Raw genomic sequence first — 56,694 nt, 5'->3', positions numbered from 1 at the left:
AGCAGAGCCAAAACGTCCTCGATTACGACGATTTGCTGCTCTACTGGGCGCAGGCCGTGACCGATCCTGATATCGCGGCGGATATCGGCGGCCGCTTCGATCACGTCATGGTCGACGAGTACCAGGATACCAATCGGCTCCAGTCGTCGATCCTGCTGGCGTTGAAGCCCGACGGCCGCGGCCTGACTGTGGTCGGCGACGATGCCCAATCGATCTATTCGTTCCGAGCAGCGACGGTCCGCAACATTCTCGACTTCCCGGCAGCCTTCGTGCCGCCGGCCGAGGTCATCACACTGGATCAGAACTACCGCTCGACCAGTGCCATCCTCTCTGCTGCCAATGCCGTCATCGATCTGGCAGCCGAGCGTTTCACCAAGAATCTCTGGACCGATCGCGCCGCCGGCTCGCCGCCGCAGCTCGTCCATGTTCGGGACGAGGCCGACCAGGCTCGCTTCATCGCCGAGAAGGTGCTGGAGAACCGGGAGGGCGGCTCGACGCTGAAGCAGCAAGCCGTGCTATTCCGTGCGTCGCATCACAGTGGCCCGCTCGAAATCGAGCTCACGCGTCGGAACATTCCGTTCGTCAAATTCGGCGGGCTGAAATTCCTCGACAGCGCCCATATCAAGGATTTGCTGGCGTTACTGCGGTTCGTCGAGAACCCGCGCGATAAGGTCTCTGGCTTTCGGGTGCTGCAGCTCCTGCCTGGCGTCGGCCCGACATCGGCGCAGCGTGTCCTGGAACATGTTGCCCAGGCTTCAATGCCCCTCGAGGCTCTTGAGAACGCTCCGGCTCCGCCGCGGTCTGGTGACGATTGGGCGTCGTTTGTCACCGCCGTCGGCGAGCTGCGCGCCGGCACAGCCGGCTGGCCGGCCGAGATCGAACGCGCGCGCCGCTGGTACGAGCCCCACCTGGAGCGCATCCACGAGGACGCCAGCACCAGGCAGGCCGATCTCGTCCAGCTTGAACAGATCGCCAGCGGTTATCCGTCGCGTGAGCGCTTCCTGACTGAATTGACGCTCGACCCGCCAGACGCGACCAGCGACCAGGCCGGCGTGCCGCATCTGGACGAGGACTATCTGATCCTGTCGACGATCCATTCGGCAAAAGGGCAGGAATGGAAGTCGGTCTTCGTGATGAACACGGTCGACGGCTGCATCCCAATCGACCTCGGCGCCGGCGCTAGGGACGAGATCGAGGAAGAACGCCGCCTGCTTTATGTCGCGATGACGCGAGCCAAGGACGATCTGCACCTAGTCGTGCCGCAGCGGTTCTTCACGCACGGGCAGTCGGCGACCGGCGATCGGCATGTCTACGCCAACCGGACGCGCTTCATCCCGAACGCGCTGCTCGGCCAGTTCGAGCGGACGGCCTGGCCTATCGCGGTAGCAGACGCGCAGCGGATGCCGTCAGGCGGGCCCAAGGTGGATGTCAGGGCCAAGATGCGGGGCATGTGGCGATGATCGGGCAATGGCTGCACCAGGTCGAAATCAAGCTTGATAGGGCGTCCGCCGCCGAACGCCTTCGCCGGATCGAAGCATGGTGCACCGATTGGCAAATTGGCTTCCGCGTTCTCGGCACGATGACCGAGGACCTGATCCGGGTGGCGTTCGAAGAGGCCCGTTTCTCACGGGCCTTCCACGCTCATTTCGGCGGCGTCATAGCGCCGGCCGGGGAGCTCGACATGGCTCTGGCGGCAGATGCCGCGGAAGTCGACTTGTATGATCGGCTTGCCCGCGACTACCCTGATTGAGGAGGGCCGGCATCATGGCGGATGTGGTCAGGATTGGATCGGGAGTGCCGCGCGTTCCGCTTCGCCGGGCTGACGATCTGGTGGACAGGATCGGGGCGCTGAAGAGTGAAGCGACCGCCCGCGGCTTCGGCACGCTCGCCTACTTTCTTGATACCGCCCTGATCGAAGCCAGGCTGCAGGAACAACACATCATCGACGACACGGCCATTGCGCGAGCTAGGCCCGACGAACTTTGGCGCCCTGTCGAGGGTCGAGATTGATGGCCGAGCCGACGGAGCTGCCGGAAATCGATCTCGACGTGGCTGACGTGAAGCGGATCGCGCTGACGACCGATTTGCAAGGCGAAACGATGATCAGTTTCGAGATGGCCAGTGGCCAGATGATGAACCTCGTATTCTCGCCGGAGATATTTGCGAAGCTCGAGGCCATGATGGCTAAGGCGAATGAGGCGCAAGCTCAGGTTTCACCGATCCAATAGGAGCGGAGCGCATGTGCGGACGGTTCAGCCAAGCTTACACCTGGGGCGAGATCTACGCCTTCAGTCAGCCTCTCACTGAGCCCCTATTGCCCGCCCGCAATCTGCAGGCCAGGTACAATATCGCCGCTACGACGACGATCGATATCCTGGTCAAGACCGACGCCGGTCGGGAACTATGGAAGGCACGTTGGGGCCTGATCCCCCCTTGGCACAAGGGGACGGCAAAGCAGATCAAGCCGCATATCAATTCCCGCGTTGAGGGCATCGACACCAACGGCCTGTTCAAACGCGCCTATGTGAAGAACCGCTGCATTATCCCGGCGAGCGGCTTCTATGAGTGGACGGGCGAGGAGAAAAACAAGACGCCCCATTTCATCAGCGCGAAGGATGGTGCGATCCTCGCCTTTGCCGGAATTTGGGAACGCTGGCGCGACGAAAACGGAGAAGAGGTCATCAGCGCCAGCATCATCACGCGGGATGCGAACGACTGGATGTCGAAGATCCACACCCGCATGCCGGCGATGCTGCATCCTGACGACTTTGAAGCATGGCTGGATGGTGCGGCCGGCAAGGAGGTTCTGATGCGCCCGCCGCCGGAGCTTCAGGAATGGGTCGTCGATCGCCGGATGAACAAATCGGGGGCCGGTGATGACGATCCTGCGACGGCCGCTCCAGCCGAAGAATGGGAATCCCAGCCGCAGGAAGCGCCCGCCCAAGGCGACCTGTTCTGAGGCTCGGCGCCAAGGGAGCGAACACGCCGGGTGTACTCGCTTGCTCGTTCGGACTCGTCGATGTCGATCCACGAAAACCAGATCCTGTCTCCAGCGGACCTCTTGTTTGACGCCGAGCTACGACGCAGCGTCAGGGATTGGCCCCTAGCCGACGTTGGGAATGTCCGGTTCTGGGCTGTTCAATTTGCCGACGAGTTTCACAGCCGGGGATGGCGCGTATCGGGTTTGCGCAAAGGAAGCTTCGAGTGCAAAATTGGCTGACGCGCGATAACGACGTTATCCATCACGTTGATATTCCGTAAGGATCGGTGTGATAGCCAGCGAATATGCGAGCGATACAACGACGACACCGACGAGAGCCTATAGTTGAAATGGCCAAGCTCGTTACCGAGGATGGCCTTCAACATAACTGCATCATTCGCGATCTGTCGCTCGGTGGAGCAAAAATCCGGATTCCAGCCGGATCACGCATTCAAGGCCGTGTTCAGGTCTCCGCTCAGATTCTGGGGCGGGAGCGAACGGGCCAAGTTAGATGGCGAGATAAGACCTTCGTCGGCATCGCTTTCGACGAGTTATAGTCGTGGCGTACGCGCAAACTCCGGTTCGTTTCTACAACCTCAATATGTTCGAGAGCGAGAAGAGCAGGCGGGCGTCCTTCTTCGGTGCGAAGGGCGAGTTCACCATGATTGGCTGAGCTATGCCGACCGAGAGATGGAGATCATCCGTCAGGAACAGGCGCACGCCTGCCCCCACGGACGCGAAGCTCTGGTCGAGATCATGGCCTGGTAGCTTGATCCGCGCGGCTCCGCCCTCGACGAACGTGAACAGCTGATAGCCCTTGAGGAACTTGAGCGACAGCGACTGGTCGTAACGCAGCTCGGCCGAGCCTGCGATGGCGTCGTCGCCGGAGATCCAGCCGGCGTCGAAGCCGCGGCCGAACGAAAGCCCGCCGAGGGCATATTGCTGCGATGAGAGAAGAGGACCTGATGCCAGCTGCCCCCCTGCCGCCAGCTTGACCGACCAGTTCTCGCCGAAGTTCTCGTAATGCGCCAGCGCGCCGTTGATCAGTGCAAAATGCGGTGAGGCATCGTCACGAGACAACCAATCGGCACTGTCCGGCTGGCCGTCGATGAGGCCGAGGCCCTTGCGAGCCGTCGCGGTAACATAGGTCCAGCTGCTGGGGCGAAGATGCAGCTTGTAGTCGGCCGTTAAGCTGGCGATGCCGATCCGGTCGGCGAAGAGCGGCCCGATGAAATCCCGCTCGGAGGCGCGCGTCACGCCGAGCGACGCGGTGAGCCAGAGCGACTGCATCTGGCTGAGAATCGGCGCGTAGGAGATCCTGGCTTCGACCGTGTCGGCCTGCGAGCGGTTCCTCAGATAGCGGCGGAGGTCGCCCGGCCAGTTCTCGCTATGCGATGCCGCTATGCCGATGCGCCAGCTATCGGAGCCGAGCGGCAGGTCATAGGCGATCCTGCCATAACGCATTTCGCGCGGCGAGCCGGGGACGAAAGATCCGCTGACCGTCAGGCTGTCGCCCGGCATCAGCATGGAATTGAGCGCGACACTGCCCGATGCTTGCCAGGGCCCCGACGACGAGGAGCCCATATTGTCGATGGCTGTAGCGCCGTAGAAGCGCCAGCTGTCGGTCTTGACGCCAAGGCGGAAGCGGCCCGAACCGGGCGACGTCTCGTCGAGCGTCGTGTCGACGACCTTGATGCCCGGCCGCTCGTTTATGAGCAGCAGCTGGCGTTCCAGGGTTGCGAGGCGCGACGGTCGCTCCTCGGTGAGCGGCGCGAGCAGGCGCTCCAACCCGAAGGCCGCGGCCGCTCCGGAGACGCTGACCTGCTCGATCGCGCCCTCTACGACGGTTATCCTCAGCACGCCCGAGCGCATGTCCTGAGGCGGAATCAGGGCCCGGCTCAGATGAAAACCTCCGGCACGGTATCGTGCGGTGATGGCGGCGGCGATCGCAACCAGATCCTGCGCGGAAAGCTCGCGATCGAGATAGGGCTGATAGGAAGCCGACAGCTCGGCGGCGGGCAGCGCGCTGGCGCCTTGCAGCTCGACCCGCTTGAGCCGGAACAGCGGCGTGCGATCTCCGTGCTCCGTCCCGGAGCCGATAGTCGGAAGCGCGACCGGATTGCGGCGCTCATCCGCCTCGCGTCGCTCTGATTGCGTCTCCGCACCCAACAACGCCGGTCGCTGCGGATTCGCCGGGGGCATCGATTGCGCGCAAACCGGCACGGCAAAGAGCTGCGACAAGGCAATCGCAACAGCCGCCTTGCCCTTGAAGCACGAGCTTTTAGTCATTGGTGAACGCCCGCCTGCCCCGTTTATTATTTAAGGAGAAGTGAATGGAAAGGGTTAACGAAGTGTAAGTATTAAGGATCGCGATGTGTTCGGAGACTAAGTTTCTCTTCACGGCTTCATGCTTAGGTGCACTCCTACGCTTCCAGCACGGAAGCCTTCCGCCTCAAGGAATGAGTGCATGACGGGCCGTTTCGCGTTCTGGCTCGCGGCTGCAACCGCGGTGTTTTGCCTCTCGATTTTCCCTGCGGCTGCGCAGGACAATACCTGGACAGTCGCGAAGAGTTCGGGGGAAGCCTGGATCGGCTCCGGTGCTCACTCCGCTTCGCTAACGCAGAAGACAGAACTGCGGCCTGGTGATTCCGTTCGCACGGGGCGCAACGGGCGCGTTCTGCTCGTCCGCGGGCAAGAAACGATCCTCGTCTCGCCGAACTCCGCGATCAGCCTGCCCGAGGCTGGGCGATCCGGCCTGTCGACCGTCATACAGCAGGCGGGCACCATCATGCTGGATGTCGAAAAGCGGAACGTGCAGCATTTCGAGGTCGAGACGCCTTATCTCGCGGCAGTGGTGAAAGGGACGCGTTTCCGCGTTTCGATCGTCGGCGGCCAGACGAAAGTCGATGTCGTGCGCGGCCAGGTTCAAGTCACCGATTTCCGCTCCGGCGACTATACGGTGGTGAACCAGCAGCAATTCGCGCGATCCTCCAGCGGCGCGGCGCCCGGCCTTAGAGTGGGTGGCAGCGGCGAGCTGGGCACCGTCCTGCGCGGACCTGCGCAGGCCTCGCGCGTGCAGCCATTGTCCGTGCCGCCCGGAGGGCTGAGGCCCGACGCCGGCGCAGTTCCCTTAAGAAATGCCCAACCCACGACCTCGGCAGCCGCCAGCGGTTCCGGCCAGCCGGTCATCACTCGCACACCGGGCGGGGGAGCGCGTATCGTTGCTCCGATCGGCGAGCTGCATCTCAACATCCGCGAGGTCACTAAGGGGATGGCGCGCAACGACAGCGCCGGCAACGAGAAGAGGAAGGGCTGGTCGGCTCGCCTCCAACCAGGCAACGGCGGTAATGACATCCGATCGGACAATAGCGGGTCGGCCGGACCAAACGGCAACGAGTCGGGGTCGAGTTCGACAGCGGCCTTGACCGCAAGCACAGCCCCGGTCGGTAGCGGAATTGTTTTGAATGCCGCAACGAATGACTTCGACGGTCCCGGTGGTGGCAACGGAGGCAAGGGCAAGGGAAAGGGCGGTGGCAAGAATGGTGGCCCTGGGGGGGCTTCAGATCTGATTGGGCAGGTCTCAGCTGGTCTAGACGCTCTCATCGAAAATCGCGGCCGCGGCAAGGCACACGGCCACAATGGTGGGAACGGCAATGGCAAGGCGCACGGCCTAGGCAAGAAGAATTGAAGGCAGCCATGCAAGCTAGCCGGGAGGCGATGCGGGGGTGGAGTGTGGAAGCCTCTGGGCTCCTGCTGTCATCCCGGTCTTATCTCTTCGCCCTTCTAGCCGTGGCGCTCGTCATTCTGGCCGGCGCGCATGACCGCCTCCGTGAGACGGTGCTGGATGCCCGCTTTCAGCTGGTTAAGCGGGCACCGTCCGGCACAATAGCCATGGTCGAGATCGACCCTCGTTCAATTGCCGCGATCGGACGCTGGCCTTGGCCCAGGTCACTTCACGCCGAACTTATTGGCAAACTCACCGAACTCGGCGTGACCGACATCGCCTTCGACGTCGATTTCAGCGCACGGTCAATCGACGCGGAGGACCACCGTTTCTCGGAGGCCCTCAAGGGCGCGGGCGGCAGCGTCATACTGCCTATCTTCCGGCAGGTCGCCTCCGATGCCGGCGGGGCGCGGCAAGGCTATGTGAACCGGCCGCTCGCCCTGTTCGAGGCGAATGCCTGGCCCGGGATGGTCAATGTCGCGCCGGACAGGGACGGCGTCGCGCGCGATTTCGGTTTCGGCGCAACGATCGACGGTCAGTTCATCCCCTCGATCGCTTCGCTGCTGGCCGGATTGCACGAACCTGCCACGCCGGAGTTCCGGATCGATTTCGGCATAGATGGCCGTGCCGTGCGCGGCGTTTCCTATATCGACATCCTGCGCGGGAACGGGGATCTGGGAGCCGTCCTGCGCGGCAAGAAGGTCATCGTCGCCGGAACGGCTGCGGAGCTCGGCGACCGTTTCGTGATCCCTGGCGGGCGGATCATTCCCGGCGCCTTGCTGCAGGTTCTCGCAGCGGAATCGATGCTGCAGGGTCGAACCCTGCGAACAACAACGTTCGCGCTGTCGATCGCGCTGCTGCTCGTGCCGCTCCTGATCGCTTTCGTGCTGAGGCGACGCCGCACGCGGCACCGGATCCTCGCCGTGATCGCGGCGGCGCTCGCAGCCGAAGCAGGCGCGATCGCGATCCAGTTCGTCTCTCCGATCGCGATCGACACATCCCTGCTCCATGTCGCGGCTGTTGCCTATGCTCTGATCGCGCTCATCGAAGAGGTCGACCTTCGCGGCCTGCTTCGTCTTGCTGCGGAAAAGCGCTTCAACAACGTCGCCATGTCGCTGTCGGACGGGCTTGTTTGCATCGGCCGGGACGGCCGCATCTCGATGTCCAACCCGGCAGCGAGCCGGATTTTCGGCTTCGATCCCGCTCAGATGAAAAGCATGCAGTTCGGCCAGTTGCTGGCAGGCGATCCAGCCGGTCGCGACGCCGGCGCGCCTCCGACCGCCGATGGCCAGGTCCGCGAGGAGATGGGGAAGCGCGCGACCGGCGAGTTGTTCCCGCTCGAATGCAGCTGGTCGGTCTGGGAAACGCCCTCCGGCCGGCAATACGGCGTCGTGCTGCGCGACATCTCCGAACGCCGCCGGCAGCAGGAGCGCATTCGATATCTCGCGGAAACGGATCCAGTCTCCGATCTCCCGAACGGCAACAGCCTGATCGCCGCCTTGAGCGACGCCCTGCGCCGAGACGAGCCGCAACGCCTAATGCTCGCAAGCCTCTGGCATTTCCGGCGGATGCGAGATCTCGAAGGCCAGACCTTCGCCGACGCGCTCATCCGCGCCGCGGCGGCAAGGCTGAAATCCAGGATCGGCCAGGGCGTGATCCTGTCGCGGAGCGACAGCGACGAATTCGCGATTCTGCTGCCGGCAAGCCAGGTTGATGTCCATCGTCTCGCGGCATCGCTTATCGAGACGTTCCGCAACGAGCCGCTCGAAGCCGAGGGCCGCGCGGTACGCGTCCCGATCGTCCTCGGCCATGCCGGTTCCGAGGAGGCCGCCGATCCGGAGGTCTGGCTAGGCAATGCCCGCTTCGCGCTCGCCGCGGCTCAGCGGCAGGAGGCGGAGATCGCCGTCAGCTTCGCGCCGGGGATGCGCGACGAGGTCGAGAAGCGAATGGCCCTTGAAAACCGGCTCCGTCAGGCACTGACGGCCGAAGAATTCGAACTGTTCTATCAGCCGCAGGTGGATCTCCAGACCCGCTCGATCGTGGGCGCCGAAGCCCTGATCCGCTGGCACCACCCCGAGCGTGGCTACGTCTCGCCCGGCGAGTTCATGCCGGTGATCAACGGAAGCTCGCTCGCGGACGGGGTCTCGGCCTGGGTTCTTGAAACCGCGATCCGCCAAGCCGCCATCTGGCAGCAACGGGGAACGCCCTTGCGTGTCGGCATCAATCTCTCGCAGTCCCAGTTCACGGCGGGAACGCTTGCGGTGGACGTCGCCCGCCTTCTGGAGACCACCCGGCTCGATCCGGCCTGGCTCGAACTCGAAGTGACGGAAGACATCATTCTCGACGATATCAGCCGCGTCAGGGCGATCCTCGGGTCGTTGCGCGAGCTCGGTGTCCACATCGCGTTCGACGATTTCGGAACGGGCTACGGCAGCTTGACCTCACTGCGGGACTTCCCGCTCGATACCATCAAGGTCGATCAGACCTTCGTTCGGAACCTCGAGCCGGCCAGCGAGAATGCCGCGATCGTCGCGGCCACAATCGATATGGGGAAGGCGCTGGGGAAATCGATCATCGCCGAGGGTATCGAAACCGAGGCGGTTGCCGTGCTCCTGACAGCGCTAGGCTGCCAGGAAGGTCAGGGCTATCTCTTTGGCCGGCCGATGCCGGCGCACGAGGTCGAGAAGACCTGGCTACGTTGGGCAGCGTAGGAAGCCTACTCGGGCAAAGCTGCGCATCTTGAAGAGAGTCTTTGATCGAGCCCGATCCAAGATTTGCAAGCGAGCTGATTGCCCGACGTGCCGATTCGGCAGAACGAAATTCACCCGTCCAACCGATGAACACACATATCTCGCGTCGTTAGCGCTGTCTGAGCACCCCAATCCAATTTCGCAAAGGACTATTGGGCCGACATTCGCGGAGAAAAACCCGCGTCCGCATTCTAGGATAGATTCTACGTCAATTTATGATGCTCATCCCGAATTCTCTGTTTGTAACGGATGGGTGAGATGCGCTCAAATCTGTGATCTGGCGAGGCTGGATATCCAGTCAGACACCTTCTGGCCAGCTGTGCGGCCTTGCCAATCCGAGAAGGTGTAAGGTTTCGAGGCCGCCGCATCCTTGTCGAACAGGGCGGTCTGGGCGCGGGCGAACTCCCGATCGAACAGATTGATATTGGCCTCGTCATTGAGTCTGAGAGCGCGATCGTCGATGTTCGTCGACCCGACCGAAGTCCAGATATCGTCGACGATGACTAGCTTACAGTGGAAGAAGGTCGGCTGATATTCGCTGATCTTCACGCCGGCCTGAAGCAGATCCCCCCAGAGGTGCCGTGACGCCTTCCTGACGATGCGCGCATCGGTCTGTGATCCAGGGACGATGATCTGGATGTCGACGCCGCGCTGGCGGGCTTCAAGAAGCTGCCTGCGCGTGAGCTCGTCGGGAACGAAATAAGGCGTCGCGATCCGGATATTCTTTTGCGCAGCGGCAAGCGCCGTCATGAGCATGAGATGCATGACGTTGCGCTGATGTGTTGAGCTTATAACGACCTGCGTACTGCGCTCGCCGATTGAGCTTATTTTGGGGAAGAAGCGGTCACCCAATAGCAATTCGCCGGTCGCCTCGATCCAGTGCTCCGCGAAAGCCGCCTGAAACTCCGCCACTGCGGGCCCCTCCACACGGTAGTGATTGTCGCGCCACTCACTCGGCGAACGAGCATCGCCATTCCACTCGTCGGCTATACCGACACCGCCCGTGAAGCCGATGCGGCCATCGATGATCAGCAGCTTTCGGTGAGTTCGATTGTTAACCCGGTCCAGCGTGTACCAGGTGACCGGGCGGAACCGGACGACCTCGACGCCGGCATCCCGCATCCGCTGGATGAGGCGCTCGTCCATCGGCAGGCTGCCGACCCAATCGAGCAGCACCTTTACGCTAAGCCCCTCCCGGGCCTTGATCGACAGGGCATCGGCAAACTCTTCGGCAATGGCGCCGCGCCAATAGATATAAGTCTCGAAGCTGATCGTCTGCCGTGCCTCGCGGATGGCGTGCAGCATCGCTGGGAAAATCTGAATGCCGTTGGCCAGCGTGTCGACCCGATTGCCGGGGATATAACTCGACCCGAAGAGCGCCCCCATAGAAGTTCTGAGCTGTTCATCCGAGGAAGCCAGGTGATGGGGGAGCGGTTGTCTCAGCTCCTGCGGCTCCGGGAGAAGGGTTGAGGCCACCAGGCATCCCAACGCTCCGAGCGCGGCCGATATCATCGCAACCCACAGAGGCTGTCCCCGCCACTTCACGACCACCTCATAGAAATACCGTCCAGCGCGTCGATTGAGGCGAGCATCCTAGCCCTCAGATTATGCCGCATTATGTTTCGTGGCCAAGGTCAGGCAGGCTCGGCAGACTCCTCGCAAGGATGTTTCCACCGTGTCGCCCGGAGTTTGAAGATCCGAAGCGAGAGGCGAGTCTACCGAGAACTGCCCTAACACGAGCGCCGCGGTCGGGACCCGGCGCCGCAGGCGCCTGACGGCATACTTGATGTGGGCCGCCCCCTGCGGGCCGATGTAGCAAACGCAGATCAAGGCGGGGCTTTGCTTGGCGAGACGCTCCAGACCGGTGGTCAACAGAGTGGTTGGAGGCAGCGCATCAGCAGCTAACCCATGCTTGCCTAGTATTTGGCTCAACATCAGCGCGGCAGCCTCATCAAGCTGCGACCTCGCGCCTATGCAGACGACACGATCGCTACCCTGGAATGCCTCGTTAAGGTCAGTCGCGCCGAGCACCGGCAAGTCCGAGGTTCCTTCGCTTTCGTCGGTCTGTTCGACGGCTGCCTCGGTCTCGGGATCGGACGTCGCATTTGTCAATTCTGGGCGGCGATCCTCATGATCAGAGAGATCCTCCACGACCTCCCGAATGCTCGCGAGAATCTGGTTTCTCCTAGGCGCGTCGAGGACACCTCGGGCCTCGTCCGCAGCGGCCAGACGCAGTCCTTCGAGCGCGACCTCGTCGTAATAGGCAGATAGCGAGCGCTCTTTGAGCACCTCCTCAGCCTTGTCGGCTGCTTCCGCGGGGTCTCCAGCCAGAATGCGCTGATAAAAAATCTCTGCTGCCGAGAGGGCAGGTCGATCTCCCAGCATCACGTCCAGAAATTCCAGTCTTTCGACATGCCGGCCAATGACTACGAGACACACGGTCAAGGGTGTCGCCAAAACCAGCCCGATGGGCCCCCATAACCAAGTCCAGAATGTCGCGGCGACCACGATCGCTACGGGCGAGAGCCCGGTAGAGCGGCCATAGGCCAACGGCTCGATCACATGCCCGGCGAGGGGCTCGGCGATCACAAACAAGGCCGCCGTCCACGCGAGCATCGTCCAACCGGGATCGACCGATGCGGCGATCACCATCGGAAAAACGGCCGAGAGGACGGCGCCGAGATAGGGAATGAACCGTAGGATTGCCGCCAGAATTCCCCAGAGCAGAGCGCTGGGAACGCCTATGGCGGCAAGGCCGCAGCCAATCACCACACCGAAGCCGGCGTTGACGATAAGCTGAGTGAGAAACAGGCGGCTGAGGCGCTTGCCGGCGTCATCGAATGCGGCCGTCGTCTTCTGCAGGTCGTAGGTGCCGGTCAGTCGGATGAACCGGTTTCGCAGGTCTTCACGCTTCAACAGGATGAAGATCACGAAGATGAGCACGATTCCGGTCGTCGTCAGAGGGTGGATCAGCGGAGCCAGAATGGCCTGCAGCGTTTGGATAGCGCCGGGCTCCGGCTGATGCACTTCGACCGGGATCGGGCGTCCATCCCGCGCTGGGCCTGGGGTTCCACTTGAGGCTGGAGCTTCTGCCTTCGGACGGTCGAGCTCCTTACCCAAGTCTTGCAGGACATCCGCGGCCCGGCTCAAAACCCCGCTTCCAGCGCCCGATCCTTTCAAGGCGGCGATCTTGGCGCGGATAGTGCTCTGATAGGTCGGCAGCTCACTCGCCAACTGCGTCGCCTGGCCAACCATGGCCATCGTCAAAGCCGCCAACGTTGCAAACGCAATCAGGACGACGACAAAAACGGCCAGCGCTCGTGGCACGCGCAGCTTCTGCAGACCTTTGACCAGCGGAGCCAGGACGAAGCTGAACAGGATCGCGAGCGCCACCGGGACGAAAACCTCGCGGCCAAAATAAAGCGCCGCGACGATAAATGCCCCGATAGCTACGTTCGAGATGACGTCAGCAGGGGATCTTGCGGATGGAGCCGCAACGGTAGGAGTAACCTCAATCGCGGGCATCGATAGTTTCCTTCATTCTCGACGCCAGCATGAAATGGTCGACGGCGGGCGGCCTTCCGGAAAACCTATTTCTTCGACGATTGCAGCCCGGCGGCGTCGCCGGGAGGCACCGACCAGGTCGCGGTCCAGGTTTCGCTCAAGGTGCGATTGCGCGCCCTCAGGAACATGCGTAGCTCGGCCGACTGACCGTCCGGCAGCGTTGCGTCGACGATGGCGCGCACGCCTTTCAGCGGCGCGTTGAACGCCAGGATCTTCGTGGTGATCGCGCCGGCCGTCGTCGTCGCGACCAGCTCCAGGCGATCGGGCTCGCTCTGATAATAGGCGAGGTCACCACCCGCGAAATCGACGATGAAGCGTTTGGTGCCGTTTCCGTCGACGACGCCGTCCTCGATGTCGGAGCCGTTGAAGGTCTGTTGCACCTGCGCGTAGGGATGCAGGTGCGAGGTCGTCGAGATCGCCGAGATGCGGTAGCGGAACTCGGCCGCCTGCCCGCTCGGCAGCGGCTTGCCGGGTGTCCAGCACGCGACGATGTTGTCGAACGCTTCGTTGTCCGTCGGGATTTCGATGAGATCGATCCGGCCTTCGCCCCAATCGCCCTGTGGCTGGACCCAGTAGCCCGGTCGCGCATCGTAGCGTGCTTCCAGATCCTGATAGCTGCCGAAGTCGCGGTCGCGCTGCATCAGGCCGAAGCCGCGTGGGTTCTTGTCGCCGAAGCTCGATATGCGCAGCGCCTTGGGATTGCGAATGGGCCGCCAGATCCATTCTCCGCCGCCGGACTGCAGCATCAGCCCGTCCGAATCGTGGATTTCGGGGCGGAAATCGGTTCTCTGGCCGAGATCGCCCTCGCCAGCCTGGAACATCGAGGTCAGCGGCGCGATGCCGATCCGCTCGATCTCCCGGCGCGGGATGATGGTCGCGGTGACGTCCATATGGGTTTCGCGGCCCGGACGGACGACATAGCGAAAGGCTCCGGCGACCGACGGGGAATCGAGCAGGGCGTAGATGACGAGCTCTGTGGTGTCGCGTGACGGCTCCTCCACCCAGAGCGCCCGCATGAACGGGAATTCCTCGGGGCCTTCGCCGCCGACATTCAGCGCCAGCGAGCGCGCCGACAAGCCGTAGCGGTGCCCCCGGCCGATCAACCGGAAATAGCTCGCGCCCAGGAAGGAGATGACCTCGTCCTGCACCTTCGGGTCGTTCAGGTTGGTGGTGACGGCGAAACCGGCGAAGCCCAGCGCCGGCGAGAGCGCCTTGGGGACGGGCACCTTGCCGTATTCGAACAGGCCGGTCGTGAACGGGATCGGGATCGCGTTGCCGTGGTTGATGATGTGAACCTGGACCGGCTTGTTGTGCAGGAAGCCGAGATGGAAGGGCAGCAGGCGGAAATCCGATCCGTTCTCGCGCCAGAAGGCCTTGTCGCGGCGAAACCGGATCTCGCGATAGCTGTCATAGGTCAGCTTCGACAACTCGTCGGGGATCTTCGGACTCTCGACATCGAAGGGCTGCTTGGCCAACGCCGTTGCTTGCTGCAAGACGTCTGCATAGCTGAAGGTTCCTTTGGGTGCCTGGGCCTGCACGGAACGGCTTGCGAGCGCATAAGCACTCGAAGCGAGAGCGAGAAACGCGCGGCGGGATAGTACGTACACGGATAATCCCCCCGGATTGAAATTGACCTCGATGGGCCGACTTTAGAACGCTGATAATCTAAGCGGGTTCCGCGGACCCACTTCCCTCTGCTGCCTCCGATCGTCGACCGCTTAGCGTTTTTGTAATCGAGCAGTTGGCGACTGATCCCAGAGGGCAAAGCGGCAACTGCAGGTGCCGAGACTGCGCCATCGGCTGGGAACGACGCCGGTCTGATCATCCAACAGCAGCCGGCCAAGCAGAACGAATTAACGCGAAAGGGGGTACACAATGCGAACGTTTCGCGCCTTGGGCTCCGAGGCCGACGTACTGGCATCGTTGCCAGGAGACATCGCATTGGCAGGTTGTTCAGTGTTTGCGAGCCTGGACTTAAGCCGCTCGCTGAGCTCCACCTGCGCGATCCCCAAGTCCGTTCTCTTGTGCACATCATTCGCTTGCGCAAGTGAGCTGCCTGCGAGCAGTACCAAAACAACTAGTGCCGAACGCCGCATATCAACCTCGTGGTGAACGTGGGTTTCATTATTTTCGGAGCGCATTATCGCGCCAAAAGAAACGAAGGATGGCCCATTGGCCATCCTTCCAAATTCTTCAGTTGACCTCACGGGTCACCTTGCGGGTGATGCGGTCGCCGTAGGCATTTGTGTGAGTGACCTTCTTGGTGACGCGGGTGGTGCCGTGGTGCCCAACATCGCGGCGGATCACGACTTTGCGGACACCCTGCCGATGACCGTGACGCCAGCCGCGATGAAGGCCATTGTCGACATGGCGGCGTTCCTTGACGATCACGGTCTCAGCCGAGGCCGGGGCAGCAGCAATCGGGAAAGCCAGAATGGCCAGGGGAGCCAGCAGCAGATACTTCTTCATCGGTGCACTCCAGGTTTGCATCGTGGAGTTCACAGAACCGCTGCCGTTTGGAATGGTTCCAAATAGAACCATACCGAGTCTTCGGGCCCGTCGGCCCGCTGCAATTCAAACGATGAAAGGGGCTTGAAGTAGCACCGCAAGCCAGGGCGGCGCCGGAATGATCTGCATCCGCTGAAGAGTGACCTAATTTCACCCCAGCAATTTTGCTGGATATTTCTCGCACTCGTGAATGCGGTACGATGGATCTCAGTCCTCGCAAGGGAAGAGCAGCTTTCCAGTGGGGACGATCCTGAAGATAGAGTCGCTCTTGAACTCAACCGGCGTTCCATCATCGAGCGTGTAGAACGTCCGCTTCAGCTTTGAGGAGGCACGCCACACAACGACAGTGAAGACGTTCCCATCTTCAGCGCACCAGCGTTCTCTGAGAAGTTCGCGCGTCGAAGGGGTCGAACCGACCTCCCGCCAGTTGGCAGCATCCCTTCGAACGATGCGTGAGATTGTCATTTGAACGGCCCCCAAGCGTGCTCAGGGATGGCCCTCACCTTCAGTAGAAGGTGAGGGCCATAGATCCGCTACTCGATCACCTGGATGATCTTGCGGGTCTTCGGCTCGACGATCACGGTCCGATCATTGACCACGGTGTAGCGATAGCCCTTAGTGCCGAACTCGGCCGGCACCTCGCGATAGGTCACACCGCTCTCCGGCAAGACGACGCCGACGCGGACATCCTCGCGATATCGGTAGGATGGCACTTCATGCGCCTGGACATAGGTCTTGAAGCGGGGTGTGGAGTCACCTGCGATGCCGCCGACGACGGCGCCACCAACTCCGCCGACCACTGCCCCTACCGGGCCGCCAACGATCGCGCCGCCGACGGCTCCAGTCGCAGCGCCAGCGGCCGCGCCACCGCGCGCACCTTCGGGATTCTGGGCGAGAGCAGCCAGCGGAAGCATCGCGATGGACGCAGCAAGAATGATCTTCTTCATCGGTCGATCTCCTGAATTGCCCCCAGACGCAGGCCGCAACTTTGAACCACTCCAAACTGTTCCTCACTCCGCCCAGATTTTCGTGATTTTCCCTCTTAAATGCCGATTCTGAACAAAAATTCAGGAAAACCTGAATATCCATTCAGAAAACTAGCGTTGAAGAGGCCGTTATATTGTAGTGGATATAGCGATCCCCAATCGGGGTTTGTTCGTACCCGTGCGCCAAATCCGGGAAAGTAAGGAAACGAGTCAAGCCACACGATGTTTGTGCTTCACGCTTGGCCTGTCCGGGTCGGTCTGTCCTGCTGCCGGTTTCGTGGACGGTTAGTTAAGCTAACCCGACCTTCTTTTTGAACTCTACCGGGCTGATGTAGCCGATGGTCGAGTGCCTGCGAACGGCATTGTAGAAGCGCTCTATGTAATCGAACACGTCGGCACGAGCATCGTCCCGTGTCCGGTAGACCCTGCCTCTGATCCGCTCGGTCTTCAGCGACGAGAAGAAGCTCTCCATCGCGGCGTTGTCCCAGACATTGCCAGAGCGGCTCATCGAGCAGGCGACGCTGTTATCGGCCATGAAGTTCTGGAACTGCTCGCTGGCATACTGGCTGCCCTGGTCCGAATGGTGCAGCAGGGCATCCGGCTTTCCCCGACGCCAGATCGCCATCATCAGCGCATCGGTCACGAGCCCGGCGTTCATCTCGGCCTTCATCGACCAGCCCACCACACGGCGGGAGAAGAGGTCGATGACGGCGGCAACGTACAGCCAACCTTCTGCGGTCCAGATATAGTTGAGCCGAAGGCCCGCGAAGCAAATTCGGCGATCCAGCGCTGGTTCGGACGCTCGGCATGGAACTCCCGGCCGAGCGTATTCGGCGCGATGGTCGACCGCCGGCCCTCATCCCTGGGCAGGCTGCGCCGACGCGGCCTGGCACGCAAAGCCTGGGCACGCATCAGCCTCTCGATGCGATGCAGGCCGCAATCGATGCCGTCCGCCAGCACGTCCCGCCAGACACGTCTGGCACCATAGGTCCGATCCGAACCAAGGAAGCTTGCCCGGACCCTGTTGCCGATTTCCTCGTCGTCGCGTGCTCGACGGCTCGGTGATCGGTTGAGCCAGGCATGGAAGCCCGAGCGCGACACATCCAGCGCTTCGCAAAGCATGCCACCGGCCAGATCCCCCGGTGCTTCGCAATGAACGTGAACCTCATGTCACGTCCTTCGCGAAGTAGGCCGCGGCCTTTTTTAGAATATCGCGCTCCGCCTTGAGCTTGGCCACCTCGCGCCGCAGCTTCTCGATCTCAAGCTGCTCCGGCTTCATCTGGCCATGGCCGGGAAAGGCTTGCGCAGGGTCGGCCGAAAAGAGCTTCACCCATTTGCGAAGCTGGTTCTCATGGACATCCAGATCCCGAGACGCCTGCGCCACACTCACTCCGCGGTCCTTGATCAGGCGGACCGCCTCGATCTTGAACTCACGCCCAAATTGCCTTCGTCGCATACCCCACCTCCGGTTTCTTGAAACACCCAATCTCGGTGTCCACGAAACCGGCAGCAGGCCACACACAGCTGTGAGCCTGGTGTAGGTTTTACGAGCTTCAGGCCGCATCTAGGTTTGGACCATCTGTGCCTGTATCGGTCGCAAATGCCCGGACTTCGTTTGCTGCTTCCCTATTTAAAGACCGTCGCGCTCATGGCCTTGGCCACGGCAGTTGCGGGCTTCGTGGTCTGGTTCGCTCCGCTCGATAGCGTCTCGGCGATCTACATGCTGCCTATCCTGATTTCGGCCATCCGATGGGGTACCGGCCCTGCGATCTCCGCGGCGCTCCTCGGCGCTTTCATGACTTCGCTGTTCTACCTGAGGATGTGCCTCCCTCCCAACTGCCATCATGCATTCAAGATCCAATCCCGGAACGCTGCGATCTTGGGCTGCTGCTGTCGGTTGTCCGGACTGACGAGGTAGTAGGCAAACTCCTCCATTCGAGCGGGCGGAAACAACTGGATCAAACGCCCGTCGCGCAGTTCGTCCTCAACCAGGGCAGCCGGGAGCAGTCCCGCGCCTTGACCGGCGAGGACCGCTTTGAGCAAGAGGCCGCTGTCATCGAAGGAGGGGCCACGGGCCGTGGTTCTCTCAGCAACGCCCTGCGTGTCAAACCACAGGCTCCAGCCCTTTCGTTCGGCATCGTGAACCTGCGGCCAACGCACGAGATCTGATGGCCGGTTTGGACGGCCAGCTCGGTCGCTGAGGTCGGGGGTTGCCACGGCGATCATCTCGACCGTGACGACGCGGTCGCTGCGAAGTCCGGGATATCTGCCCATCCCATGGCGGATCGCAACATCCACGTCCGAGCGAGAAAAATCCACCAGTGCATTGCTGGTGATGATCTGCAGATCGATTCCGGGTTGCGCCGATCGAAAGGATGACAACCGCGGCACCAGCCATGCCGACGCAAAAAAGGGCGTGGCGCTGAGGGTGAGCAGCCCAGAATCCATCTGAGCCGCGATCCGCTCGGATGCACCGGCGATCTGGCGGAATGCATTGCGTATCGATGGCAGATAATCGCGGCCCGCGTCGGTCAGTAAAATCCCTCGCGTCACCCGCTCAAAGAGCTTTACGCCGAGATTTTCCTCCAGGACCCTGATCATCTGGCTGACGGCCCCCGGCGTCACGCACAATTCCTCCGCGGCCAATTTGATCGAGAGGTGGCGGGCAGCGGCCTCGAACGCCTTCAGCGCGTTAAGGGGAGGTAATCGGCCTGGCATGAGTTAGAAAATCTGATTCATCAGAGTTAATTCTTCTGGTTTGTCCAAGCCGCGAGCAGAAGATAATTCCTGCTGCTATCAAGCGTCAATGCTGCAAGCAAGCCGCCGTAGCTCGTATGAATTCTAAATCATAAGTCCGTCGTTTTTGAACGTGCGTGGCCGGAGAAGGGGTTAGGTCGGATGTATGTCGACGTGGAGTTCTGCGGTCTCACAGAGGTGGGAGAGCTTATCGCTCGCCGCGCCATCACCTCAAAGGATGTCACTGAGGCGCTCCTTTCGCGCATTCGGCGTCTGGACGGTGAATTGCGGGCCTATGCACACCTCCTGGGCGACGGCGCCCTCCGCCAGGCTGAGATTGCCGACCGCGAGATTCAGGGGGGACTTCGCCGGAGCCCACTCCATGGCGTTCCCATAGCCGTAAAGGACCTTTGCTGGATCAAGGGCATCGCGACGGCGGCCGGCACCGCAGTCCACAAAGACTATGTGCCGGCGCGCGATGCGACCGTCGTGCAAAAGCTCATCGACGCAGGGGCAGTGCTGATCGGCAAAACCCAGCTCACCGAGGGAGCGTATTCCGACTACCACCCATCGATTCCGCCGGTGCAAAACCCATGGAACGGCGACTATTGGGCCGGCATCTCCTCCAGCGGGTCGGCGGTCGCGACTGCCGCCAGCCTATGCTTCGGTGCGATCGCGTCCGACACAGGCGGGTCGATCCGCTGGCCCTCGGCTGCCAACGGCGTCAGCGGCCTGAAGCCGACCTGGGGGCGCGTCAGCCGTTATGGGACATTCGACCTCGCCCCCTCGCTCGATCACATCGGCCCGATCGCCCGGAATGTCGCCGACGTCGCGGCGATTCTCAAGGTCATAGCCGGACACGACCTCAATGACCCCACGACGAGCGTTCGTCCGGTTCCCGATTACTTGGCCGACGCCAGCACGAATGTGCGCGGCAAGCGTATCGGAATCGACCCGCGCTGGAATTCCGAAGACGTAGACGATGGGACACAAGCCGCGCTGACGGAAGCTTGCGCGATATTCTCGAACTTAGGCGCCGAGATCGTCGAAGTGTCATTTCCCGATGTCCGCCAGACCGTGGCGGACTGGACGCCGAACTGCGCGGTTGAAGCGGCAGTTGCTCATCAAGCGACCTATGCCCTCCACAAGGAACAATATGGCGCCATCCTATCGTCCGTCGTCCAGACCGGGATGGCCGTTTCCGCGATGACCTATCAGGAAGTCCTCCTTCGCCGCGCGGCATTCCGTGGCCAAGTCGAGGCCCTGCTATCATCGGTCGACGCCATCCTGACGCCCGTCCATCCTTTCGCGCCGCTCACGCTGAAGACGATCGCAACCCTTGGCGAGCAGCCAGAGCTGATCGCCAAGCTGCAACGCTACACCTGTCCCTTCAACATGAGCGGCCATCCAACGCTGGTCTTCCCCGGGGGCGCCTCGGTGGAAGGCATGCCCATCGGCCTGCAATTGATCGCCGCTGAATTCGGCGAAAGCGCGCTTCTTGCTCTCGGCGCAGCGTTTCAGGGCGCAACGTCTTGGCACCGTCGTCAACCGGACCTCAGTGGCACGCGGCAGTCCTAAGGCCTTGGGAGCAGCCCGCATATCGCACGCCGAGACGGCTCCGCTCGCCAGCAGAGGATAATCATGAACATGCAAAGGCCATCGACGATTTTTTACGGCTGGCTCGTGGTCGCCGCAGCCTTCGTCATAACCTTCGTCGGCTTCGGGAGCGCCTACACATTCAGCGCGTTCCTGGACTCGCTGCAGCACGAGTTCGCCGCATCGCGCGGCTCGGTCTCGGCGGTTTTTTCGCTGGCCGGATTTCTTTACTTCGCGCTCGGCATCGTTTCCGCGCCGCTCGCGGATCGACTCGGCGTGAAGGCGCTTTCCGCAATCGGAATGACGCTTGTCGGCCTCGGCCTCATTCTGGCCGGACAGGCGCGAACCCTTCTCCAAGTCTATGCGGCCTATAGCATCGGCGTCGGCGTCGGCGTCGGCTGTGCCTATGTGCCCACGCTTGGTGCTGTGCAACGCTGGTTCGTTGAGCGCCGTGGTCTCGCATCCGGATTGGCGGTCAGCGGCATTGGCGTGGGGACGCTCGTGATGCCGCCATTTGCGATTTGGCTGATCGCGGGCTTCGGCTGGCGCAGCGCCTACACGACGCTCGGCGTCCTCGCGATCGTGGTCGGCCTGGCGGCGGCGCTCGTCATGGAGGATGACCCTAGCCGCCGCGGCCTGCAGCCCGACGGCATCGCACGTACCATGGTCGTTGGCTCCCTGGAGGCGGGCAATGTTACGCCCGTGGGCCAAGCAATCCGGACGCGACGCTTTGCCGGACTTTATCTAGCGTCGTTCCTGAGCGCGCTTGGTGTCTTCGTACCGTTCGTGCATCTCGCGCCCTACGCGCTCGACCATGGTGTTCCCGCTTCGGGGGCAGTCTGGCTGCTTGGTGCCATCGGCATCGGCAGCACGATCGGCCGCTTCTTCCTCGGCGGCATCGCGGACAGGATGGGCCGCGAGCGCTTCCTGATCGCCATGTATATCGGCATGGCCGCCTCACTTCCGACCTGGATCCTTGGTGGCTCCTTGGGCCAGCTCTTACTTTTCGCGTTGATCTTCGGTCTCTTCTACGGAGGGTGGGTCGCGATTTTGCCGGCAGTGGTCGCCGATCTGTTCGGCGTGCGCCATGCCGGCCGCATCATCGGGGTTCTCTATTCGAGCGTTGCCCTAGGCACGCTCGTTGGCCCAGGCGCGGCAGGCTTCATCTACGATCTCAGCCATAGCTACGTCATACCCATTGCCGTCAGCGCTGTCGCAAACGCCGGCGCTGCCGCGGTCATGATTCTGGCGGCACGCCGAACCTCCGCTGGCAGGGTGAGCAGATGAACCAATCCATTCCACCCAAATGAGCTGCGGTGGAGTTCGGTCGCCTTGGCCACACCGCCGAAGACCCCTTCGCAGCTTAATGCAGCGTATTTGGTGACCCGGAGCGCGCGCGCCTTTGAAGCGCATCGCTATTCGCGAACAAAGTTCGGTTCTAGTGACGTTCCAATGTCACCTAATGGCGCGACCCGGCCAACCACGCCGACTCTGGTCGACGGTATAAGATCTTGTCGATCGCCTTCCCTCGGGCGAGTTCATCGATGAGCTTGTCCAAGTAGCGGATTTCCCGCATCACCGGCTCGGCGATTTCCTCGACGCGGACACCGCAGACAATTCCCCTTATCCCGAGGCGCGCGAGATTGAGTGCCGGCGCCTGGGGGAAAAAGGTCTCATAGTCTGAGTTTTTCGCCAGCTGGGAGGCAAGTGCCTCTTGGCCGTAGCCGGTTAGCCAGTGGATGATCTGGTCGACCTCCACCTTCGTGCGCCCCTTCCTCTCCACCTTGGCGACCAGAAGCGGGTAAATCTTGGCAAAGCTCATTCTGTAGATTCGGTGATGCGTCATCACTTGCGCTTTCCCGGCGCTTCTCGTGGGGTCTGCCGGTATCCATCTTCATATCGCGATTCCGCCGGGTGTTTGCTCGCGACGCGCCGGCCCATCGACCTGCCACCGATAACAAGCTCTCCCTGCCTGCCGAGTGCGTTGACGGCAGCGATATATTGCGGGTTTAGCTTTTCAGCGCGGGGCGGTGGCATGCGCCCAACCCCGGTCCGCCGCGCCGCCATTTAGTCGATCTCAAAGCGGGCAACGCGAAAGCCCTTTCCGGCTATGGCCTTTGCAGACACCGTCATTGACGGCGAGTCCATCGGAGCTCCGGCCCCATGCGCCAGGAGGATCGGCACGTCGGCCTGGTCGGGGCCGTCGAAAAAGAAACATTGCGCTGTCCCGCTGGGCCGCTGTCAGCCGCAAACGTACCGCAGCAGATCTCCCGCGTCGAAGCCATCCAATGAGCAGTGGCGGCGACTCCTTCGGCACTGTTCGGCTTACGGCCGGGCCCGTGCTCTCTGGGCCGGTGCTGGCTCTCCGGTTGCGTTGTCGAGGTCTCTTGCTGTCAGCTTTCGTGCTGACCATGAGTGTCCGCTGCTGGCGCACGCCTTTGAACGCGATCGTCTCCATTCTCAGGCCAAAGCTCAGCGGCAATCCACCTCTTAAAGGCCACCATGGCGCTCGTTTCGGTCCGTGACCTCAGCCGCGTCATCCAGTAGGCGCCGGTGACGATACCGACGTCGAGCGGCTGTACAATTCGTCCGGCACAGATATCACGCGAGAACATCGCGGCGGGGACCAGCGCAACGCCGAGACCTTGCGCTGCCGCTTCGACCAGGGCCAGCGAGTTATCGAAAATCCAGCCTCGGGCAACCGGAGGGGTCAGCCCCGCGGTAAGGAACCAGAGCGGCCATTCGTCCTGACGATATGAACGCAGCAGGTGCTGCGTCAGCAGGTCAGCCGGAGCGCGGACTGACAAGGCCAGTCCAGGGCTGCAGACTGGTGCGAGCGGGGCTTGCATCAACTCGACCGCCTCGGTGCCGTGCCAAGCACCGTCACCGAAGCGAATGAACAGATCGAGGCCGTCGAGGAGCGTGTCGGCGCGGTTGTTGTTCGTCTTGATCCGCACCTCGATCTGCGGGTGCCGCGCGTTGAAGTCATTCAGCCGCGGCAGGAGCCACCCGAGGGCGAAGCTGCTGACCACACCGATCGTGAGAATCTCGGCGGTGCCGCCTGTACGCAGCTGGTGCACTTTGTCGCTGACGCGTCGGAGCGCATCCGTCAGCACCGGCAGCAACGCCAGCGCCTCCTCGGTTAGGGCTATGCCACGCGGCAGGCGCTCGAACAGCGAAAAGCCAAGATCCTTCTCAAGCAACTTGATCTGATGACTTATGGCAGTTTGGCCGACGCGCAGCTCCATCCCTGCCTTGGTCAGGCTCCCGAGCCGTGCCGCCGCCTCAAAGGCGCGCAGCGCGTTGAGCGGCAGTCTCGAAACATCCATCCGGGAGCCCCAATTTTTCTCATATCAAATCTGAGTAACGATCATTTGGCTAGGGTCATGCGGGCTCGCTACCTCTGCGCCTCCCTATGGAGACAAAACGCACATGACAACTCGCACTATCAAATCCCTTGTGGCGGACCGGCGCTCGTTCTTGGTCGGCGCTGGCGCCGCTCTTGTCGGCGTCAGACATGCGGCGGCTGCCCCATCGACTAGCCTCGATCTAAGGTCTCTGGAAGAGAGGCATGGCGGCCGCCTCGGGCTATTCGCAACGCGAGAGAGCCAGCGGGTCGGCTGGCGCTCGACCGAGCGCTTCGCTTTCTGTTCGACATTCAAATTGTTTCTCGCTGCCTATGTGATGCAGACTGTGCAGCAGGGGCGCGATCGGCTCGATCGAGCCGTCCCGATCACAGCCGCCGACATGGTGCCGCATGGGCCGGTCACGCAGCCGGCGATTGGCAGAACGCTCACGCTGGAAGAGCTGTGCAAGGCGGCAGTCGAGGTCAGTGACAACCCGGCGGCAAATATACTGATCCGCGAAATGGGTGGGCTCGCTGCTTTCCAGCTGTGGTATCGCAGCATTGGCGACCAGGTCACTAGCGTTGATCGAATGGAAATCGAGCTGAACAGCGCTTTGCCCGGCGACACGCGCGACACCACGACAGCCGAGCAATATGTCGCCAATCTCGACCGCGTCGTGCGCGGCAACTTGCTTTCAGCGGCGCACCTGCAGTTGCTTGTGCGTTGGATCACCGAGACGCCCACCGGGGCAGGGCGGATCAAAGCAGCCGTCCCCGCCGGCTACACTGTCGGCCACAAGACCGGCACCGGCGCGCGGGGGACTCACAACAATATCGGCATTATTTGGCCGCCAAGCGGACCATCGATTCTGATCTGCGTGTTCTTCACCGGCGCACAAAACGCAACACCAGGCGCCATCGATGCCGTCGTTGCGGACGCGACGCGTCAAGCCATGAAGGCATTCGGGCTTCCATCTCGCTAGGGGAGCCGGTCGTCAGCACTCGCCGATATATTCCGTGGCAAGCTGCAACCGCTGTGGTCATTGTAACAGTTGTCGGTGGAAGGCCAATGCCCATTGATAGCGGATGATCGATGCTAGTCGAACGTGATCTACGATGATGCCCGCGCATGGATCACGCATTGGGGGCACCACCGACGCCTAATGGCTTTCACGCCTCAAATCGCGACCGGAAGCCCGTGCCATACGCACTTTTAGAGAATGGTTCCTCGCGGAGATTGAGCCCGCTGCAGAATAGCTAGGTTGATTATAAACAAACGAGGCGAGGGCCCACACTCGCGCAGAGTATCGCACGGGAACGCTGACCGGCATAGCGGGCCAGCAGCTTCTCCATCTGAGGCGTAACGCGCCAGACCCACCAGAAAGCCAGACGCCGATGCATTTCTCCGATGCCAACACATTCGCTCGTCAAATCCACTTGCGTGCGGCCCAGGCGAATGGGCTCTATGTGATTGCGCTCGACGGACGCAGCGGCGTGGGCAAGTCGACTCTGGCAGCCCTGCTAGCAGATAAGGTGGGAGCGGCGCTCATTGAGGGTGACGACTTCTTTGCCGGCGGCACTGGGTTGCGATCAGATTCCCCTGCCATCCGCGCTGCCGACTGTATCGACTGGCCCCGCCAGCGCTCAGTGCTGGACGCCTTGCGGCAGGGTCGCGCCGCCAGTTGGCGCGCGTTCGATTGGGAAGCTTTTGACGGCAGGTTGCAGTCAAGCGTGTCTGAGCTTTCACCGCGATCCGTCGTTATCCTCGAGGGCGTCTATTCGGCTCGGCCGGAACTCGCCGACCTCATCAACATGAAAGTTCTCATGACCGCTTCAGACGCTTTTCGCAAAGCAAGACTGCTTGAGAGAGAGGCCATTATCGGTCCATGGGAGCGCCAATGGCATGAAGCCGAAGAGCACTATTTTCGTGAGGTTATGCCCTTGGCCCGGTTCGAGGCGGTCTTCGACGCGGCCAATTCGGATGATTGAACGTGATTGGACGTGATGAAGCTGCTGAAACTCGTGGCAGAGATGCCTGCGCTGACACGGGAGCCTGCGGCGAGCTTCTCGACCGCCACCCCGGAATGTCGGCATTCTGGCAGAGTGCCAAGTTCCCCAAGTGGCGCAACCTTCTATCCGCCGGAAAAGCTTGGAAGCAGCGAATTGAATTCGCCGCCGAGATGGTTCCACGCCATGGAGCTACGTCAGATCAGCCCGTCAGCGAGTTTCTCCGACAGCATGATGGTTGGGAGGTTGGTGTTGGCTCGCGGTACGCAGGGCATGATCGAAGCATCAATCACATGCAGTCCCTCGACGCCGTGGACGGCGCCGTCTTGTGGCGAGACGACGGCAGTCTCGTCGTCGGCGCGCCCCATTCGGCAAGTGCCGGAGGGATGATAGCCGCCGATGGTGTGTTTGCGGATCATCTCCTCCATTGCATCGTCATCCTCCAAGGCGGTCGGGATGTCGTCGCCGCTGGCGAAGAGGCGGTCGACAAGCAGTTTGCGCAGAGGCGCCGGCCCCTCGGTCAGAAGCGCTGGACCGAGCGTGACCAGCCAGTTGCGCAGGCTGACGCCTCCGACGAGCTTGGCCATGGCACCATGGGTCGCGGCAAAAGGATCGCTGCAGGCTTGCCGCAACTCGTTCGAGGCGTAGAGCGACCACATCCGCCGCACCGCCAGCTTCATCCGTGCCATGTCGCGCGGGTCGGACAGCATCTGGAAGGCGATCTCGGGGCGCCCGGCCGGGTTTTCCGGATTCAGCCGCAACCAGCCGGTGGAATAAGGCTTGTTGATCCAGCTGAAGAGCGAACCGATGCGCCTGCCGATTGGATGCCACGCCGATTTCGATACGACGACCATGAACATGTCGCCATGCCCGCAGCCCTCGACCTCGGAAGAATAGCGCCAGGCCGCCTGGACATGGCGCCGGGGCGTTTTGCCCAGACGATACCCGCGCCGAATCCAGGAGGACATCGCCAACGAGGGATGCTCGTTGAGGTTCTGGCCGACGCCCGGCAGATGATGGAGGACCGCGACGCCTGCGTCTGCCAGGCGGGTGGCCTCGCCGATACCGGCCCGCAGAAGCATCGCAGGACTTTCCAGTGCGCCGGCGGACAAGATCACCCGGCGCGCCGCAATGCGTTCTTCCCCGATCTGGACGCCGATGCAGCGCCGACCTTCCATCATGACGCGATCGACCTTGATGCCAGAGCGGACCGTGAGGTTCGGGCGACGGCGGGTCGAGGCGTCGAGATAGCCCATCGCGGCCGAGCGGCGCGAGCGACGATCCGTCGTCAGCGACATCGGGAACCAGCCATCCTCGAAGACGGCATTCTGGTCGCCGATGTTGCGATAGCCCTCGGCCGTCAGCGCCTGCATCGTGGCGCGGGTGAAGCCGGGCCATTCCTCGGGCATCACGCGGCTGATCGCGATCGGGCCGGACGAGCCGTGCTGCGGCCCATCATAGTCCATGTCGGTCTCAAGCTTGCGGAAATAGGGTAGAACCCCTTCCCAGCCCCAGCCCTCGGCGCCGAGGGCGGCCCATTCGTCGTAGTCGGCCGGGAGGCCGCGATTGCCGATCTCGCCATTCATGCTGGAGCCGCCGCCGATCACACGCGGCTGGATGTAGGGTTTTGCCGGTGATCGCTCCGGATCATTGTGCGAGACCGGCATCAGCCGGGCGCGCAGATCGCGCCACTGATAATCGGGGTTGAACGCAGCGCGATAAGGATAGACGTCGCGGATCTCCTCCGGCTCCTGGCCCGGCTCGAAATCGGGGCCAGCTTCGACCAGGAGAACACGGTTTTTCCCCGAAGCCGAGAGCCGGTTGGCCAGCACGCAGCCCGCCGGCCCGGCGCCGACGATGATGTCATCATAGGCTGCGGTCATTTTGCGGTTCCGCCGCCCTTCTTCAGGGTGAATTCCTGATAGTCAGTGCGGTTGGCAAGGATGTAGTCCCAATCGTACTCGACGCCGAGGCCGGCACCATCGGGAACCGGCATGCAGCCGTCCGCGCCGATATCCTCCAGTGCATCGCTGTAGCCGGAGCCGAAGACCGGCGGCACGGGGTTGGCCACACCGGGAGCGACAAGAGAGAGCTCGTACCAGCTCGAATTGCGCATCGCGGACATGCAATGACGCTGCGCCGGGCCGGCGGCGTGGATCTCGCAGTCGAGACCGAAGGCCTCGGCCAGATGCGCGACCTTCATCGTGCCGGTGATGCCCATGTCGTAGTCGGGGTCGACGCGCATGTAGTCCGTGGCCCGATCGCGGAGCCAGGCCGCCTTGCTTTCGAGGCCGCGCACATGCTCGGTCAGCATCAGCGGGGTTCGCACGTTCTCCTTAAGCTGCCGGGCTGCATGGGGGGACCAGCCGGCATCCATGAACGGGTCCTCGTACCAGAGATAGCCGCCCTCATCGCAGGCCTTGCCGACATAGATCGCGTCGGCCAGCGTACGCAGCTCGCTCGCGGCGTCGTACATCAGCTCCATCCGATCGCCGACGCGCCTGGCGCAGAGCAGCAGATTCGCGGCCTCCTCCTTCGGGTCGCCCTCGCCCCAACCGTGGATCTTGTAGCCGCGATAGCCGAGCGCGAGACATTCCTCGGCGAAATCGGCATAAGCCTCGATGCTGTCGAGAATCCCGTCGCGGCCGCCGTTCAACGTACTGGCGTAAGTCGGAAGCCGCTGGCGATAACCGCCCAAGAGCCGCCAGACCGGACGATCGACCGCCTTTCCGGCCAAGTCCCACAGCGCGATGTCCAGGGCCGAATGCCCGATCGCCATGTAGTGGCGGTGGGCACGCTTCAGCTTGTTGTAGATCGCTTCGCGCTCCTCAGCATCCTCGCCCAGGATCAGGCCGGCAGCGGCCTTCACCTGCCCGACCATGACGCCGTTCTTGCCGCTATGGACGCTGCAGTATTCGCCGCGATGCCCACCTTCGGTCTCGATCCGAACCGCAAAGGCGGTCAATCGCGACTGCGCGCCCTTCATCACGCTGCGGTTGCCGCTGGCATCCACGCCGAGGCCGTCGACCGTATAGCCGAACTCATGGACCTCAACCCGTGCGATCCGCGCTTCCGGCCGCGAGCCGATCAATCTGTTCATGGCGGTTCCTGACAATTTCAGCTTGCAACTGGAAAATCTGTATGACAACTTGATTTTAAGCAGACTGATTTAGCGCCGTCAACGGGACAAGCCGCCAGGATGGACACGGAAGAAAGCCGCTCCGCGGTCGCGTACAGGCAGATCGCCGGCTATATCGACAATGTCGCGGATGGCGCGCGGTTGCCGCCCGAGGCAGATTTTGCCGAGATGTTCGGCCTGTCGCGGGCCAGCATTCGGGAGGCGCTGGCGCGGCTGCGCGCCGAGGGTGTTGTGCGTTCGCGCAAGGGCTCTGGCACCTATGCGATGCGCAGTGGCGGCGCGCCCGAAATGGTCCGGCTTTCGGCAATTTCCTCGGTGCGCGAACTCGCCCAATGGCATGAGGTTCGGCTCGCCCTGGAAAGCGAGGTCGCGGCGCTGGCCGCCGATCGGCGGACCGAGGAGGACCTCGCGCGGCTCGTGGCGGCGCAGGAGGCGCTGCTCGCCAGTCTGCTGACCGGGCGGGGCGAGCGGGAGGATGTCGCCTTCCATGCTGCCTTGGCGGTCTGCGCCCATAATCCCAAGCTGTCCGACGCACTGGGGCGCCTGACCTCGCACATCTTCAGCTGGGGCAATCTTTCGGCGCAGCGCTCCGTGCTCACCATGGCGGAGCGCCGCGAGCTGATCGCTCTCGAGCACGGCGCCATCGTCGCCGCCGTCGCCGCGCGAGACGGGGATCGGGCCCGCGCCGAGATGCGCCGCCACCTTCTGGCCGGCCGCACGCGCGTGCTCAGCGACCTGCAGATGTAAGCCAAAGAAGCAATCGGGGAAGAACGCTCATGAAATCAATGATCTTCGACAGAAGGTCCCTGCTGCGCACGGGGGCCGCGGGGTTGGCGCTGGCGGGCCTGCCGAAGCAGGTGGCGGCACAGGCTCTTTCGGGTACGGTCCGAGTCTGGACCTTTTTGGGGGCCGACGGGCAATCGCCGCGTGAAGTCGTGCTGCGCGAGATCATCAAGCGCTTCAAGGCGAAACATCCCGGCGTCGAGGTCAGGATCGAAGCCCAGCCCTTCCAGGAGCTCGAGGTGAAATTCGTCGCCGCCTCGGCCCAGAACCGCGCGCCCGACGTGATCTGGATGCGCGACACTTTCCTCGATCTCGTGCAACAGCGCGGGGCGCTCGCCAATCTCGACGACCTGCTCTCGGCCGATTTCAAGGCGAAGGCGCTTCCTGATCTCTTCCCGGTCTTCGTCGAGAAATCGGTCTTCAACAAGAAGCGTACCTCCCTGCCGATCTGGCCGAGCCCGGCCCAAGCGATCTTCTACCGCAAGGATGCGCTGGCCGAGCTCGGCCTCGATGCCCCGCCCCTCACCTGGGATGCCTTCATTGCCGCCGCTGGCAAGCTGACCAAGGGCGAACGACTGGGCTTCGGCCTGCCGACCAACGACAACAGCGTCTCGGCCTTCATCAACATCATGACCGGCTTTGGCCCCTCGATCTTCGATGCGGCCACCGGGCAATTCAACGTCACCGGCTCCGAGGCCAAGGAAGCCGCCAATGTTGTCAGACAGCTTGTGGCGAATGGCGCGCTCTCGCCAACGCTGCTGAATGCGATGGGCGACGATATCCAGGACCAGTTCGCCTCCGGCCGCTTCGCCATGGTGCAGGCCTTCGCGCCGCGCTTCCAGCAGTACAAGCAGATCGCCGCCGGCTATAGTGGCAAGGACCTGGCTGTCTCGGCCTGGCCTGCCTTCGGCACGCGCCCGCCCGCGGTTCTGCTCGGCCCGTACTGGACGGTGGGCGTATCCGCCAAATCGGCCAATCCGGCCGCGGCGACTGCTTTCGTCGAGAGCCTGTTCGGCGAAGAGGCATCGCTGGAATGGGCGAAGACCGCAGGCCTCGTGCCCGATCGGCGCTCAGTGCTGAAGGACCCCTATTTCGCGACACCGGCCGCGTCCGACATCCACGCCTTCAACGCGCTGCTCTCGGCGCCGGGCGTGATGACCTTCCCGCAGCGCATGCCCAATATCACCAAAGTCTTCCCGGTGATGAACACGGCCTTGCAGGAGCTGATCGGCACCAAGGAAAGCGTGGACGCCATTCTCGAACGGGCCAAATCCACGTTGGGCTGGTAGCGCGCCATGCATACCATGCCTCTCGCGAAGCCGCGGAGCCTCGACGCCGTCGCGCGCCAGGCCCGGCTGGTGGGTTCGTCGCTGGTGGCGCCGGCCCTGCTGCTGGTCATCGCCATCAACATCCTGCCAGCGCTCTATGGATTCTACCTGAGCCTCCACAAGGTCTTCTTTTTCGGGAACGAAGGCTTCATCGGCCTCGGCAACTATGTCGAGCTGTTCCGCGATCCCTTCACCTGGCAGGCGATCGGCCGGTCGCTGCTCTTCACCTTTGCCGCGCTGACGGTCGCCGTGCCGCTGGCTCTGCTGGCGGCGATGGGAATACGGCGGCTGGGCCGCTGGGGCAGCGTTCTGCTGACGGTCCTGCTGGTGCCCTGGGCGATGAGCCCGATCGTCGTCGCGCTCTTGTGGAAGTGGATTCTCGTGCCGTCGCCCGGCGGGCTGGTCGGCGCGGCCTTCAATGCCTTCGGCCGGCCGCCGCAGGACCTCCTCACCGATCCGCTGCTGGCCATGCCGACGCTGGTCATCGTCGCGGTCTGGCGCAATTTCGCTTTCGCCACGATCATCCTGATCGGTGGCCTGGGTCAGATCCCGCGCGACCTCTACAAGGCAGCGGCGGTCGATGGGCTCGACGCCTGGGAAAGCTTCCGCAAGATCACATTGCCGCTGCTCGCGCCCTCGCTGCTGATCGTGATCTCGATGCTGACCATCAGCTATTTCAACGAGGTGCAGCTCATTATCGGCCTGACCGGTGGCGGCCCGATCCGGCAGACCAGCACATTGGCTTACGCCCTTTACCACACCGGTTTCGTCGAGCTCGACCAAGGGCGAGGCAATGCCATCGCGGCGGTGATGTTCCTGATCAATATGGGGCTGATCGCCATCTATATCCGCATCCTGGGCAAGCAGCCGGGAGCTGCCGCATGAAGATCCTGTCGCGCGTCTCGCTGCTGATCGCCTGCCTGCTGGCCGGCATCGTCGCCCTCGGTCCGATCCTCTGGGCGGCCTCGACCTCGTTCAAGGCGACCAATCGCATCTTCGCGGTTCCTCCAGAGCTCCTGCCGCACAGCCCGACCGTGGAGCATTACGTCAAACTGGTGGCGGAGGGCGTCCACTGGGCCTTCCTGAACAGCTCCGTCTATACGGTCGTTGCCGTGCTGATCGCCCTAATTCTCGGCGCGACCGCGGGTTACGCGTTGATGCGCTACCCCGTAGCGGCGAAGCCCGCGGTGCTGCTCGTCTTCCTCGGCACGATGGCGGTGCCCGGCTTCGCCGTACTCCTGCCGACGCAGATGCTGGCGACCAGCATCGGCCTGCACAACACCTGGGCGATCCTGCCGATCCTCTATGCCGGGCACATCCTGCCCTTCGCGGTCTGGGTCACCCGCTCGCATTTCGCCACCGTCCCGCGCGAGCTGGAGCAGGCCGCCGAGATGGACGGCTATTCGCGGGCCCAGGCCGTCTGGAAGATCGTGCTTCCCGGCGCGAAGCCGGCGCTGCTGGCCGCGGCGACCTTCGGGTTCCTGCATTGCTGGAACGACTACGTCACCGGATCGACCATGGTGGATGCGCCGGAGCTGCGCACGCTCCAGGTCGCGCTGATCTTCTTCCAGGGCTTCCACGGCCGCGACTGGGGCTCGCTGATGGCGGGCGTGATCATCGCGACGATCCCGCCGGTGGTGGTCTTCCTCCTGTTCAGAAAATTCCTGATCGGTGGTTTCGCCGACGGGTCCGTCAAAGGCTGAATCACATGACCGAGGTACGGCCGAACACGGCCCAATCCGTTCGCTTCCGCAATGTCGGGAAGAGCTACGGCTCCGGCTGGGCGGTGTCGGGCGTCAATATCGCCATCGAGCCCGGGCAGTTCGTCACGCTGCTCGGCCCCTCCGGCTGCGGCAAGAGCACGACCCTCAACATGATCGCCGGGCTGGAGACGCCGACCGAGGGCCAGATCATGATCGGCGACCGCGACGTCACCACGATGAAACCGGCCGATCGCGACATCGCCATGGTGTTCCAGTCCTATGCGCTCTACCCGCATATGACGCTCTACGAGAACATCGCCTTCCCCTTGAGGGCGCGCCGGCGCCGCACGCCCGAGGCGGAAGTCGACCGCAAGGTCCGCGCCGCCGTGAAGATGCTCGGCCTCGAGACGATGCTCGACCGTTTTCCGCGCCAGATCTCGGGCGGCCAGCGCCAGCGTGTCGCCCTCGGCCGCGCCATGGTGCGGACGCCGACCGTCTATCTGCTGGACGAGCCGCTCTCGAATCTCGACCAGCAATTGCGGGTTCAGATGCGTTCCGAGCTGAAGGACATCCACCAGCGCCTCGGCGCCACCATGCTCTATGTCACCCATGACCAGAGCGAGGCGATGACCCTGTCGGATCTTGTCGTGGTCATGTCTAACGGCCGGATCGAGCAGGCCGGAAGCCCGCGCGAACTCTACAACAATCCCGCAAATCTCTTCGTCGCCCGCTTCCTCGGTGAACCCGGCATGAACACTCTCGACGGCGAGGCCGAGGCCGGCAGGCTGCGGGGGCCCGGCTTCGATGTCGAGCTACCGGCGCTGGCGCAGAAAGCTGGGCGCAGGATTTCGATGGGAGTCCGGCCCGAGGACCTCCGGCATGATATGAGCGCGGCAGCAGCCATCCGCGGCACGGTCCGCACCGTCGAGTATCTGGGCTCGCGCAGCCTTGTCCGCGTCGAGGTGGGCGATCGCCTGATCGCAGCCTTCCTTCCGCCTTCCATCGACCTTCCGAGCGGAGCGGCCATCGGCCTGTCGCCGGCCGATCCGGACAAGGCGCGCTTCTTCGAAACCGAGAGCGGCGCCTCGCTGCACCATACCCAGAACCTTGCGGGCTGACCCCATGAACAGGATTTCCCTTGACGATCAGGTCGCGGTCGTCACCGGCGGCGCCCAGGGACTGGGTCTCGCCATCGCCAAGCGGCTGATTGCGTCGGGCGCGCGCGTCAGCCTCTGGGATCGCGACGCGGACGAATTGAAGAAGGCGCTGGCGCTGCTGGGCGCGGCAGCTTCCGCCAAGCAGGTCGACATCACTGATCTCGACGGCCTGACGCACGCCCATCGCGAAGTCGAAGCCGAAACCGGCCCGGTCTCGATCCTCGTCAACTCGGCCGGTATCGCCGGCGGCAACGCCCCGCTCGACGCCTATGACCCCGACGAGTGGCGCCGCGTCGTCGAGGTCAACCTGAACGGCACCTTCTATGTGAACAAAGTCGTCGTACCCGGCATGAAGGCGCGAAACTACGGCCGGATCGTCAATATCTCCTCGGTGGCGGGCAAGGAGGGCAATCCAAATCTCGCCGCCTATTCCGCCGCGAAGGCGGGCGTGATCGGCCTGACGAAATCGCTGGGCAAGGAGCTCGCCGGCTACGACATCGCGGTGAATGCGATCTCGCCCGCCACGGCCAAGACTCGCATCCTCGACACGCTGAAGCCGGAGTTCATCCAGTACATGCTGTCGCGAATTCCGCGCGCCCGCTTCCTTGAAGTCGACGAGGCCGCCGCCATGGTCGCATGGCTGGTCAGCCGCGAAAACAGCTTCACCACCGCCTCCGTCTTCGATCTCTCGGGCGGGCGCTGCACATACTGAGCACGGGAGGCACCATGACTCTGGAACGGGCGCAGGGCCTGATCGCCGCGGCTTTGGCCGCTGGCCGCGCACAGGGCGCACAGCCGCTGGCGGCCGTGGTCGTCGATGCCGGGGGCCATATCGTCGCATCAGCCCGAGAGGACGGGGCCACGATCGCCCGGCACGACTTCGCCCTGGCGAAGGCCTGGAGCTGCATCGCGCTCGGATTGGATACACGCGACCTCGTCAAAAGAGCGGAGGCGAATACAACCTTCTTCTCCGCAGCCGCGACACTCTTGTCCGGCAGGTTGCTCCCTGCTGCCGGCGGGGTATTGGTTCGCGAGGATGAACAGATCCTAGGCGCGCTCGGCGTCTCCGGCGACGCTGCTGGAGTGGACGACGCCTGCGCAGTCGCTGCGATTGGGCGGTGAACCAGCAAGCGCACGGGTTTCGCGAACGTCACTGTTTGGCGCGAATCAGAGTTGACCGCCCTTGGGGGCTATCGGGCATGCGCCCGATGTCCGCTTCAGGGCAGATATTCAAGGTCTGCTTCTGGCGCATACCCTAGGCGGCATCACATTCATCATCGTCGAGGCGGTCCGGGCGTCCTTCCAACGATCGCTGGAAGGCCAAGTCGGTATCGGGGTCGATACTGACGGCGTCCTTGCGAGCGATAATGATCGGGGGCGGTGACGATGCTCCACCATCAAGCCGGCGCACGGGTTTGAAAAACGCTTCGACACTGGAGCCCCCGAAAGCCAGTTTATCGATGCTCCTTCGAATGGCCTGAGCCATCTTCATGCGAATGTCGGCGACCTCATCGTCACCCGCGGCTTCCAGCCGGCTTTGAAGGGTGGCCAGCATTCGCCGATTCTCCGCTGCGGTCGGAAGAGCGGCCTGCTTAGCCTCTGACTCCGCAAATTCGCGGAGCTTCTTTTGCAGGGCAAGGATGGCGCGGGTGTACTCCTTGGAACGTTCTTCCAGCGTATCGTCGCCGTTCAACGCGAGACGGTTCGCCAAGTCTCGCTTTCTGCGGTACTCGGCGAGCTCATGCCGCCACCCTTCGGCGGTTTCACCAGTCACTGCTGGTGGAATAGCGGACGACCAATTGACCCAGCGGCCGCCGTCCAGGACCGAGGATTCGATGGCGTCTACACGCCACCGCACTTGGTTGCTGCAGCCAGCTCGGCGGTCGAAATTCGAACATAGAAAGTAGCGGGAGCCCTTGGGGTGCTTGCCCTTGTTGATTGTCTGCATTCGGCTCCCGCATTCACGGCAGACTCCGAGCCCAGTGAGCATGTTCACATAAGTCGACGGCACGCGTCCGCCGGCTTTGCGGCGGGAGCTAACTGCCTGCGCCGCCCTGTAGAACACCTCGCGGGGAATGATCGCTGGGAAATAGGTTGGAACCGGATCGCCGCTGGGTTCCCGGGCATGATGTCGCGGCTTGGTATGTGGCTGGACTTCGCCCAACACCGCGCGGTTCGTGAGGATCTTGTTGACCGCAGAGGCGTGCCATTTCACGGCTCTTCCAAAAGGCGGGATTGCGGGCCTCGCATCATTAAAGGCCCGCACGATCTGTCGCCGCCCGTAACCCTCAATTGTCATGTCAAATATGCGCTGGACGATCTCGACCCTACTGTCGATCACGACAATTTTTCGATCTTTCTTTCGTCCGACCACCTCTAGCCAGCCGGGAACGAGCTCGGTCATGACGCTCTGGTCTTTGCGAGCCATGGCCCGTTTGTCCTCCCAAGCCTCCTTGACCCGGATTGACTTGAGCACCGATTCCTCATGCGACCGGCATAATGACGACATCCATAGGAAGAGTTTGCCGTTGTCCTGAAGAGATTCGTAGGAATATTGCTGGCCGTCGATCAGCGAGACGATGATGACGCCCTTCTTAATCAGGCTCATCGTTAGCGGCATCGCATCCAAAACGTTGGATCGGGTGATGCGATCGAGAGACTCAACGAGCAGGTAGGTTCCTGAAGGAATCTGCCCAGCTTCCACCATCTTGAGGATCGAACTGAATCCCGCCGCGATGTTATTGAAGGCCGACTTGCCGGCATCCGTAATCGTTTCGTTAATGGGGATCCCCATTCGAGCGGACCAGTCGAGGGCCTGCTGCCGTTGCCGGCGGACGGTGTCGCCTTTTTTCTGCTCAAGGGTCGAGAACCGCATGTAGGAAATGGCGTAGGGACCGGCACTCTCAGGGGCCGATTTCGCTTTCGATCTCGCTGTTCTAGCCATCGTCCGGTCCTTCCAGTCCTGAAGGGCTGCGGCGCAATTCCTGCCGCAGAATCCTGAATTAATGCCGAAGATCGCCAAGGTCGGGAATGTGTCCAAACCTCCTGATGAACGGGCCGCCGGGGGCCGGCAAGTCGATGCTGGCGAGCCGCCTGCCCTCGATCCTGCCGCCGCTCGCGCCGCGCGAGCTGCTCGAAGTCTCGATGGTCCTCTCCGTCGCCGGGAAGCTGGCCGATGGCGCCTTGACCGACCGGCGGCCTTTCCGGGCGCCGCACCATTCCGCTTCGATGGCAGCGCTCGTCGGGGGGGGCTTGCAGGCTCGTCCGGGCGAGGTCTCGCTGGCTCATCACGGCGTGCTTTTCCTCGACGAATTGCCGGAATTTCAGCCGCAGGCGCTCGATGCCCTGCGCCAGCCGATGGAGACCGGAGACGTCCTGATCTCCCGCGCCAATCACCGCGTCGTCTATCCCGCGCGTTTCCAGCTCGTCGCCGCAATGAACCCCTGCCGCTGCGGTCGGGCGACCGAACCTGGCTACGCCTGTCGCCGCCAGCCGAACGACCGCTGCATGGCGCAGTACCAGGCGCGCGTCTCCGGCCCACTGCTCGACCGGATCGACATTGCGATCGACGTGCCTGCTGTCACGGCGGCGGATCTGATCCGGCCGGCCACGGGCGAGAGCTCGGCGACGGTCGCGGCGCGTGTCGCCGCCGCTCGCCGCATTCAGGCGGCGCGTTTCGAGGAACTCGGTCTCGGCCACGTCCTGACCAATGCCGCCTGTCCGGTCCCGGTGATCGAAGAGGTCGCGCGGCCGGACAATGCCGGGCTCGCGCTCCTGCGCGACGCCGCCGAGGCTTTGCGATTGACCGCGCGCGCCTATCACCGCGTATTGAAGGTCGCCCGCACCCTTGCCGATCTCGACAACGAGGCGAAGGTCGGCCGGCGTCATCTCGCGGAAGCCTTGTCTTACCGGGCGCGTGGCGAGGATCTCGTGCAGGCCGCCTGAGGCCGAGGGTTAACGGACCCTCCTCTCCAACCGGTCGAATTCGCGGCTTTCCCCGGCCGCTTTTTCAAGGCGATCTGCGTAGATCGAAGGGCATGGCTTCTTCGATCTGGTCATGGCTTTCTCTTGCGCTCGTAGCGCTGCTCCTTTCGGCTGCGTGGGGCGTTCTGTCGCTGCTGCGCCAGCGTGACGGCCTGCGCCGGCAAGTGACGGGCCTCGCCCATGATGCCGAGGCCCTCAACGACCGGCTCTGGAATCTCGCCGACAGCGAAGAGCGCTATCGCAGCCTGATCGAGGCCCAGGGCGACCTGATCGTCCGGCGGGACGGAGCGCTGATCGTCTATGCCAATCGGGCCTATGCGGCTTTGTTCGGTGCGGGAGAGCAGGATCTCGTCGGCAGCGAGATGCTGCTGCCGCAGCTCGCCAGCCGGCCGCTCGTGCTGCTGGAAGGCGGCGCCCGCAGCTTCGACGAATGCCTCGCGACCTATGAAGGCGAGCGCTGGATCTCCTGGGTCGAGACTGCCGTGCCCGGCCCGGACGGCCGCACGCTGATCCAGCGCGTCGGCCGCGACATCACGGCGCGCATCGCCAGCGAAGATGCGCTGGTCGAGGCGCGGGCGCGGGCGGAAGCCGCGAACGAGGCGAAATCGCGCTTCCTCGCGACCGTCAGCCATGAATTCCGCACGCCGCTCAACGGTATTCTCGGCATGGCCGACCTCCTGACCGATACCGGCCCGGATGCCGAGCAGGCGACCTATGTCGCGGCCCTGCGCACCTCCGGCGAGGCGCTGCTGGCGCTGGTCGACGACATCCTCGATTTCGCCAAGGTCGAGGCCGGCAAGCTGGAGCTGGTCGCGGAGCCCTTCGACCTCGTCCAGCTCGTCGAGACCGTCGCGGAGCTGATGGCGCCGCGCGCACAGGCCAAGGGGCTGGAGCTCGCCGCCCATATCGCGCCCGACCTGCCGGCGAGGCTGGTCGGCGATCGCGACCGTTTGCGCCAGATCCTGCTGAACCTCGTCGGCAATGCCGTGAAGTTCACGGAAGCGGGCGGTGTGGGGCTCAGCCTCGTCCAGGTTGGGGATCGCATCGAGATCACCATCGCGGATACCGGGCCGGGCATTCCGGCCGACCGGCTCGACACGATCTTCGGCGAGTTCGAGCAGCTCGACCACGGCGCGGCCGCGCGGCAGCCCGGCACCGGGCTCGGCCTTGCGATCGTGCGCCGTCTCGCGCGCCTGATGGGTGGCGAGGTCAGGGTCGAAAGCCGGCTTGGCGAGGGCGCCACCTTTCGTGTCATCCTGCCTCTTCAGGCCGCGTCCGACACGCCGGAAGCGCGGATCCCGCATTGGCCGGACCAGCATGTCCTGCTCGTCTCGCCGGCGCCTTTCGCGGTCCGCTTTCTGGCCGAAACCATCCGGACGACCGGCGCATCCGTCTCGGTCGCCGGCACGGTCGAGGCCGCGCGCGCGAAGCTTGCCGGGGCAATCCCGGTCACGGCTGTGCTGATCGATCATGCGCTCGGTGATGTGCCGGCAAAGGAATTCGCGGGAGCCGTGGCGGAGGCTGGCATCCGGGACTGCCTGATCCTGTTGTCGCCCCATGCGCGCCGCCAGTTCGGATCGCCTCAGGCGGCAGGTTTCACCGGCTTTCTGATCAAGCCGGTGCGGACGCGCTCGCTCTACGAGCAGCTTGGAAATCGCTTCCAGCCGGGGCGGCCGGTGATGGTTGGTGCTGCGTTATCCGGCGCTATGCCGATGCGGCAGCCGGGCACTGGCCTGACGGTACTGGTCGCGGAAGACAACGAGATCAACGCACTGCTCGCGACACGCACGCTGGAGCGCTTCGGCTGCACGGCGATCTGGGCGCGCGACGGGCGCGAGGCCCTGAAGCGCGTGGATGCGAGCTTTGCCGGCGTGGCGCCGCCACTGGCGCTGGCCCTGCTCGATGTGCGGATGCCGGTGATGACAGGGCTCGATTGCGCCCGCGCCATCCGCGCGCTGGAAAAGCGCCTCGGCCGCGGTGCGATGCTGCCGCTGGTGGCCGTCACCGCCAATGTGTCGGCCACCGACCGGGCCGCAGCCTTTGCGGCCGGGATGGATGATTGCCTGGCGAAACCACTGGAGCGCGAGGCCTTGCTGCGCTGGCTGGAGCGCGTGTCGCAAGGGTCGGCCGGCAGCCTGTCGGCTTGACGGCCGTCATCGCTCCGACGCAGTTTCGTCGCGAAGTTGTAAGATCATCGGAGCAAGCCTACCTCATGCCGGTAGCGGCAGGAGATGAGAGAAGCGATGGCATTGCACGTTTCTGGAAGCAAGAACGCGCTGCCCAGCCGGTTTTCAGCCGGCAATCCGTTCTCGCGCTTCGCCCCGTTGATATTGATGAAGGGCGGAGCCATGCGCCGGTCGGGCGCCGGGATCGATGAAGCGCCGCTGTCCGGAACCCTGGGCCGGATCGGCTCGCTCGAGGTGCGGCTGGCCCGCGGCCCGCGCGAGGTCTGGCGGGCGCAGCGCCTGCGCTATCGCGTGTTCTATCAGGAGATGTCCGCCAAGCCCGACGTGATCTCGCGCATGTTCCGCCGCGATGCCGATCGCTTCGACAAGGCCTGCGACCATCTCCTCGTCATCGATCACGCTGCGCGCGGGCGCTTCGGCGGCATCAAGCCCAAGGTCGTCGGCACCTATCGCCTGATGCGCCAGAGCGCCGCCGAGCGCCTTGGCGGCTTCTATACCCAGGGCGAATACGATCTTGGCCCGATGCTGGCGCGCCATCCCGGCGGCCGCTTCCTCGAACTCGGCCGCTCCTGCGTGCTGCAGCCCTACCGCACGAAGCGGACGGTCGAATTGCTCTGGTCCGGCATCTGGGCCTATCTCCAGCATCACCGCATCGATGCGATGTTCGGTTGCGCCTCCTTCGACGGCACCGATCCCGACGCCCTGGCGCTGCCGCTGAGCTTCCTGCACCATCAGGCCCGCTCGGAGGGCGACTGGGCCGCGACCGCCCATGCCGATCAGTTCGTCGGCATGGATCGACTGCCGCCGGAGATGGTCGATGCCAAGCTCGCCCTCAAGCAGTTGCCGCCCCTGATCAAGGGTTACCTGCGCATCGGCGCCCGCTTCGGCACCGGCGCGGTCGTCGACCGCCAGTTCGGCACCACCGACGTACTGGTCGTGCTGCCGGTCTCGGCGATCGACAAGCGCTATACCGACTACTATGGCGGCGAAGGCCCCCGGCACGCCGCCTGACTATTCGCCGGCTGCGGCCAGGGCTCGCAGCGCCTCGCGATAGGTCGGGTAGCGGAAGGCATAGCCGAGTTCCCGCTTCACCAGCGCATTCGAGACGCGTTTGCTCTCGCCGTAGAAACTTGCCGCCATCGGCGAGAGCTTCGCCTGCTCGAACGGGATTTCCGGCGGCGGCTCTAACCCCGTCAGCTCGGCCGCGAAAGTGATGACGTCCTGCGGCGGGCCGGGCTCGTCATCCGTGACGTTGTAAATCGCTCCCTGCCGCGGCTTGGCCAGCGAAGCCATGAGCACGCCGGCGATGTCATCGACATGGATGCGGTTGAAGACCTGCCCCGGCTTGATCAGGCGGTTCGCCGTGCCGCTGCGCAGCTTGGTGATGGCGTTGCGGCCGGGGCCGTAGATGCCCGACAGGCGGAAGATCTGCACGGGCTTGCCGCTGTCACGGCCGAGCTGCAGCCAGGCCTCCTCGATATCGACGCGCTGGCGGGTGCGGGCATTGGTCGGCGCCGGTGGCGTGTCCTCATCGATCCAGGCGCCGCCCTGATCGCCATAGACGCCGATGGTCGAGAGATAGCCGATCCAGCGCAGGTTCGGCGCCGCCATCAGCGCTGCGCGCAAGGGGCCGAGCGCCGGGTCGCCGTCCTCGGCCGGCTGCACCGAGACCAGCACGGCGTCCGCCTCCGCCACCGCCTTGGCGAGCGGGGACGACACCGCGAAGCCGCCGAAGACCAGCGTCCGGATGCCCTGGCGGCTGAGCTCTGCCGCCTTCTCGGCGGAGCGGACGGTGCCCGTCACCTCCCAGCCCCGCGCCAGTGCGGCGCGCGCGAAGAACCCGGCGGAATAGCCGAGGCCGAGGATCAGGATATTCATGCGGCGTCTTCCGTCTGGGGCATCAGCGCGTGCCACTCGGCGCGCACCTGCGGGTCGGCTTCATCGCCAAGGCGGGCGATGGCAAGTTGCCGGGCACGTTCGGCATCGAGCCGTCCCAGCGCCCAGACCGCCATGGCGCGGACGAGCGGCGAGGGATCGGCAAGATGGGGCAGGGCGCTGTCGATAAGCGCAGCCCGGCCGCTGTTGCCGATTGCGATCAGTACATTGCGCAGAAAGCGGTCGCGGCCGGTGCGCTTCACCGGCGTGCCTGCGAAGAGCGCGCGGAAGGCGGGATCGTCGAGGCGGGCGAGCGCGGCGAGGTCGAGCCCATCCAGTTCGTCCTTGAGCGCGAGACGGGTTTCCTGTGCAGCCTCGGCGAACTTGTTCCAGGGGCAGACCGCGAGGCAGTCGTCGCAGCCGAACACCCTGTTGCCGATGCCGGGGCGCAGTGCAGCATCGATATGGCCGGCGTGCTCGATGGTGAGATAGGCGATGCAGCGGCGGGCATCGAGCTGGTAGGGCGCCGGGAAGGCATCGGTCGGGCAGATGTCGAGGCAGCGCCGGCAGGAGCCGCAATGGTCGCGCTCGGCCGCGTCTGCCGGCAGTTCGGCGGTGGTGTAGATCGCCCCTAACAGCAGCCAGGAGCCGTGCTCGCGCGAGACCAGCACGGTATGCTTGCCCTGCCAGCCGAGCCCGGCCGCCTGCGCCAGCGGCTTCTCCATGACGGGAGCGGTATCGACGAAGACCTTGACGTCGGCGCCGCCGCGCGCGGCGAGCAGACCGGCGACGCTCTTCAGCTTGCCCTTGATGACGTCGTGATAGTCGCGTCGCCTCGCATAGAGCGAGATCGCCGCCTTGTCTGGCTGGGCGAGCATGGCGAGCGGATCGCCTTCGCCGGCATAGTTCATGCCGAGCATGACGACGGAGCGGACCTCGCTCCAGAGCTGGCGCGGATCGGCGCGCTGCGCCTGCCGCTCCGCCATCCAGTCCATCTCGCCCTGATAGCCATGGGCGAGCCAGGCTTCGAGGCGCTCCGGCGCCCGCGGGATCGCATCGGCCGCGGCGACGCGCATCACCGCGAAGCCCTCAGTGAGCGCCCGTGCTTCAACGGCGCGCTTGAGTTTCTCGCCGTTCAAAAATCCAGATTGTCGTAATGGGCGCTCGGAGCCATGCCGGCTATGCGGTCGCTCAGGAGCGGCCGGAAGCTCGGTCTCGACTTGATCCTCGCATACCATGCGCGAGCCGCCTCATCCTCTTCCCAGGGCACGTCGCCGAGATAGTCGACGCAGGAGAGATGCGCCGCCGCCGCGAGATCGGCATAGCTCATCTGCGCCCCCGCGAGCCAGTTCCGCTTGGCCAGCAGCCAGGAAATATAGCGCAGATGATAGCGCACATTGGCGCGCGCCGCGCGGATCGTGCTCATATCGGGCGAGCCGCCGCCATCGTCGCGGCTCATGAAGCGCTTCATCACCTTTTCCAGCACGAGCGGGCCGGTGATCTCCTCATGAAACTTGATGTTGAACCAGTCGAGCAGGCGGCGCACCTCGACGCGCTCGCCGGGTCCTTCCGGCAGCAGGCGGCGATCGCCGAGCGCGAGGCCCCGCGTCTCGTCGAGATACTCCGAGATCGGCCCGGCGCCGGGGACGGCGAGGCCGTTCTGCTCCTGGAATACGGGCGTCGTGCCCGCGGTGTTGAGCTCGATGAACTCCCGCCGGCGCTCCCAGACGCGTTCCTCGACCAGTTCGGCCTCCATGCCGAACTCGCTGAGCGCGAGGCGGATGAAACGCGAATGCGGGCATAGCGGGTAATGATAAAGGGTCGCCATGGCACTCATGAGGACTGTGAAGCAGGCAAAATGCGACGGAAGCAGGGCCGCCGGGCTTGCAGCGACCCGATAGGCGACGGGGGCTTGCTATAATCATGCCGGAAAAACGCCACAACCCGCGACGACGGCGATACCCGCAATTTGCCGCTGCTGCTTCGCAAAGTGGTAACCAATTTGCAAAGAGCTGGGCGTAAGCCGGCGACAGGCCGGTGCGGATCGAAATCCGCGAGGCCTGATTCGCGCGAGGAAAGTCTTCCATGCACAACCTGATCGAAGCCTTCATTCTCGGCATCGTCGAGGGTCTCACCGAGTTCCTGCCGGTCTCCTCGACCGGGCATTTGCTCCTGCTCGGCCATTTCCTCGGCTTCGAATCCAACGGCAAGACCTTCGAGGTCCTGGTCCAGCTTGGCGCGATCCTGGCGATCACGCTGGTCTATTTCCGGCGCCTGCTCGATATCGCCTTGCGCATCCCCAGCGACCCGTCGGCGCGGCGTTTCGTCATCGGCGTGCTCATCGCCTTCCTCCCGGCGGCCGTGATCGGCGCCTTGCTGCACAGCTTCATCAAGGGTGTGCTGTTCAACCCCTTCATCGTCTGCTGCACGCTGATCGCTGGCGGCCTGATCCTGCTCGTCGTCGACGAACTGGAATTGCAGGAGAAGCACACCGATGCGACGACCTTCCCGCTGCCGATGTATTTCAAGATCGGGCTGATCCAGTGCCTGGCGATGGTGCCGGGTGTCTCGCGCTCGGGCTCGACCATCGTCGGCGCCATGCTGCTCGGCGCGAGCAAGCGCGCTGCGGCGGAATTCTCCTTCTTCCTGGCGATGCCGACCATGGCCGGCGCCTTCGCCTATGACCTGCTCAAGAGCTACAAGTTCCTGACTTTCGACGATGGCGTCATGATCGGCGTCGGCTTCGTCGCCGCCTTCATCTCGGCCCTGATCGTGGTGAGGAGTTTCCTCGACTTCGTCTCGAAGCGCGGCTTCGCGCCCTTCGCCTGGTGGCGCATCATCGTCGGCATGGTCGGCCTCGCCGGCCTCTGGATCGTCGGCTGATCAGGCGGGCCGCGCCGGGTCGTTGAGCGAGTCGGCGAGCGTCGGCGTCCGGCTCGGCGCCAGTTGCGGCAGCGAGGCCGTCTGCCGCTCGATCATGCGGTGGACCACGGGTGGGTTCGGGCCGCTATGCAACGCGCGGACCTGCTCGCCGATCTCGGCATCGGCCTGGGTGACGCGCTGGTTCTGGCGGACATACTCGACCCAGGTCGGGCTGTCATAGCGCTCGATCCAGAGCGTCGGGTCGGTCAGGTCGCGCAGCAGCGTCCAATGCCGGGCGCCGTCGCGGCGCCGGATGCGTCGCCGCTCCGCCATCACGGTCAGGAAGGCGACGACGTCCTCGGGCTTGATGATGTACTCGATGGTGACGATGACCGGGCCGGAGCGCGGCTCGATATCGACCGCGACCTTAGGCTCGCGCCAGCGGCTGAGCGGGTCGAGATTGAGTGCCTCGAGCGGCGGCAGCCGGTAGCGCAGACCCAGTATCGCTCCGGCGATCAAGACAACAGCCGACATCAACAGCGCCTTCTCGACGCCGAAATGCTGGGCCGAGCGGCCCCAGGCCCAGCTGCCCATCGCCATGCCGCCAAAGGTCGCCATCTGGTACATCGCCAGCGCCCGGCCGACGACCCAGCGTGGCGCCGAGAGCTGCACCGTCGCGTTGAAGGTCGAGAGCGCCAGCACCCAGCAGGCGCCGCAGACGCACAGGCCCGCCATGGCCAGCCAGATCGTCTTGCTGAAGGCGATCAGGGTGACGCCGCAGGCATAGGCGATGAAGGTCGAGCGCACGAGCGCCTCCGTGCTCATCGCCCGGCGCAGGCGCGCGCTCATGAAGGCGCCGGCGACGGCGCCCGCCCCGAAGGCGCCGAGCAGCACGCCATAGGTCAGGGGGCCGCCGCGCACGAGGTCGCGCGCGATCAGCGGCAAGAGCGCCAGCCCCACGATGGCGCCGAAGCCGTAGACGAAGGCGCGCAGCGTGACCGTGCGGATGTTCGGGGACATCGCGACATAGCGGATGCCGGCGCCCATCGCGATGAACAGCGTCTCGCGCGGCAGGAGCCGTTCCACCTTGGGCGGCGACCAGCGTGCCAGCACGATCAGCAGGGGGATATAGCTGAAGGCGTTGATGATGAAGGCGGCGACCGCGCCGGCCGCCGCGACGATCGCGCCGCCGATCGCGGGGCCGACGCTGCGGGCGATGTTGAAGGCGACGCTGTTCAGCGTCACCGCCGCTGGCACGTCACGACGCGGGACCATGTCGCCGACCGAGGATTGCCAGGCCGGGTTGTTCAGCGCCGTGCCGCAGCCGATCAGGAAGGTGAAGGTCAGCAGCAGCCAGGGCGTGATCAGGCCGAACCAGGCACTGACCGCAAGCCCGATCGAAACCAGCAGCATGAAGACCTGGGCAGTGAGCAGGATCTTGCGCCGGTCGTAATTGTCGGCGATGGCGCCGGCCGCCAGCGAGAACAGCATCACCGGCAGTGTCGTCGAGGCCTGGACCAGCGCCACCAGCTCGGCCGAAGGCGAGATCGAGGCCATCATCCAAGAGGCGCCGACCGCCTGGACGAGGCCGCCGAAATTCGAGACCAGGCTGGCGAACCAGACGGCGCGGAAGATCGGCTGCTGCAGCGGAACGAAGGGCGAAACCCGGGCCTGGGTAGGCTTGATGCCCTCCGAGGCGAGCTCGGCTTCTACGACATCGGCCGTGGGCTGGGCGTGCTGGTCGTCAGGCATGTCATAGGGTTAGAGCATGAGTGCTGGAGGGGGAAACCCTTTCCATCCGGAAGATGTCGAAACTTGGAAAGTTTTTCTCTCACGTGGCCCGCGCGGCAGCGGTCTCGCGCGCCTGCCGTGGCGGACGGGCCTTGCGGGCGCGCAGGCCGTGACTGAGCGCCACTGCCAGACCGGCGAGCAAGACCCAATGCGCCGGCCGGATCGAGGCGTAATCCTGATAGGTCAGGATGTCAGCATTGGCCTGGAAGACCAGCCAGGCCGAGACGCCCGAGGTCGCCGCATACCAGCCGGCTTCGAGGCCGGCGGTGAGCAGTCCAGCAAGAAGCGCTAGGCCCGCGAGCAGGGGCACGGATACCGGCAGCTTCCAGCGATAGAGGCCGCGATAGAGCATCAGCAGCAGGAACAGCCCGCTCATCAGCACCGGCTCGGTGACGTCGATCTTCGATTGCAGCGCGAAATGCAGCAGCGCCAGCATCGCGATCGGATAGACGAGATTGTGCAGGCGCTGCCAGTTCTTGCCGAGGCGGCGGATCATGCCGTCGGTCGAGGTTACGCCCTGCGCGACGAGGCCGATCAGCGCGACGAAGCCGATGGTCAGGTAGAAGCGCTTGACGATCTCCGAGACGATCAGCCCCCAGTCGAAGGCCATGTCGATGCAGTAGAGCCCGAGATGCCCGAGCGCATAGGCCATGACGCCGAGGCCGAGCATGCGGCGGATGCCGATCAGCTTGCCCCAGTCGAACAGGCGCCGGAACGGCGAGACCGCGAGCGTGGCGATGAGGATTCTGACCGTCCACGTCCCGGTCTGGTGGATCGCCTGCGTCCAGGGCTTGGAGCCGAGCTGGTGCATCCAGGCCGCATAGAGCAGCATGAGCGCGGGCACGAGCAGCAGCGCGAAGGCGGCAGCCCGCAGGCCGGAGAACCGGCCCTGCCGGTCGGTCCAGGGCAGCCAGGTTCGTAAGCCGGTATTTGCGGGGCGGGCGCTCATGACCCCGGCATAAACGATGGGGTCGGCCCCTGTCCTGCACGTCTGGACACAAGCGCGTGAATGGGTTGTCCTGCCCGCCCTTTCAATCGGGTTTGGTCATGGCTTCCAGCACTCCCATCGTCGTCTTCGATGTCGGCAACGTCCTGCTGCGCTGGGATGCGCGGCTGATCTATCGCTCGCTGATCCCCGAGCCCGAGCGGCTCGACTGGTTCATGCAGAACATCTGCACGGGCGACTGGAATCTGGAGCAGGATCGCGGCCGCTCCTGGGAGGAGGGCGTGGCGCTGCTCGTCAAGCAGCACCCGGAATGGGAGCGCGAGATCCGCGCCTTCGATGAAAGCTGGCACGACAGCGTGCCCCATACCATCGCCGACAGCGTCGCGGTGCTGGAGGAGCTGAAAGGGCAGGGCGAGAAGGTCTACGCCATCACCAATTTCTCGCGCGAGAAATGGGCGGAATGCCTGGTCCGCTTCCCGTTCCTGCAGAGCTTCGACGGCGTCGTCGTTTCAGCCCATGAGCGGATGCTGAAGCCGGAGCGCGCGATCTACGAGGTGCTGTTCGATCGCTATGGCCTGACGGCCAGGGACTGCATCTTCGTCGATGACAGCGAGAAGAACGTGGTGGGGGCCCGCGCCGCCGGCATGCGGACCGTCCATTTCGTCGAGCCCATCGACCTGCGCGCCGAATTGCGCGGTCTGGGCGTCAGGCTCTGACGAGCAGAGCCTGACTTGTGAGAGCGCGGGCGTTCAGGCCGCGCTCTTGATCGCGACGGTCGGCACGAGGCCGGCGGCATCGACGCCGCGGGCTTCGCCGACCAGCCGGGCGCCGGCCTTGGTCGCGAGGAAATCGGCGAGGACGGCGTCTTCCTGGCGCACGAAGCCCTTGGCGGGCAGCTTGCCGGCGAGGAAGAGCTCGACCATCGCGACGCAGCCGGCGGCGGTGGTGAGCTGGATCGCGCCGAGCTCGTCATTGCCGTCATAGCGCAGCACGACGCTCTCCTCCTCGAGGCGGCCGCGGCGCTCGCCGACACCGGTCACGAAGATCACGACCACGTCCTTGCGGGTGAAGGGCGCGGAATGCGTCAGGATACGGCGCAGCGTCTCGCGGTCGTCGGCGAGGTCGAGGTCGCGCAGCAGCAGCTTCATGATCTCGGCATGGCCGGGATAGCGCAGCGTCTTGTAGCTCATGTTGCGGACCTTGCCGGCGAGCGTCTCGGTCAGGGTGCCCAGCCCGCCCGAGGTGTTGAAGGCTTCGTAGGCGACGCCGTCGATCATGACGCTCTCGATGCCTTCGAGCGCCGGCACCAGGGTCGGCTGGCCGTCGAAGACGATCTCGCAGGGGTTGCAGTATTCGTTGATCAGGCCGTCGACCGACCAGGTCACGTTGTAGCGCAGCGCATTGGTCGGATAGAGCGGCAGCGCGCCGACACGCATCTTGATGGCGCGGACATTCTCGAAGCGCGCCGCCATGTCGGCGCCGAGGATGCAGATGAAGCCCGGAGCCAGGCCGCATTGCGGGACGAGCGCGACATCGGAGGTCTCGCCGAGTTCCTTGATGTAGGCGGTGGTGGCGACGTCCTCGGTCAGGTCGAAATAATGGGTCTTGGTCTCGGCGGCGACCTTAGCGATGCCCTTGTTCAGGAAATAGGGGCAGGCGCTGACGACGATATCGCGGTCTTTCAGGAACACGCGCAGCGCGTCGAGATTGGACGCATCGACGGTCTCGGTGGCAAAGCGGCCGCCGGCCGCGTGCTTGAGCTGCGCGGCGGAAGCGTCGGCCAGCGTCACCTGATGGCCCTGCTCGGCCAGCATGCCGGCGATGATGACGCCGATCTGGCCGGCGCCGAGCACGGCAATGCGCTTCTGGATGGTCATGTGCGATCTCCTGGTGGGTCTCGGGCAGGCCAGGAGCCTCCCCCTCGATGCGGAGCATCGCCGCAAGCCGTGCAGGCTTTAACAAGCGGATCGCCGGGGGAGGGGGTTATGATCAGTCAATTCGATGGGATATGCTGAAGAATGATGAGAAACGGTACGGGCCGCGACGGCCTCGTCCTCAGCGTTCGAACTTGCGGGCCAGAATCACCGAGGAGATGGTCCGGCGTACGCCTTCCATTTCGGCGATCCAGTCGATGATCGTGTCGAGGTCGCTGGAGGTCTCGCACTCGATCTTGACGCTGAGGTCGAAATGGCCGCTCAGCGTGTGGCATTGCACGATTTCCGGCCGTTTCTTCAGCGCCGCGACGACGCCACCCTGCTGTTTCATCTCCAGCTCGATCATGATCAGCGCCGCGATCGTGGTCGCCGGCCGGCTCGCCTTGCCGAGGATCGTTGTATAGCCGGCGATGACGCCGTCGCGTTCGAGCCGGCTGAGCCGGCCCTGCGCCGTCGCGCGGGAGACGCCGAGCTGCTTGGCGATCTCCGACAGCGGCAGGCGGGCGTTCTCGGTGAGGATGCGGATGAGCTCGCGGTCCTTTGCGGCGTCTGACGGCCGTGCCATGTCGTCTCCAGCGGTTCGGCGGGCCGTCATATAGCAGGGAAATCCCACAGTCTCGCAAGAGCACGGATCGCGGCGGCCGTCGCGAAGCTTTCACCTGCCAAGCAGCGGGCATTCGCCCGAAAAGGAACATCTTGTCGTCCGAAGCATTGTCGGCACGCCGGAGGGGACTTGCTTCGAGGTGCAAATCGGAGTGGCATGCCGTCCGGCGGCAGCACGCTTTGCCATGGAGAACGCCATGTTCAGGACTTTCATTCTCGCATCAGCATCGGCCTTCGCTTTCGCCTCCTTCTCCGTGGCGCCCGCCTCGGCGCTGACGATGAAGGAATGCAGCGCCAAGTATCAGGACGCCAAGAAGGCCAATACGCTGAAGGGCCAGAAGTGGAACGATTTCCGCAAGGCCCAGTGCGGCGATGACGACGCCAACGATGCCGATGCCGCTGCTGCGGTGCCGGAGACCGCGGCCCCCGCGACGACGACCGCTGCGGCCCCCGCTGCCAAGCCGGCCGGCAGGGCCAAGGCTGCCGTCTTCCCGAAGGCTGTCGCGCAGAAATATTCGAACGAGAGCGCCGGCAAGGCCCGCCTCAAGACCTGCGCCGACCAGTACAACGCCAACAAGGCGGCCAATGCCAATGGCGAGCTCAAGTGGATCGAGAAGGGCGGCGGCTACTGGAGCCAGTGCAACACCAAGCTGAAGAGCTGATCCTTAGCCAGACGCAAGTTTCCGGAACGCCGCGCCGCAAGGCGCGGCGTTTCCATTTCTACAGCGATTGCGAAGGGCGCGATCCTGAATCGGTCGGCCGGCTCGGTGCCGTATTGTCCGGCCGCTGCCCTTTGCCGATCATCTCGCCGCGCGAGCGGATGATATGCGCCGTGACCGCCTCCTGGACGCGCTTCTCCGCGGCATCGCGCACGGCGTTGCGATTAGCCGGCCGCCCGTCCTCGTTCTCGATGATTTCGATCGTGGCATTGGTCAGGGCATCGACATCGCCCTTGCAGAACAGCATCGCGGCCTTGGCGACGACCTCGGCTTTTTCGTCGGTGAGCAGCATCGTCGCGCCCTCGCGGCCGATGCAGGCCAGCATCTTGGTGCGGATCAGGTCGCGCGTTTTTTCCAGCAGCGCCTTCTTCTCGGCCCGCGCCGCGCGTTCCTGCTCCGTCGGCTGAGGCGTCTGGGCCTGGGCGGGCGCACCGGGCGTGACCGGCCCGCGCACATTGGCACTCTGCTTCACGCATTCGACCAGCGCCGGCAGCATCTCGCCGGTCGAGGTCAGCGCGAAGGTATAGCGCGCGTCATTGGCGACGAGTTCGAGATAGCGCCCTTGCCGGAAGGCATTGATCAGGGCGGATTGGGCGGGCATGGCGATGGTGACCAGCGTTGGCGATTTGATATTGGCGGTCACGTCGATGGTCGAGCTGCGGTCAAAGACGAGCTGGAGCTTCAGCGTCTCGCCGGTCCTGAGTTTCCATTCCGGCTTCGAGAAGCCTAGCAACCAGGAGAATTGCGCGGTCACCGAGGTCAGCATCGTGACGCCGCTCTTGTAGCGGGCGCTGACGGCGCAATGCGAGAAGGCGCCGGTCTGGTCGTTGGTGAAGGTGCCGCCCGACCAGTTGCCGACGACGATCTTACCGAACGGACCGGCGGCTGCCGCCGGCAAGGACAGAAGACAGCTCAGGGCGACGATCGCGGCCCGCATCCAATTTCCTCCGTTGAGACGCCGTCTCAAGGCTAAAGCAGGATGGCGGCCGGGGGGAACCCGCTTTTTCGTCAGGCGGCCTCGCACCGGAGCGGGCGCAGCAGCACGGCAAGGAGATCGCTCTGGCTGACCAGCCCAACCAGGCGCTCCCGGTCGTCGACGACGATGACGGCATGGTGGCGGCCATCGGTGAGGGCGGCGATGAGGTCGACGGCCGGCTCGTCCAGGCGCGCGATCACGGCCGGGGACATCACATCATGGATGCGCATACCCGGGTGGGTCAGTTCGCGCAGGCCGACCGTGCCGAGCACCTTGTTCTCGCGATCAACCACCGGCAGCGTCCGGACCGCATGGTCGAGCAGCAAACGGCGGGCGGTCTCGATATCGTCGTGCTGGTCGACCCGGATGAGATCGCGGGACATGATGTCGGCGCAGCGCGGCAGGTCACGATTGCGGGCAAGGGCATGCAATTCGACGCGCCGCATCAGCCGATCGAGATCGTCCCGGTCGATGTCGAAGGCCTCGCCGACGTCATTCAATGCGGCGTCGATATCGGCTTCGGTGAAGCCCACGCGCTGTGCCGAGGGCAGGTCCTTCGTGCCATGAGTGTTCGCCGAGGCCTGCGCGCGGTGCGGGTAGCTATGGCTGGAGAAGCGGTGGAACGCGATGCCGAGCAGGGTGAGCACCAGCGCATTGAGCCCGACCGGAACGAAGGCGAAGCCGAGCCCGTAGGTCGCAACCGCAGGCCCGCCGAGCGCGGCGGTCAATGCCGCTGCCCCGCCCGGTGGATGCAGGCAGCGCAGCAGGGACATCGCCGCGATCGAAAGCGCCACCGCGCATCCGGCTGCGATCGCCGGCTCCGGCACATAGCGGCTGACGAGGAGGCCGATCAAGGCCGAGACGGTGTTGCCGCCGACGATCGGCCAGGGCTGCGCCAGCGGGCTCGACGGGATCGCGAAGAGCAGCAGCGCAGACGCCCCCATCGGCGCGACGAGCAGCGGCAGATGCGGGTCGTTGCCGAGCAGCAGGCTGCAGATCAGCCCGGTTGCGCCGACACAAACGAGCGCGCCGACGCAGGAGACCAGACGGTCACGCCAGGTCGCGCCGGCCAGAAGCGGCACGAAGAACCGGAAACGCGAGCGCTCTGGAGAGGGAGGGGAAACCGAACTCATGACGGCCGATTGGGCTGCTCAAATTGTGTGCAGGCTCAATAGGCGGATCGTGTTTGGCGGGGCAACGTCATTCTGCCGTCGAACCGGCCGTTTTTCTGTAAAAGGCAGAAACGTCTTTCCGCGCGGCGCGCTTGGGAAATTTCGATCTAGCGAGGTCGCCCGGTCGGATTGGCCGGGCGACCCGCAATCATCAATCGACGACGCGCACGGCGCCGCGGGCCGCGCTCGTGGTCGTCGCGGCATAGGCCTTCAGCGCGGTCGTGACCTTGCGCTTGCGCGGGGCGGCCGGCTTCCAGGCATCCTTGCCCTTCGCCTCCATCGCGGCGCGGCGGCGCGCCAGTTCCTCATCGGAAACCTCAAGCGAGATGCCGCGATTGGGGATGTCGATCGCGATGATGTCGCCGCTCTCGACCAGGCCGATCGCGCCGCCTTCGGCCGCTTCCGGCGAGACATGGCCGATCGAAAGGCCGGACGAACCGCCCGAGAAGCGCCCGTCGGTGATCAGCGCGCAGGCCTTTCCGAGGCCCTTCGACTTCAGGTAGCTCGTCGGATAGAGCATCTCCTGCATGCCCGGCCCGCCGCGCGGCCCCTCATAGCGGATCAGCACGATATCGCCTTCCTTGACCTTGCGATTGAGGATGCCCTCGACCGCCGCGTCCTGGCTCTCGAAGATCACGGCCGGGCCGGAGAACTTGAGGATCGAGGCGTCGACGCCCGCCGTCTTCACGATGCAGCCGTCGAGCGCGATGTTGCCGAACAGAACGGCGAGACCGCCATCCTTGGAATAGGCATACTCCGCGCTGCGGATCACGCCCTTCTCGCGGTCGGCGTCGAGTTCCGCGAAACGCCGGTCCTGGCTGAAGGCGGTCTGGGTCGGCACGCCGCCGGGGGCCGCGCTATAGAAGGAGCGCACCGCTTCGCTCTGGGTCTGCGTGATGTCCCAGCGCGCCAGCGCGTCCGCCATCGTCGCGCTATGGACGGTCGGCAGGGAGGTGTCGATCAGCCCGGCGCGGTCGAGCTCGCCGAGAATCGCCATGATGCCGCCGGCGCGATGGACATCTTCCATATGCACATCGGCGACGGCCGGCGCGACCTTGCAGAGCACCGGCACGCGCCGCGACAGCCGGTCGATATCGGCCATGGTGAAATCGATCTCGGCTTCATGCGCCGCCGCCAGCAGATGCAGCACGGTGTTGGTCGAGCCGCCCATGGCGATGTCGAGCGTCATCGCGTTCTCGAAGGCCTTGAACGAGCCGACATTGCGCGGCAGCACGCTCTCGTCGTCCTGCTCGTAATAGCGACGGGCGAGATCGACGATCAGGTGGCCAGCCTCGACGAAGAGGCGCTTGCGGTCGGCATGGGTGGCGAGCGTCGAGCCGTTACCCGGCAAGGCGAGGCCAAGCGCCTCGGTCAGGCAGTTCATCGAATTCGCCGTGAACATGCCCGAGCAGGAGCCGCAGGTCGGGCAGGCCGAGCGCTCGATCACGTCGACCTGCTCGTCCGTATATTTGTCGTCGGCCGCCGCGATCATCGCGTCGACGAGGTCGACCTTCTTCAGCACGCCTTCGGCGATGTACTTGCCGGCTTCCATCGGGCCGCCCGAGACGAAGACGGTCGGGATGTTCAGGCGCATCGAGGCCATCAGCATGCCGGGCGTGATCTTGTCGCAATTGGAGATGCAGACCATCGCGTCGGCGCAATGGGCATTGACCATGTACTCGACGCTGTCGGCGATCAGCTCGCGCGAGGGCAGGCTGTAGAGCATGCCGTCATGGCCCATCGCGATGCCGTCATCGACCGCGATCGTGTTGAACTCCTTGGCGACGCCGCCGGCCTTCTCGATCTCGCGCGCGACGAGCTGGCCGAGATCCTGGAGATGGACATGGCCCGGCACGAACTGAGTGAAGGAATTCACCACCGCGATGATCGGCTTGCCGAAATCGCTGTCCTTCATGCCAGTGGCGCGCCACAGGCCGCGGGCGCCGGCCATGTTGCGGCCATGGGTGGAGGTGGCGGATCTCAGCCTGGGCATCTCATGCGTCTCCGGTCTCGGGCTCCTGATGTCCCGTTGCGCGGCAGGCTATCGCCCCCGCGCCCTGCGACAAAATTGAATTCTTCGATTTCCATGATCGGCGCTGCGCATGGCGACCCCCGGCCTGCCTATGGGACAGATGGTTTCCGAATTGCCATAACGGTTCTCGCCGAACCGCGAGGGAAGTGAGGACACCGCGCCATGCTGCGCAATATCGACGTGGACCTGCTGCGCAGCTTCGTCACGATCGCGGAGCTCAGGAGCTTCACGCGGGCCGCCGGCGCCCTGTTCCGCAGCCAATCGACGGTCAGCACCCAGATCCGCCGCCTCGAGGAGCTCGCCGGACAGACCCTGCTGCAGCGCTCGCCCCACGAAGTCTTTCTTACGCGCGCGGGCGAACAGTTCCTGGGCTATGCCCGCCGCATCGTCGCGCTGCATGACGAGGCGCTCGACGTCATCAATGCCCAGAGCGTCAGCGGCCGGGTCCGTCTCGCCGTCATGGACGATTACGCCACCATCGTCCTGCCGGAGACCCTGGCGCGCTTCGCGCGCTCGCACCCGGATGTCGAGCTGGAGGTCACGACCGGCTTCACGCGCGATCTCCTGAACAGCCTCGGCGAGGAATTCGATCTGGTGCTCGCGACCCAGAAGGCCGGCGACGGTCGCGGCGAGGTGCTGCGCAAGGAGCAGACGGTCTGGGCCTGCTCGGACCGCAACGCCTTCTCTCTGGAGGAGCCATTGCAGCTCGCCCTTCTGAAGGCGCCCAACATGTTTCGTGAATGGGCACTCGACGCCTTGAACGAGGCGGGCCTGCGCTGGCGCATCCTGTTCTCGTCGTCGAGCATCGGCGCCGTCGAGGCCGTGGCCGCTTCCGGCGTGGCGCTGACGGTGGTGAAGGCGGGGACAGCGCGCCCCGGTCTTCAGTTGCTGGGTGCCGAGCATGGATTGCCCGCTCTGCCGGCTTCCGAGATCGCGCTGCATCTGGCGCCGGGCAGGGCATCGGCTGCTGTGGCTGCGCTCAGCACCTTCCTCGCGGAAGCCCTGAGTGACGCCGCCACTCTTCCCTGAGGCCGTATCTTTCGAGGCTCTATCCTCTGCCCTGAAGCGGGGCAGGTATGGCCGGCCGACGAGGAGGCTTCGAAACATGCCCGGCGGCAGCCCATTCGAGGCTCAAACCTTATCCTTTCGTCTTAAGCCTCTGGATTTATTGCGGAACTCATTTTTGTCGAAAAACTTTCAAAAAGCGCGTTGACAGGAGAAAGGGGTCCCGCCTATAAACCGCCCATCGAGACGGCGCCGCCGCTGAGCGGCGCCTCTTCTGCGCTTCCTTAGGACGCTGGGGCTTA

Annotated in this window: 48 protein-coding genes and 3 pseudogenes (1 of these 51 only partly in view); 27 read left to right on the top strand and 24 right to left on the bottom strand. The window is 64.1% G+C overall.

The genetic code is table 11. The features are described from left to right. From AC3WMA_RS17695 to AC3WMA_RS17670, 6 genes are all read left to right on the top strand, one after another. On the top strand, nt 1-1,460 hold the 3' portion of the coding sequence (locus AC3WMA_RS17695; protein ID WP_492286669.1) for an ATP-dependent helicase. It extends 610 nt beyond the left edge of the window; the window shows 1,460 of its 2,070 coding nt (coding positions 611-2,070); the start codon falls outside the window, past its left edge; it ends in the stop codon at nt 1,458-1,460. Continuing rightward, nucleotides 1,451-1,750, top strand: a complete 300-nt coding sequence (locus tag AC3WMA_RS17690; RefSeq protein ID WP_492286668.1) for a hypothetical protein — start codon at nt 1,451-1,453, stop codon at nt 1,748-1,750. The genes AC3WMA_RS17695 and AC3WMA_RS17690 overlap by 10 nt, the downstream gene beginning before the upstream one ends. A gap of 14 nt (nt 1,751-1,764) precedes the next feature. Then, nucleotides 1,765-2,010: a hypothetical protein gene (locus AC3WMA_RS17685; RefSeq protein WP_492286667.1), complete on the top strand. Its 246-nt coding sequence runs from the start codon at nt 1,765-1,767 to the stop codon at nt 2,008-2,010. Then, the gene (locus AC3WMA_RS17680) at nt 2,010-2,228 is read left to right on the top strand and encodes a hypothetical protein (RefSeq protein WP_492286666.1); all 219 of its coding nucleotides are present in this window, start codon (nt 2,010-2,012) and stop codon (nt 2,226-2,228) included. The genes AC3WMA_RS17685 and AC3WMA_RS17680 overlap by 1 nt, the downstream gene beginning before the upstream one ends. Nucleotides 2,229-2,239: 11 nt before the next feature. Next, nucleotides 2,240-2,959: an SOS response-associated peptidase gene (locus AC3WMA_RS17675; protein WP_492286665.1), complete on the top strand. Its 720-nt coding sequence runs from the start codon at nt 2,240-2,242 to the stop codon at nt 2,957-2,959. Nucleotides 2,960-3,285: 326 nt separating this feature from the next. Continuing rightward, on the top strand, nt 3,286-3,537 hold the full coding sequence (locus tag AC3WMA_RS17670) for a PilZ domain-containing protein (protein WP_492286664.1): 252 nt from the start codon (nt 3,286-3,288) through the stop codon (nt 3,535-3,537). Between the two features lie 31 nt (nt 3,538-3,568). On the opposite strand, the gene AC3WMA_RS17665 is transcribed toward AC3WMA_RS17670, so the two are convergent. Further along, on the bottom strand, nt 3,569-5,269 hold the full coding sequence (locus AC3WMA_RS17665) for a ShlB/FhaC/HecB family hemolysin secretion/activation protein (RefSeq protein WP_492286663.1): 1,701 nt from the start codon (nt 5,267-5,269) through the stop codon (nt 3,569-3,571). Nucleotides 5,270-5,447: 178 nt separating this feature from the next. On the opposite strand from AC3WMA_RS17665, the gene AC3WMA_RS17660 reads away from it, so the two are divergent. Together AC3WMA_RS17660 and AC3WMA_RS17655 are read left to right on the top strand one after the other, a co-directional pair. Beyond that, nucleotides 5,448-6,668 (top strand): FecR domain-containing protein, encoded by a 1,221-nt coding sequence (locus AC3WMA_RS17660; RefSeq protein ID WP_492286662.1) that lies wholly within the window; start codon nt 5,448-5,450, stop codon nt 6,666-6,668. Between the two features lie 8 nt (nt 6,669-6,676). After that, complete coding sequence (locus AC3WMA_RS17655) at nt 6,677-9,415, top strand: EAL domain-containing protein (RefSeq protein ID WP_492286661.1); 2,739 nt, start codon at nt 6,677-6,679, stop codon at nt 9,413-9,415. A gap of 303 nt (nt 9,416-9,718) precedes the next feature. On the opposite strand, the gene AC3WMA_RS17650 is transcribed toward AC3WMA_RS17655, so the two are convergent. From AC3WMA_RS17650 to AC3WMA_RS17625, 6 genes and pseudogenes are all read right to left on the bottom strand, one after another. Beyond that, nucleotides 9,719-10,930, bottom strand: coding sequence for a phospholipase D-like domain-containing protein (locus tag AC3WMA_RS17650; RefSeq protein WP_492286660.1), 1,212 nt, complete (start codon nt 10,928-10,930; stop codon nt 9,719-9,721). A gap of 129 nt (nt 10,931-11,059) precedes the next feature. Then, complete coding sequence (locus AC3WMA_RS17645) at nt 11,060-12,979, bottom strand: AI-2E family transporter (protein ID WP_492286659.1); 1,920 nt, start codon at nt 12,977-12,979, stop codon at nt 11,060-11,062. A 65-nt stretch (nt 12,980-13,044) separates the two neighbouring features. After that, a complete protein-coding gene (locus AC3WMA_RS17640; RefSeq protein ID WP_492286658.1) occupies nt 13,045-14,625 on the bottom strand; it encodes an OpgD/OpgG family glucan biosynthesis protein in 1,581 nt (526 codons plus the stop codon). 586 nt (nt 14,626-15,211) lie between these two features. Further along, a complete protein-coding gene (locus AC3WMA_RS17635; protein ID WP_492286657.1) occupies nt 15,212-15,487 on the bottom strand; it encodes a hypothetical protein in 276 nt (91 codons plus the stop codon). A 572-nt stretch (nt 15,488-16,059) separates the two neighbouring features. Further along, nucleotides 16,060-16,473: a DUF1236 domain-containing protein gene (locus AC3WMA_RS17630; protein ID WP_492286656.1), complete on the bottom strand. Its 414-nt coding sequence runs from the start codon at nt 16,471-16,473 to the stop codon at nt 16,060-16,062. 328 nt (nt 16,474-16,801) lie between these two features. Then, a pseudogene (locus AC3WMA_RS17625) lies at nt 16,802-17,968 on the bottom strand (IS3 family transposase). A gap of 144 nt (nt 17,969-18,112) precedes the next feature. On the opposite strand from AC3WMA_RS17625, the gene AC3WMA_RS17620 reads away from it, so the two are divergent. Further along, the gene (locus AC3WMA_RS17620) at nt 18,113-18,430 is read left to right on the top strand and encodes a DUF4118 domain-containing protein (protein WP_492286655.1); all 318 of its coding nucleotides are present in this window, start codon (nt 18,113-18,115) and stop codon (nt 18,428-18,430) included. Here AC3WMA_RS17620 and gcvA read toward each other — a convergent pair. Continuing rightward, a complete protein-coding gene (gcvA, locus tag AC3WMA_RS17615) occupies nt 18,355-19,230 on the bottom strand; it encodes a transcriptional regulator GcvA (protein WP_492286654.1) in 876 nt (291 codons plus the stop codon). The genes AC3WMA_RS17620 and gcvA overlap by 76 nt on opposite strands. Nucleotides 19,231-19,410: 180 nt before the next feature. On the opposite strand from gcvA, the gene AC3WMA_RS17610 reads away from it, so the two are divergent. Together AC3WMA_RS17610 and AC3WMA_RS17605 are read left to right on the top strand one after the other, a co-directional pair. Continuing rightward, nucleotides 19,411-20,826 (top strand): amidase, encoded by a 1,416-nt coding sequence (locus AC3WMA_RS17610; RefSeq protein ID WP_492286653.1) that lies wholly within the window; start codon nt 19,411-19,413, stop codon nt 20,824-20,826. Nucleotides 20,827-20,889: 63 nt separating this feature from the next. Further along, nucleotides 20,890-22,131, top strand: a complete 1,242-nt coding sequence (locus AC3WMA_RS17605; protein ID WP_492286652.1) for an MFS transporter — start codon at nt 20,890-20,892, stop codon at nt 22,129-22,131. Nucleotides 22,132-22,303: 172 nt separating this feature from the next. Here the strand turns inward: AC3WMA_RS17605 and AC3WMA_RS17600 are convergent, their stop codons facing one another. From AC3WMA_RS17600 to AC3WMA_RS17590, 3 genes and pseudogenes are all read right to left on the bottom strand, one after another. Continuing rightward, the gene (locus AC3WMA_RS17600) at nt 22,304-22,690 is read right to left on the bottom strand and encodes a DUF2200 domain-containing protein (protein ID WP_492287090.1); all 387 of its coding nucleotides are present in this window, start codon (nt 22,688-22,690) and stop codon (nt 22,304-22,306) included. 41 nt (nt 22,691-22,731) lie between these two features. Further along, nucleotides 22,732-23,028: pseudogene (locus tag AC3WMA_RS17595) on the bottom strand (alpha/beta family hydrolase); the annotation flags it as partial. Nucleotides 23,029-23,237: 209 nt separating this feature from the next. Then, nucleotides 23,238-24,173: a LysR family transcriptional regulator gene (locus AC3WMA_RS17590; protein ID WP_492286651.1), complete on the bottom strand. Its 936-nt coding sequence runs from the start codon at nt 24,171-24,173 to the stop codon at nt 23,238-23,240. Nucleotides 24,174-24,276: 103 nt separating this feature from the next. On the opposite strand from AC3WMA_RS17590, the gene bla reads away from it, so the two are divergent. Both bla and AC3WMA_RS17580 read left to right on the top strand, forming a co-directional pair. Further along, nucleotides 24,277-25,173, top strand: coding sequence for a class A beta-lactamase (gene bla / locus AC3WMA_RS17585; protein WP_492286650.1), 897 nt, complete (start codon nt 24,277-24,279; stop codon nt 25,171-25,173). A gap of 412 nt (nt 25,174-25,585) precedes the next feature. Beyond that, complete coding sequence (locus AC3WMA_RS17580; RefSeq protein WP_492286649.1) at nt 25,586-26,179, top strand: uridine kinase family protein; 594 nt, start codon at nt 25,586-25,588, stop codon at nt 26,177-26,179. A gap of 215 nt (nt 26,180-26,394) precedes the next feature. Here AC3WMA_RS17580 and AC3WMA_RS17575 read toward each other — a convergent pair whose 3' ends face one another. After that, nucleotides 26,395-28,080, bottom strand: a complete 1,686-nt coding sequence (locus tag AC3WMA_RS17575; RefSeq protein ID WP_492286648.1) for a GMC family oxidoreductase — start codon at nt 28,078-28,080, stop codon at nt 26,395-26,397. Then, on the bottom strand, nt 28,077-29,297 hold the full coding sequence (locus AC3WMA_RS17570; RefSeq protein WP_492286647.1) for an enolase C-terminal domain-like protein: 1,221 nt from the start codon (nt 29,295-29,297) through the stop codon (nt 28,077-28,079). The genes AC3WMA_RS17575 and AC3WMA_RS17570 overlap by 4 nt, the downstream gene beginning before the upstream one ends. Nucleotides 29,298-29,396: 99 nt before the next feature. On the opposite strand from AC3WMA_RS17570, the gene AC3WMA_RS17565 reads away from it, so the two are divergent. The 7 genes from AC3WMA_RS17565 to AC3WMA_RS17535 are packed head-to-tail and all read left to right on the top strand — an operon-like array spanning nt 29,397 to nt 35,429. Beyond that, the gene (locus AC3WMA_RS17565) at nt 29,397-30,083 is read left to right on the top strand and encodes a FadR/GntR family transcriptional regulator (protein ID WP_492286646.1); all 687 of its coding nucleotides are present in this window, start codon (nt 29,397-29,399) and stop codon (nt 30,081-30,083) included. Between the two features lie 29 nt (nt 30,084-30,112). Beyond that, entirely contained in the window at nt 30,113-31,408 is a 1,296-nt protein-coding gene (locus AC3WMA_RS17560; protein WP_492286645.1) for an ABC transporter substrate-binding protein, read from the top strand. A gap of 6 nt (nt 31,409-31,414) precedes the next feature. Next, nucleotides 31,415-32,332 (top strand): carbohydrate ABC transporter permease, encoded by a 918-nt coding sequence (locus tag AC3WMA_RS17555; RefSeq protein WP_492286644.1) that lies wholly within the window; start codon nt 31,415-31,417, stop codon nt 32,330-32,332. Further along, complete coding sequence (locus tag AC3WMA_RS17550) at nt 32,329-33,150, top strand: carbohydrate ABC transporter permease (protein WP_492286643.1); 822 nt, start codon at nt 32,329-32,331, stop codon at nt 33,148-33,150. The genes AC3WMA_RS17555 and AC3WMA_RS17550 overlap by 4 nt, the downstream gene beginning before the upstream one ends. Nucleotides 33,151-33,155: 5 nt before the next feature. Next, nucleotides 33,156-34,268, top strand: a complete 1,113-nt coding sequence (locus AC3WMA_RS17545; protein WP_492286642.1) for an ABC transporter ATP-binding protein — start codon at nt 33,156-33,158, stop codon at nt 34,266-34,268. 4 nt (nt 34,269-34,272) lie between these two features. Further along, nucleotides 34,273-35,019, top strand: a complete 747-nt coding sequence (locus AC3WMA_RS17540; protein ID WP_492286641.1) for an SDR family NAD(P)-dependent oxidoreductase — start codon at nt 34,273-34,275, stop codon at nt 35,017-35,019. Nucleotides 35,020-35,033: 14 nt separating this feature from the next. Beyond that, complete coding sequence (locus tag AC3WMA_RS17535) at nt 35,034-35,429, top strand: GlcG/HbpS family heme-binding protein (RefSeq protein ID WP_492286640.1); 396 nt, start codon at nt 35,034-35,036, stop codon at nt 35,427-35,429. Between the two features lie 133 nt (nt 35,430-35,562). Here the strand turns inward: AC3WMA_RS17535 and AC3WMA_RS17530 are convergent, their stop codons facing one another. Further along, on the bottom strand, nt 35,563-37,329 hold the full coding sequence (locus tag AC3WMA_RS17530; RefSeq protein ID WP_492286639.1) for a recombinase family protein: 1,767 nt from the start codon (nt 37,327-37,329) through the stop codon (nt 35,563-35,565). Nucleotides 37,330-37,346: 17 nt separating this feature from the next. On the opposite strand from AC3WMA_RS17530, the pseudogene AC3WMA_RS17525 reads away from it, so the two are divergent. The 3 genes and pseudogenes from AC3WMA_RS17525 to olsB form a co-directional block, all read left to right on the top strand. Continuing rightward, nucleotides 37,347-38,252 (top strand): annotated as a pseudogene (locus tag AC3WMA_RS17525) (YifB family Mg chelatase-like AAA ATPase); the annotation flags it as partial. Between the two features lie 92 nt (nt 38,253-38,344). After that, complete coding sequence (locus AC3WMA_RS17520; RefSeq protein ID WP_492286638.1) at nt 38,345-40,438, top strand: hybrid sensor histidine kinase/response regulator; 2,094 nt, start codon at nt 38,345-38,347, stop codon at nt 40,436-40,438. A gap of 96 nt (nt 40,439-40,534) precedes the next feature. Then, entirely contained in the window at nt 40,535-41,488 is a 954-nt protein-coding gene (olsB, locus tag AC3WMA_RS17515; RefSeq protein ID WP_492286637.1) for a l-ornithine N(alpha)-acyltransferase, read from the top strand. Here the strand turns inward: olsB and AC3WMA_RS17510 are convergent, their stop codons facing one another. The 3 genes from AC3WMA_RS17510 to AC3WMA_RS17500 are packed head-to-tail and all read right to left on the bottom strand — an operon-like array spanning nt 41,489 to nt 44,180. Beyond that, nucleotides 41,489-42,355 carry an SDR family oxidoreductase gene (locus AC3WMA_RS17510; protein ID WP_492286636.1) on the bottom strand — a complete coding sequence of 289 codons (867 nt, stop codon included), beginning with the start codon at nt 42,353-42,355 and terminating at the stop codon, nt 41,489-41,491. It lies immediately after the preceding gene. Then, complete coding sequence (queG, locus tag AC3WMA_RS17505) at nt 42,352-43,491, bottom strand: tRNA epoxyqueuosine(34) reductase QueG (RefSeq protein ID WP_492286635.1); 1,140 nt, start codon at nt 43,489-43,491, stop codon at nt 42,352-42,354. Before queG ends, AC3WMA_RS17510 begins: the two co-directional genes overlap by 4 nt. Continuing rightward, entirely contained in the window at nt 43,488-44,180 is a 693-nt protein-coding gene (locus AC3WMA_RS17500) for a glutathione S-transferase family protein (protein WP_492286634.1), read from the bottom strand. Before AC3WMA_RS17500 ends, queG begins: the two co-directional genes overlap by 4 nt. A 257-nt stretch (nt 44,181-44,437) precedes the next feature. Between AC3WMA_RS17500 and AC3WMA_RS17495 the strand changes: the two genes are divergently transcribed. Further along, nucleotides 44,438-45,235 carry an undecaprenyl-diphosphate phosphatase gene (locus AC3WMA_RS17495; RefSeq protein WP_492286633.1) on the top strand — a complete coding sequence of 266 codons (798 nt, stop codon included), beginning with the start codon at nt 44,438-44,440 and terminating at the stop codon, nt 45,233-45,235. Here the strand turns inward: AC3WMA_RS17495 and AC3WMA_RS17490 are convergent, their stop codons facing one another. Then, nucleotides 45,236-46,966 carry an MFS transporter gene (locus AC3WMA_RS17490; RefSeq protein WP_492286632.1) on the bottom strand — a complete coding sequence of 577 codons (1,731 nt, stop codon included), beginning with the start codon at nt 46,964-46,966 and terminating at the stop codon, nt 45,236-45,238. It lies immediately after the preceding gene. Nucleotides 46,967-47,045: 79 nt separating this feature from the next. After that, nucleotides 47,046-47,954 (bottom strand): protein-methionine-sulfoxide reductase heme-binding subunit MsrQ, encoded by a 909-nt coding sequence (msrQ, locus tag AC3WMA_RS17485; protein ID WP_492286631.1) that lies wholly within the window; start codon nt 47,952-47,954, stop codon nt 47,046-47,048. 98 nt (nt 47,955-48,052) lie between these two features. Between msrQ and AC3WMA_RS17480 the strand changes: the two genes are divergently transcribed. Next, entirely contained in the window at nt 48,053-48,667 is a 615-nt protein-coding gene (locus tag AC3WMA_RS17480; protein WP_492286630.1) for an HAD family hydrolase, read from the top strand. Nucleotides 48,668-48,700: 33 nt separating this feature from the next. Here the strand turns inward: AC3WMA_RS17480 and AC3WMA_RS17475 are convergent, their stop codons facing one another. Together AC3WMA_RS17475 and AC3WMA_RS17470 are read right to left on the bottom strand one after the other, a co-directional pair. Continuing rightward, on the bottom strand, nt 48,701-49,828 hold the full coding sequence (locus tag AC3WMA_RS17475) for a saccharopine dehydrogenase family protein (RefSeq protein WP_492286629.1): 1,128 nt from the start codon (nt 49,826-49,828) through the stop codon (nt 48,701-48,703). Between the two features lie 178 nt (nt 49,829-50,006). Beyond that, nucleotides 50,007-50,450: an Lrp/AsnC family transcriptional regulator gene (locus tag AC3WMA_RS17470; RefSeq protein WP_377844522.1), complete on the bottom strand. Its 444-nt coding sequence runs from the start codon at nt 50,448-50,450 to the stop codon at nt 50,007-50,009. A 235-nt stretch (nt 50,451-50,685) separates the two neighbouring features. Between AC3WMA_RS17470 and AC3WMA_RS17465 the strand changes: the two genes are divergently transcribed. After that, nucleotides 50,686-51,150: a hypothetical protein gene (locus AC3WMA_RS17465; protein ID WP_492286628.1), complete on the top strand. Its 465-nt coding sequence runs from the start codon at nt 50,686-50,688 to the stop codon at nt 51,148-51,150. Between the two features lie 58 nt (nt 51,151-51,208). Here AC3WMA_RS17465 and AC3WMA_RS17460 read toward each other — a convergent pair whose 3' ends face one another. The 3 genes from AC3WMA_RS17460 to ilvD form a co-directional block, all read right to left on the bottom strand. Then, nucleotides 51,209-52,144: a hypothetical protein gene (locus tag AC3WMA_RS17460; protein ID WP_492286627.1), complete on the bottom strand. Its 936-nt coding sequence runs from the start codon at nt 52,142-52,144 to the stop codon at nt 51,209-51,211. A gap of 71 nt (nt 52,145-52,215) precedes the next feature. Next, a complete protein-coding gene (locus tag AC3WMA_RS17455) occupies nt 52,216-53,316 on the bottom strand; it encodes an HPP family protein (protein ID WP_492286626.1) in 1,101 nt (366 codons plus the stop codon). 190 nt (nt 53,317-53,506) lie between these two features. Continuing rightward, on the bottom strand, nt 53,507-55,348 hold the full coding sequence (ilvD, locus tag AC3WMA_RS17450) for a dihydroxy-acid dehydratase (protein ID WP_492286625.1): 1,842 nt from the start codon (nt 55,346-55,348) through the stop codon (nt 53,507-53,509). Nucleotides 55,349-55,549: 201 nt separating this feature from the next. Here ilvD and AC3WMA_RS17445 point away from each other — a divergent pair, with 201 nt between their 5' ends. After that, the gene (locus AC3WMA_RS17445) at nt 55,550-56,416 is read left to right on the top strand and encodes a LysR substrate-binding domain-containing protein (protein ID WP_492286624.1); all 867 of its coding nucleotides are present in this window, start codon (nt 55,550-55,552) and stop codon (nt 56,414-56,416) included. The last annotated feature ends 278 nt before the right edge of the window (nt 56,417-56,694 follow it).

It is taken from the genome of Allobosea sp. FW305-C-101, from assembly GCF_058783685.1.
Note: the sequence above shows the minus strand (reverse complement) of the source record. Positions and strands in the feature narration are given on the sequence as shown.

What these genes read in the sequence shown, in the direction of transcription:
- AC3WMA_RS17465 (WP_492286628.1), top strand. Translation starts at nt 50,686, where the DNA reads ATGTTCAGGACTTTCATTCTCGCATCAGCATCGGCCTTCGCTTTCGCC.
- AC3WMA_RS17655 (WP_492286661.1), top strand. Translation starts at nt 6,677, where the DNA reads ATGCAAGCTAGCCGGGAGGCGATGCGGGGGTGGAGTGTGGAAGCCTCT.
- AC3WMA_RS17680 (WP_492286666.1), top strand. Translation starts at nt 2,010, where the DNA reads ATGGCCGAGCCGACGGAGCTGCCGGAAATCGATCTCGACGTGGCTGAC.
- msrQ (WP_492286631.1), bottom strand. Translation starts at nt 47,954, where the DNA reads ATGAGCGCCCGCCCCGCAAATACCGGCTTACGAACCTGGCTGCCCTGG.
- AC3WMA_RS17490 (WP_492286632.1), bottom strand. Translation starts at nt 46,966, where the DNA reads ATGCCTGACGACCAGCACGCCCAGCCCACGGCCGATGTCGTAGAAGCC.
- gcvA (WP_492286654.1), bottom strand. Translation starts at nt 19,230, where the DNA reads ATGCCAGGCCGATTACCTCCCCTTAACGCGCTGAAGGCGTTCGAGGCC.
- AC3WMA_RS17535 (WP_492286640.1), top strand. Translation starts at nt 35,034, where the DNA reads ATGACTCTGGAACGGGCGCAGGGCCTGATCGCCGCGGCTTTGGCCGCT.
- AC3WMA_RS17605 (WP_492286652.1), top strand. Translation starts at nt 20,890, where the DNA reads ATGAACATGCAAAGGCCATCGACGATTTTTTACGGCTGGCTCGTGGTC.
- AC3WMA_RS17520 (WP_492286638.1), top strand. Translation starts at nt 38,345, where the DNA reads ATGGCTTCTTCGATCTGGTCATGGCTTTCTCTTGCGCTCGTAGCGCTG.
- AC3WMA_RS17685 (WP_492286667.1), top strand. Translation starts at nt 1,765, where the DNA reads ATGGCGGATGTGGTCAGGATTGGATCGGGAGTGCCGCGCGTTCCGCTT.
- olsB (WP_492286637.1), top strand. Translation starts at nt 40,535, where the DNA reads ATGGCATTGCACGTTTCTGGAAGCAAGAACGCGCTGCCCAGCCGGTTT.
- AC3WMA_RS17510 (WP_492286636.1), bottom strand. Translation starts at nt 42,355, where the DNA reads ATGAATATCCTGATCCTCGGCCTCGGCTATTCCGCCGGGTTCTTCGCG.
- AC3WMA_RS17540 (WP_492286641.1), top strand. Translation starts at nt 34,273, where the DNA reads ATGAACAGGATTTCCCTTGACGATCAGGTCGCGGTCGTCACCGGCGGC.
- AC3WMA_RS17470 (WP_377844522.1), bottom strand. Translation starts at nt 50,450, where the DNA reads ATGGCACGGCCGTCAGACGCCGCAAAGGACCGCGAGCTCATCCGCATC.
- AC3WMA_RS17600 (WP_492287090.1), bottom strand. Translation starts at nt 22,690, where the DNA reads ATGACGCATCACCGAATCTACAGAATGAGCTTTGCCAAGATTTACCCG.
- AC3WMA_RS17460 (WP_492286627.1), bottom strand. Translation starts at nt 52,144, where the DNA reads ATGCGGGCCGCGATCGTCGCCCTGAGCTGTCTTCTGTCCTTGCCGGCG.
- AC3WMA_RS17645 (WP_492286659.1), bottom strand. Translation starts at nt 12,979, where the DNA reads ATGCCCGCGATTGAGGTTACTCCTACCGTTGCGGCTCCATCCGCAAGA.
- AC3WMA_RS17675 (WP_492286665.1), top strand. Translation starts at nt 2,240, where the DNA reads ATGTGCGGACGGTTCAGCCAAGCTTACACCTGGGGCGAGATCTACGCC.
- AC3WMA_RS17445 (WP_492286624.1), top strand. Translation starts at nt 55,550, where the DNA reads ATGCTGCGCAATATCGACGTGGACCTGCTGCGCAGCTTCGTCACGATC.
- AC3WMA_RS17570 (WP_492286647.1), bottom strand. Translation starts at nt 29,297, where the DNA reads ATGAACAGATTGATCGGCTCGCGGCCGGAAGCGCGGATCGCACGGGTT.
- AC3WMA_RS17580 (WP_492286649.1), top strand. Translation starts at nt 25,586, where the DNA reads ATGCATTTCTCCGATGCCAACACATTCGCTCGTCAAATCCACTTGCGT.
- AC3WMA_RS17660 (WP_492286662.1), top strand. Translation starts at nt 5,448, where the DNA reads ATGACGGGCCGTTTCGCGTTCTGGCTCGCGGCTGCAACCGCGGTGTTT.
- AC3WMA_RS17495 (WP_492286633.1), top strand. Translation starts at nt 44,438, where the DNA reads ATGCACAACCTGATCGAAGCCTTCATTCTCGGCATCGTCGAGGGTCTC.
- AC3WMA_RS17555 (WP_492286644.1), top strand. Translation starts at nt 31,415, where the DNA reads ATGCATACCATGCCTCTCGCGAAGCCGCGGAGCCTCGACGCCGTCGCG.
- AC3WMA_RS17575 (WP_492286648.1), bottom strand. Translation starts at nt 28,080, where the DNA reads ATGACCGCAGCCTATGATGACATCATCGTCGGCGCCGGGCCGGCGGGC.
- AC3WMA_RS17545 (WP_492286642.1), top strand. Translation starts at nt 33,156, where the DNA reads ATGACCGAGGTACGGCCGAACACGGCCCAATCCGTTCGCTTCCGCAAT.
- AC3WMA_RS17455 (WP_492286626.1), bottom strand. Translation starts at nt 53,316, where the DNA reads ATGAGTTCGGTTTCCCCTCCCTCTCCAGAGCGCTCGCGTTTCCGGTTC.
- bla (WP_492286650.1), top strand. Translation starts at nt 24,277, where the DNA reads ATGACAACTCGCACTATCAAATCCCTTGTGGCGGACCGGCGCTCGTTC.
- AC3WMA_RS17480 (WP_492286630.1), top strand. Translation starts at nt 48,053, where the DNA reads ATGGCTTCCAGCACTCCCATCGTCGTCTTCGATGTCGGCAACGTCCTG.
- AC3WMA_RS17500 (WP_492286634.1), bottom strand. Translation starts at nt 44,180, where the DNA reads ATGGCGACCCTTTATCATTACCCGCTATGCCCGCATTCGCGTTTCATC.
- ilvD (WP_492286625.1), bottom strand. Translation starts at nt 55,348, where the DNA reads ATGCCCAGGCTGAGATCCGCCACCTCCACCCATGGCCGCAACATGGCC.
- AC3WMA_RS17630 (WP_492286656.1), bottom strand. Translation starts at nt 16,473, where the DNA reads ATGAAGAAGATCATTCTTGCTGCGTCCATCGCGATGCTTCCGCTGGCT.
- AC3WMA_RS17475 (WP_492286629.1), bottom strand. Translation starts at nt 49,828, where the DNA reads ATGACCATCCAGAAGCGCATTGCCGTGCTCGGCGCCGGCCAGATCGGC.
- AC3WMA_RS17560 (WP_492286645.1), top strand. Translation starts at nt 30,113, where the DNA reads ATGAAATCAATGATCTTCGACAGAAGGTCCCTGCTGCGCACGGGGGCC.
- AC3WMA_RS17610 (WP_492286653.1), top strand. Translation starts at nt 19,411, where the DNA reads ATGTATGTCGACGTGGAGTTCTGCGGTCTCACAGAGGTGGGAGAGCTT.
- AC3WMA_RS17620 (WP_492286655.1), top strand. Translation starts at nt 18,113, where the DNA reads ATGCCCGGACTTCGTTTGCTGCTTCCCTATTTAAAGACCGTCGCGCTC.
- AC3WMA_RS17635 (WP_492286657.1), bottom strand. Translation starts at nt 15,487, where the DNA reads ATGAAGAAGTATCTGCTGCTGGCTCCCCTGGCCATTCTGGCTTTCCCG.
- AC3WMA_RS17670 (WP_492286664.1), top strand. Translation starts at nt 3,286, where the DNA reads ATGCGAGCGATACAACGACGACACCGACGAGAGCCTATAGTTGAAATG.
- AC3WMA_RS17665 (WP_492286663.1), bottom strand. Translation starts at nt 5,269, where the DNA reads ATGACTAAAAGCTCGTGCTTCAAGGGCAAGGCGGCTGTTGCGATTGCC.
- AC3WMA_RS17550 (WP_492286643.1), top strand. Translation starts at nt 32,329, where the DNA reads ATGAAGATCCTGTCGCGCGTCTCGCTGCTGATCGCCTGCCTGCTGGCC.
- AC3WMA_RS17565 (WP_492286646.1), top strand. Translation starts at nt 29,397, where the DNA reads ATGGACACGGAAGAAAGCCGCTCCGCGGTCGCGTACAGGCAGATCGCC.
- AC3WMA_RS17590 (WP_492286651.1), bottom strand. Translation starts at nt 24,173, where the DNA reads ATGGATGTTTCGAGACTGCCGCTCAACGCGCTGCGCGCCTTTGAGGCG.